This window comes from Herbaspirillum sp. ST 5-3 (genome assembly GCF_004804275.1).
Classification (GTDB): domain Bacteria; phylum Pseudomonadota; class Gammaproteobacteria; order Burkholderiales; family Burkholderiaceae_D; genus Noviherbaspirillum.
In genome coordinates this window covers 1-57,671 of sequence record NZ_STGI01000007.1, presented here as the reverse complement: position 1 = coordinate 57,671, position 57,671 = coordinate 1, and the positions used below count along the sequence as shown (strand labels likewise).

The following is a 57,671-nucleotide window of genomic DNA, read 5'->3' as shown; positions in this document are numbered from 1 at the left end:
GCAAGGCGCTTGGTCTCGCCCAGCAAAGCCGAAAGCGCAAGGTTTGCTTCCGGGCAGTTCGGGTCACATTCGAGCGCCTTACGGAATGCCTTTACAGCAGGGTGCTTTTTCCCTGAATGGTGCAGCACGTTGCCCAGATTGACGTAAAGCGCCGCCTCATTCGGATGCAAATCGATTGCCTCTCGCGCAGCAGTCTCCGCATCTTGGAACTTCCCCAGTTCGTACAGGGCCGCAACACGATTGTTCAATGCCTGCAGCAATCTCGGCTCAATTTTCAGCGCGCGTTCGATCTTTTCCAGCGAAGTATGAGTTTCACCCTTCACCAGCCACCATTCGCCCAGATTGCTCCACGCCTGAGCATAATCCGGATCGAGTTCGACCGCTTTTTCGTAAGCCTCGCGCGAGGCGTCCATCCTTGCGAGGCGTCGTTGTGCGGCACCGAGGGCACACCAAGCCTTTGCATGCGCAGGATCCGCACGAAGCGCCTCGTGGCAGGCATTGACCGCTTCCTCGCTGAGATCCCTGGCCATGAGACGCTGGCTTAATTGAAATCCTGCTTCCGCCGCAGCTCTTCCGAATCCGGAGGCGCCGTTTCTATAGCAGGACTCGGCCAGAGTCGTCAGTCCCTTACGATCAAGCCAGCGGCCCGTGTATAACCACAGTGCACCACCGAACCGGGGAAAGACGGATACCGGACTTTTCATCGTGCCTGTCTCGTCTGATGAAAATTAGCGCTTACCACCGACAAAAACCGTGGCCAGCAGGGCAAAAAGAACTTGCTTTACCAGCGGGGGGGGATAGCCGGCTTGCAACAACCGCTGCTGGAGACCAAACGCGACGCGGGCACGTCCGATCACCCCGAGTCCATGACTCTGCCGTTCTTGATAGGCCGTTTCATAGAACTTCTTCAACGCCAATTCCGAGGAGGCCTTGATCTCGCTCTCGGACAGCCGCTTGCCTCGCTTGCCCCGATCGGTCTGGAGCGGAACACTGCGCCGAAATTCTTCAGAAAGCTTGTCGCAAATCTCGTCAATCCGCCCCGGTACCTTGACCATAACCTACTTCCAACAAAGATAAAACGTACATCGATCTGTCAGTCGAGAACCGGAAAACCCGGTTCTCCATCTCCATAAAAGCACGAGGCGCATCGCATGGGAATGCGAGGCGCCTCACGGAGTCGAAAACAAGAAAGGATTAGCCAGTGCAGATCAAGGTTGCAGTTGCACTCGACGAGCCAGATGAAACTGTGATCGCTACTGTTGCACCAGCTGTACCACACGCCGCAGAAGTCGGGTTCACGCTGTACCCGCTGGGTAGGCCGCCGACCATAACGCTGCCAGCAGCAGCGGCCACATCCAAGGCCGACGCGCTAATTGCGACTGCTTTCGCAGAATTCGCTGCGTATGCGCCATAGTTAACCGCAAACGCGGACGTAACGGCACCCGCAACACCCTTAACCGCCGCCGCCTCTGCATCCGACTTCAAATCAACAAACTTCGGCAACGCCGTCGCCGCCAAAATACCGAGAATCACAATTACCACGACCAGTTCGATCAGGGTAAAACCAGATTGTTGCTTGTTCATACCTTCCTCCTCAGGACAAGATTTACTTACTTCTTTTATACAAATCGAATGGTGTGGCTATTGGCAATTTGCCGTGGTGATGTTTGCGTTGCTGTAGGCGGGTGCAAACGTCGTTATTCCGTCCGGGACCGTGTAGGTCACCGAACAGTTCGAGTGCGACAAGTCCGGCGTGACCGTGAACACCGTTGCACTGGTCTTCACGGGCAAGTAGCCCGGAATTGCGTTACTCGAATCATCAACAAGGCCGGCCGCGCGTCCGATCGATGCTAGGTCCGTCGTCGGGTAGCCTAATGCCATGGCGATATTCCCCGTCGGCCCTTCCATCGTCACCGCAGATCCCGGCGCAAGATTCTGTGCCAATTGCAGCGCATGCGCCAGCGTCGCAGCCGCCTTGATCGAACCTAGCGCGCCGTTCATCTTGGCCATGCGCGCTTCGGTCTGCAAAGCAGCGAACCTTGGTAGAGCAATCGCCGCCAGAAGCGCAAGAATGCTGATGACCACAACCAGTTCAATCAATGTGAAACCAGTCTGTCTCGTTCGCATGTATTCTGCTCGATTAGTTGTGCAATCCAGAAACACTATTGTCAACGGGAATTATATAGACACATGGAAAAAAAAAGACACTTCACGTTAAATTTTTGCGGCGTCTTTACGACTTTTGACGTTCCGCGCAACAAATAATTTCCACATGGAATTATTTGAACCAAGTATAGGGCTCAACCAGTTCAAGGCGAACGGTCAAAACCGGGCTTTCCGTTTCGCCTTGCGGACTGGAAGCATCACGGATCAAGCGGACACGGAGTCGAATACGCTTGCCTTCCGGCTTATCAGTTTGAAAATGATTTCCGTACGCCAGCCAGTAAGTCAGCGTCCGATCGTCGGTGCTGAATTGCCAATAACCGGGTTCGTGACTGGAGTCTCGCGACACCAGCCTGTAGTTCGCGGGCTTGTACTCCAGCCAGTCCATTGGATTCTGTTGCTCCAGCAGCGCAAAGTCGCGCATGCGCCCTTGGGAAATCAACACCGCCATCTGGATTCGCAGGGCACTCCGCAGGTTGGCGATGGTGTACTCGACATTCGCCTTCTCGGCGGCCTCTTGATAAAAAGTGAGCCGGTCCAGGAGGAAGGTGGCGAATATTCCAATCAGGATGAATACCGACAGCAGCTCCAGCATTGAAAACCCGCCGGATCTTCTCGCGGACGCGACTGGCAGACTGCACACCCGCAGATGATTGCCGCCCTGTTTGGCATACACGCATGTTCGCCCGTATCCCGTCATTTCTGCAAAGCTGCCTTGCCCAGATCCCAGATCGGCAGGAACACGCCTAGCGCAAGGATCAACACGAGTATCCCCAGCCCGACGATCAGGATCGGCTCGATCTGCGATGACAGCGTCTTGAGTTCGTAGTCAACTTCACGCTCGTACATGGCGGCAATCTCGTCCATGAGATCGTCGATTTCACCGGTTTCCTCGCCGACCGCAATCATCTGCAATACCACGGGTGTGAATACGCCGGTTGTCACTGCCGTGCGCAAGATGCTTTCGCCACGCTCCACACCTTCGCGCATCTGTTCGACGCGGCTTGAGATATAGACGTTATCCACGGTTTGCGCGACGACGTTCAGCCCTTGCACAATCGGCACCCCGCTCTTGCTCGCGAGCGCGAAGCTGCGAGCGAAACGCGCCAGTGCCGCCTTCAGAATAATCTTGCCGATAATCGGAAACCGCAGCTTGAGCTTGTCCCACTGGAACCGGCCTTTTGGCGTCGCGATATACATTTTGAATGCGACGAACGCAGCGACCGCCATGGCGAGCAGCAACGGCCAGAAATGAACCGTGAAATTGGAGACGTTGATGAGCAGCTGCGTCATGAGCGGCAGCTTGGCATTGAAGCCCGCATATACCTTAGCGAATGCAGGAATGACGAACAGGTTGATGACGGCGATCGCGGCGACCATTGCCATGACCACAAACATCGGGTAACGCAACGCGGTCTTGACGCGCTCCCGCATGTCTCTTTCGAATTCCAGATGATCGAACAAGCGGAGGAAGATTTCCTCCAGGCGTCCGGTCGTTTCGCCGACGCGGACCATGCTCAAGAAGAAGGAGGAGAACACGTCCGGATGACGGCGCATTGCGGCCGATAATTCCCGGCCGGAGTCCAGAGATTCGCGCAAATCCTTCACGACGCGCGCGAAGGATTTATTGATGGCAGACTCCTGCAGTCCGGCCAGGCCACGCATGATCGGCACGCCGGCTTTCAGCAAGGTATAGAGCTGACGACTGAAGAGCTGGACGTCGATCGGCCGGATCTTCTGTTCTGTCAGCTTCGTCCACCAACCTTCGGCGAGGCCGGAAACGGGCTTGCTCGTCACGACAATTTCCACCGGCGTGACACCGGTGCTGAAGAGCTGGTCCGCAACCGCTCCGCTGTCGGGGCTCTCGAGCACACCTTGCAGCAGTTCACCACGGGCGTTGCGGCCTTTGTATGCAAAGAACGGCACGTTAGCTCCTATGAGCGCGGTTAGCGGGGACAGTCTTAATCATCGAACTGGTTGCTGATTCGCATGGCTTCGCTGACCGTAGTCCTGCCCGCCACCACCAATGCGACGCCGTGTCGCCGCAGGGTCTGGCCAGCCATCTGCTCCTGCGCCACCTTCATGAAGTGGGCCGGGTCATGATGATTGGCGGCGGTCGCGACGGCTTCGGACATTTCGAGCATTTCATACACGCCGGTACGACCGCGATAGCCTGTACCGTTGCAGTGGGTGCAGCCGCGCCCGTGCAGGTATTTCCGGGCATTGACCGTATCGCCCAGCTCCGACTTCAGCCATTCCTGTTCGGTCGGTTTCAATGTGTAGGGCTCGGCACAGCTTTCGCAAATCACCCGAACCAGCCGCTGCGCCAGCACAGCTTGCAAGGAGGTCGCAACCATGTACCGCGGGACGCCCATGTCGAGCAAGCGAATCGGGGTGCTGACGGCATCGTTGGTATGCAGGGTAGATAGCACAAGGTGGCCGGTAAGTGCGGCGCGCATGCCGATCTGCGCCGTTTCCTGATCGCGCATTTCGCCGACCAGCACCACGTCCGGATCCTGACGCAATGCGGAACGCAGTACGCGGGCAAAGGTGAGGTCGATCTTTTCGTTGATCTGCACCTGATTGACGCCCGGCAGGCGATATTCGACCGGGTCCTCGACGGTGATCAGCTTGCGTTCCATGCTGTTCAATTCAGCCAACGCGCCGTAAAGGGTCGTCGTCTTGCCGCTGCCGGTCGGACCAGTGACGAGTACGAGGCCGTTCGGACGCTGCAGGATGGCGCGGAATTTCTTCACCATGGATGGCGGCATGCCGATCGAGTCGAGCTTGAGAATGCCGCCGCTTTGATTCAGCAAGCGCATGACGACCGATTCGCCGAATTGGGTCGGCATGGTCGAGATACGGACGTCGACCTGCTGCTGTTTCACCTTGATCGCAAAGCGTCCATCCTGCGGCAGACGCTTCTCGGAAATATCGAGCCCCGACATGAGCTTCAGGCGCAAAGCGAGTGCCTGGGCGATCTTGATGTCCGCTTCGGTCTGCAGATGCAGCACGCCGTCGATACGGAAGCGGATCTGCAGGCGCCCTTCCTGCGGTTCGATATGGATATCGGACGCCCTCACCTGCGTGGCATCGTCGAACACGGACTGCAGCAACTTGACGACCGGCGCCTCTTCGATTCCCGGCGCGCCGCCGAGATTGCCGAAATCGACATAGCTGTCGCCCAGGTCCTCTTCCAGCTCGCGCGCGAAATCGGTGATCTCTTCCGTGCGGCGGTAGATGCGGTCAATCGTTTGCAGCAGTTCGCCTTCGTTGACCACGGCGAGTTCGATCGGCCGCTTTACGGTGCGCGAAATTTCGTCATAGGCGAAAAGATCGGTTGGATCGGCCATCCCGATCAGCATCGATCCGCCACGTCCCTCCAGCGCAATGGCACGAAAGCGACGGGCCTGCGTCTCCGGAAGCGCGCGTACCACTTCCGGATCGATGTTGAAGAACTTGAGATTGATGTAGGGGATGTTGAGCTGCCTGGCGAGCGCACCGGAAATCTGCTCTTCGGTCACGAAGCCATTCTCAACGAAGACACGTCCGAGTTTGCGCCCGGTCCGCTTCTGCTCACCTAGCGCAAACTGAAGTTGCTCCTCGGAAAGCAACTTCTGCTGCACCAAAATCTCACCGAGGCGGACCTTCTCCGGCCGTGCCATACGCGCTCCTTGCTAGGGGAATTTCACTCGCGTATTTTAGCCACAATCCACTTTCTGTAGTGAATTGTTTTCATTGGGAAATTTGATTTGCTGTCGCCTTTCAACCCTCAAGCGCCTGCCTGAAGTCCTCGACCAGATCAGCGGTATCCTCAATGCCGACCGAAACGCGGATGAGCGATTCCGCGATCCCCATACTGGCACGTCGTTCCGGTCCCATCTCATAAAAAATCGTATGCGAAACCGGGATAACGAGGGTGCGGGTGTCGCCCAGGTTGCTCGCGGGAATGCCCAGCCGCAGGCGATTCAGGTAATCAAAGCAGTCGATTCCGTCCTTCAGTTCAAAGCTGAACAAGCTGCCGTACGCGCTGAAGAGATCGGTGGCGAGCTTGTGCTGCGGGTGCGAAGCCAAGCCCGGATAATGTACGGCAGCCACACGCTCGTCAGCCTCCAGCATGCGCGCAAGCGCGAGCGCATTGATGCACTCCCGCTCCATTCGCAACGCGATGGTTTCGGCGCCAACGGCGATGTGGTGTGCAGCTTCGGGGCCGAGCGCGGCGCCAAAATCGCGCAGACTCTTGGCGCGAATCTGGGCCATGCCCCATTGGGCCGGCGCGTAGCGCTTGTAGCTGTCGAATATGTTCGGAAATTTGGTCCAGTCGTACAGGCCCGTGTCGGTCAAGCTGCCGCCGAGCGCTATGCCGTGGCCGGCGATGTACTTGGTCAGCGCATTGACAACCAGGCTGGCGCCGACCATCCTCGGACGGAACAGATAGGGCGAGGTCATCGTGTTATCGACCACATACACGATGCCGCGGTCGCGGCATAGCTGGCCAATGCGCTTCAGGTCGGCGATCTGGGTGCGCGGGTTGGCGATGGTTTCGACGAACACGATACGGGTCGCCGGCGTCAAGGCGGCTTCGACATTCTTCACATCGGTCGCATCGACCATCGATACGTCGATACCCTGCCCGTTCACGGTTTGCCACAAGCTGTTGGTGTTGCCAAACAAGAACGAGGAAGACACCACATGGTCACCCTCGCGCAGCAGTGCTTGGGAAAGTGCCGCGATGGCAGCCATACCCGCCGAGAAGCAGATCGTTGCCAGACCCTGCTCCATTTTTGTGACCTTTTCCTCCAGCGCCGAGACGGTCGGATTGCCCTGACGGCCGTAGCGGTAGCCAGGTTGCTTTCCTTGGAATACTTCCGCGAGTTGGCGCGCATCGCGATAGCCGAACGCCACTGAAGTATGAATCGGCTTGTGCAAGGATCCATGCTCGATCGGCTTCTGACGATCGCCGTGCAGGATGGTGGTAGTGAATCCGTATTTTTTCGTGTCAGTCATGGTCAATAAAAAAACCCGTTCAGCGTAGGCTAAAACGGGTTGATGATGAATCTCACATCCGTTTTAGCAGAATTTGTTCGGGGCTCGGCCCCAGCGCCCGCAAGCAGAATCAAATCGGCGCGGACTTTATCGTATCGCAAAAAGGAGATAACGCAAAATGACAAGGCCTCTTATCTTTCTTGCGATTAACTTCCTCTTGTGCAAAACCGGTTTATTCCTAGGGCCTGTCAGGCATTTCCTCAAATATTTTTGCACTTATTCATTGAATAGTGATCATAGTCAAACAAGAAACGCGTCTTGGCGCCCGCTGCCTGCAATGCGCTGCCGCCGGGAATAAAAAAGCGTATTCCGAACTTTGATTGCTTGCCTTCCGGGAAGCACAAGAAAACACTCCAACAACACTTACGCTGACGGATCGGTGCGCGTAATGACAGCACATGCGTCAGCAATGTAGACATGGCGAAATTACTCCAGGCATTTTCTCGATCAACTACGCCGCCCATCCGAGAGGTCAAAGAAACCGGACTTGACTTGTATTTCTGTCAAAAGCACGTCGGTCCAATCAGCGCAAGATTGTCTTTCCCGGGCAATTCCGTTCGCGGAAGAAGCATTGTCCTGCCAATCATGAAAAACCTGTCTCATGCACGCGCCGAACCGACGCTGTCGCAACGGAGATCGTGCCTATGACCGCACGCATTCTCTTGATCGAAGACAATCCCGCAGACATGGAGCTCATGGCTTACCTGCTGGGGTCATCCGGCCATGTGGCCTTGTATGCGCATAATGAAGAGGAAGCTCTCGCTTCGGCATCCCGGGAACAACCCGATCTGGTCATTTGCGACGTGAATTTGCCGCATCTCGACGGGTATGCCATTGCGCGACGTCTCCGGGACGACCCTGCCATGCGTTCCATCCCAGCCATTGCCATCACTGCGCCGTCAATAGCCGGTGATGGCGAAGAATTCCTGGATGCCGGCTTTAACGGATGCATCAGCAAACCGCTCGACCCCGAAACATTTGTCGGTTCAATCGAGACATTCTTGCGCGGCGATGACATGTCCGGGCGCCCAATCAAAATCAAAAACCGCCTGCAGCAAGGAAGGAGCCAAGATGGCAACGATCCTGATCGTTGACGACCACGCGTTGAATCGCCAGTTCCTGATGGTTCTCCTTGGTTATGGCGGTCACCGCTTGTTCGAGGCGACGAATGGCGCGCAAGCACTTGAAATCGCCAGCGCCAAACGACCGGATCTCATCATTGCCGACATACTGATGCCTAATATGGACGGCTACGAATTCATCAAGCGTCTTCGCGCAAATTCGGATACCGCCAATACCCCGGTCATTTTTCATACTGCTGCCTATCACGAGCGAGAAGCCGCCACCATGGCGCTCGCATGCGGCGTGCATTGGGTCCTGCCCAAGCCATCCGATCCGCAGGTGATTCTCAAGGCAGTCCAGGAAGCCCTGGGTTTACCCTCAATCGACGAGACATCGCCGGCGCGACCATCACCACTGACGGAGACGCCCCGCATGGCAGGGCTAGACCATGAACTCTCCAGATATCTCGCCGACCTGAAAAGCAGCAGCGATTTGATGTCAGCGTTGGCAAATGAAAAAAGTGCCGATCGCGCTGACATCGAGAGTTTGCAACACATGGTGCAGCGCCTCTCCAAGGCGCTGTCCAGCCTGCAGACGGTCAGCCTGCGCCTCACGGCCTTGATCGAACTCGGCATTGAACTGGCCGCCGAGCGGGATCCCACGCATTTGCTCGAAATCAGCTGCCGCGTAGTGCAAGACATCTGTCTCGCCAAATACGTGGTAATCGGGATATTGAGCTCCGACGACGAGCATCTCGAGCACTTCATTACACGTGGCCTGGATGAACCCGCTCTTAACTTGATGGAGACGCCTCGGTCGCGAGATGGCCTGCTCGGTGCCGTACTCATCGATCGCTCTGCCAAGCGTCTGAGCGGGCTGGACGGCGATCCGCAGCGCGTCGGCCTGCCGCCGACGCACCCGCCGGTACATTCCCTGCTCGCCGTCCCGGTGGCGTCGCAAGACAATGTATTCGGATGGCTCTACCTCGTCGACAAACTCGGAGCGGACGGATTCAGCGAAGCGGATGAACGCGCAGCGGCAACCGTTGCCGCACAATTGGCAACCGTCTATGAGAACTTGGCACTGTACAGCGAAATCCAGAAAAAGCACTCGCAATTGACCGTCGAGGTGAGCGACCGCAAGCAGGCACAGGACGCATTGCGCCGAATGCTCTCCGCCCGAACCGTGATGGCGGAGTGCAACCACGTCATGGTGCACGCAAACGACGAAGCGAACCTGCTCAACGAAATGTGCCGCACCATTGTCGAGGCAGGCGGTTATCACGCGGCTTGCATCATGTATGGCGATACGCAAGGCCGCATGAAACCGATGGCATGGGCTGGTTCGCCCCCCGCAGGAGAGATCGAATCGCCGTGCAAGGAAGTGGCGAATCGGATGCCAGCCCCAACGACGGTGACGTTGTTCGATCCGCTACGCCCCTGGGCGCTTGCCTATGCCGACCAGGATACGTTGAAGACAAACGGCTGGTACGAGCACGCGCTTGCCGTCTCGCTTCCGCTCAGATACAACGGACAGGTCTTCGGCGTTCTCACGATTTACGAAGAAGAACCCAATTCGTTCGATGCAGAACAGATCATTACATTCGAGGCGCTCGCCGATGACATCGCCTACGGTGTGATGAGCCTGCGTACCAGGGCTGCGCACGAGAAGGCGGAGCGAGACCTGCGGGCCGCCGAGGAAAAACTCTCCGGCATCCTGGACTCCATCGACAATGTGGTGTGGTCGGCTACGGAGACGGGATTCATCTACCTGAATTCGATGGCCGAGAGAATCTATGGCCGACCGCTGCGACAGTTTTACGAGAACCGGAATCTCTGGTTTGAAGCCGTGCACCCCGAGGACAAAGCGGCGGTACAGGCGGCGCATGAAAGGCTGCGCGAATCGGCCAGTTGCAGGCAGGAATACAGAATCGTCCGCCCTGACGGCGAAATCCGCTGGGTCGAGGAGCGGGCCAGGGCCATCCGCAACGACAAAGACGAACTACTGCGCTTCGACGGCGTCACGATCGACATCAGCGAGCGCAAGGAATACGAAGCGCGCATCGAATATCTGGCCGATCACGATGCCTTGACCGGCCTGGCCAACCGCAACCTGCTCGGCGATCGCATCGGACAGGCGATGGCGCACGCGCGTCGAAATGGTTTGCTGCTGGCTGTGCTGTTTCTCGATCTGGACCGGTTCAAGAGCATCAACGACAGCTTCGGACATGAGCTCGGCGACACCTTGCTGCTTGAAGTATCCAAACGCCTCAGGCAGGTCGTGCGCGACGGCGATACGGTTGCACGCCAGGGCGGCGATGAATTCATCATTCTCCTGCCGGATCTGCCGAGGCCGCAGGATGTTACCGCGGTTGCATTCAAGATATTCGACGCCTTTGCAATGCCGTTCCTGGTTGAAGGGCACGAACTGTTCGTTACGGTGAGCATCGGTGCGACGCTGTATCCCGACGACGGCGACGATATGCAATCCCTTCTGCGCAATGCCGACAACGCGATGTATCGCGCCAAGGAGGAGCACGGCAACGCGCTTCAGTTTTATTCGCACGAGATGAGCGCACGAGCGCTGGAACGCGCCGAACTGGAAAGCGCGCTGCGCAGGGCGCTCGACCGTGATGAGTTCGAACTGTTCTATCAACCCAAGGTCGATGCGCACAGCGGCCGCATCATCGGCGCCGAAGCCTTGATCCGCTGGCATCATCCCGAGATGGGCCTGGTGTCGCCCACGCTTTTCATCCCGATGGCCGAAGAGATCGGCCTGATCATACCGATCGGCGAGTGGGTATTGCACACTGCCTGCGCGCAAAACAAGGCATGGCAAAACGCCGGATTACCGACGATCAGCGTCTCGGTGAATCTGTCCGCGCGTCAGTTCCGCCAGGAAGACCTGGTGGAGTCGGTCTCCAATGCATTGGAAAACATGGGACTCGAGGCCAGGCATCTGGAGCTGGAACTGACGGAGAGCATCGTGATGAACAGTGCCGAGCTGTTCATCACCAAAATGAAGGAACTCAAGGATCTCGGTGTCCAGCTGTCGATCGATGATTTCGGCACCGGCTATTCAAGCCTCAGCTACCTGAAGCGCTTCCCGCTGCATCACTTGAAAATCGATCAGTCCTTCGTGCGCGATATCGTAACCGACACGGATGACGCCATCATCACCAGCACCGTTATCTCGCTGGGTCACAGCCTCAATCTCAAGGTCATCGCAGAAGGTGTAGAGACCGAAGAACAGGTCGCATTTTTGCGCGATCATCATTGCGACGAAATGCAGGGATACTATTTCAGCAAGCCCTTGCCCGCGCGGGAATTCGCGTCGCTGCTGGGGCGCGTGCTTCATTAGCGAGGACAACAAAAAAGCCCGCAGCCTTCATCGGGCGGCGGGCTTGCTTCCTCGGCAGCAACAGCGTCAGTCGACGCGCGCGAGATTCAGATTCAATTGCGAGCGCACCGCGTCCTCGTTGGAGGGCTTCGGATTATTGCGAGCGAATTCGATCCGATCAAGATAGTCGCGCGAAATATCGCCCGTCACGTAGATGCCATCGAAGCAAGAAGCCTCGAAGCGCTTGAGCATCGGATTGACGTCGGAGATCGCGCGTTTGAGCGCCTCAACATCCTGATAAACCAGCGCGTCGGCAGTGATTTCCCGGCACACTTCCTCTTCCGTGCGGCCGTGCGCAATCAACTCATTGCGCGTCGGCATATCGATGCCATAGACGTTCGGATATTTCACCGGTGGTGCGGCAGAAGCAAAGATCACGCGCTTGGCGCCGGAGTCACGCGCCATCTGCACGATCTCGCGGCTGGTCGTGCCACGCACGATGGAATCATCGACCAGCAACACGCTCTTGCCCTTGAACTCGCTGCTGATGGCATTGAGCTTCTGGCGCACGGACTTCTTGCGTTCCGCCTGGCCGGGCATGATGAAGGTCCGGCCGATATAACGGTTCTTGATGAAGCCTTCGCGATATTCCAGGTTCAGCTTCAACGCCAATTCCATGGCTGCAGGACGGGAAGAATCGGGAATCGGCATGACGACGTCGATGTCGCCAGTGGAGAACTGCTTCCTGATTTTCTCTGCCAGGTACTCGCCCATCTTCAGGCGCGTTGCGTAGACCGACGCGCCATCGATCACTGAGTCCGGACGTGCAAGATAAACAAATTCAAATGCGCAGGGATTCAAGACCGGATTTTCCGCGCATTGCTGGTTGTAGAGCTTGCCGTCGAGATCGATGAAGATCGCTTCCCCGGGCATCACGTCGCGCAGGAAGCGGAAGCCCAGGCCTTCCAGAGCAACAGATTCGCTGGCCAGCATGTATTCCGGCCCTTTCTCGCTATCGTTGAAGCCGATGCAGAGTGGCCGGATGCCGAACGGATCACGGAAAGCCAGCAAGCCATAGCCTGCGATCTGCGCAACCACCGCATAGGAGCCGCGCACACGCTTATGCAGCGCGGAAACTGCCTTGAACAAGGCCGTCGGGTCGAGTGAATAGCCGGTGGTCGCCTGCTGGATTTCATGTGCCAGCACATTCAGCAAGACTTCGGAATCGGAGTCGGTATTGATGTGGCGGCGATCATTCTTGAACATCTCGATCTTGAGCTGTTCCCAGTTGGTCAAGTTGCCGTTATGGGCGAGGATGATGCCGAAAGGCGCATTCACATAGAACGGCTGCGCCTCTTCCTCGCTGTCGGAACCCGCAGTCGGATAACGCACCTGGCCGATGCCGGCGTTGCCGGGCAAGGACCGCATGTTGCGCGTACGGAAGACGTCGCGTACGAGGCCGTTGGCCTTGTGCATCGAGAATGTATTGCCGTGATTGGTTGCGATGCCTGCAGCATCCTGCCCGCGATGCTGCAAGAGCAACAACGCATCGTAGATCAGCTGGTTAACCGGGCCATGAGAAACAACGCCAACAATGCCACACATGGTGGACTCCTCAACTAAGACAATTTAAAACTGTACGTGCCGGGCGAAATCGCCTGGCAGGAAAGGTTTGACCGTGCGCGCGGCGGTTTCCGCCAGCGGACTTAACACTGCGTCTTTCCAGAATGGCTGCTGCGGAATGGCCGTCATTCCGCAAATCAGCACGGCAGCCAGCACGATGAGCAGGCCACGCGCGAGTCCGAACAAACCTCCGAGCCCCCGATCAGCCAAGCTCAGTCCGCTCGCCTTTATTACCGCATCGACAGCCAGGTTCAACAACATCATCAACAGCCTGACGCCGATAAACAATGCAATAAATGCCACAATCAGTCGCGTTACATTGCCCGGAACCATGTCAGGCAGCAAAGCCGCCAGGTCCTCGCCGTAGGCATTGGCAACCACGAAGGACACGATCCAGCCCAGCAACGACAATATTTCTTTTACCAATCCGCGCAGAGTGCTGATCACCACCGAACAAATCAGCACGAACAGGACCAAGTAATCGAATATCGTCACAGTCGAGTGAAATTCAAGCGGGCACCAGCGTGCCGTTCAATCCCAGTTTAACGATCTTGGCACGCACCTTTTCTGCTTCTTCCTTGCTGGCGAAGGGGCCGACGCGAATGCGGGTGCGATCACCCGAGCTTGTCGCAACTTTTTGCGTGTACGACTTGATGCCAGCGCCTTTCAACTTGGACTGCAGCTCATCGACCTTGTCCTTCGAAGCGAGCGCAGCAACCTGGACGACAAACTTTCCGGATTTTTTCTCGGCCGCCTTCGGATCCGGTTTCCCTTCCAGCAGCGCCTTGGCGCGCGCAGCATCCTGGGACTTTTCCGTCGATTTGGCTTCGGCCTTGGCTTCGGTCTTGGCTGGCGCCTGCGTGCTGCTGGCCGGCTTTTCGACGATGGCAGTCTTGACCATCTCGGCTTCCGGCTTGGAGAGGATTTTCGCCTTGGCTTCAGCCGGCTGCGCAGGAGTTGCGGTAACGGCCACCTTCTTGTCCGCAGGTTTCGTTTCGGATGCGGCGGGTGGAGCAACCGCCGTATCGACCATTTCCTCCTTCGGATCGAGGGCATCCGAGGCAGCCACTCGGGACGTCGTGGCCGGCCGCGGGTTGTTCGAGGCTGTCAGCTTGTCCTTGGAAGGTATCTGGATGCTGATGTCGTCTGCCAGCGGTTTCGGTTCCGAATCCAGAATCATTGGCAAACCGATCACGGCCGCAAGCACCAGCGCGACCGCGCCGATCAGGCGTCGACGTGCGCGCTTCTTCTCGGGCAGGACTGGGTCTACCGGATCGTCACCCTGGCTGCCCTGGGCTGACTTGCGGCGCTTGGCGCGGCCGCGGACCGCCTTGGATTCTTCCTCCGCACGCGAATAAAACGCGCTGTCGTCGGAGGCGGATTCTTGCTTGTTTTTGCGAAGGAACGAGAACAAGCTCATGCGATAAAAATGAAGTCCATCAGTAAATTCAGAAGCAGCCTTGATACATCGTCATGTCAATCAAGACAAGCCTTCGGCCCTTCTGGCCTCCATCACGCCGGCGACAGTCAGGAAGGATCCGAAAACCGCAATTCTATCATTCTCCCCCGCCCTGCTCCGAGCATTCGCAAAAGCCTCGGCGGGCGAGGAAAAGGTCTGGATGGTACGCTCGGATCCGGTCTGTGCCTGCGGCGCCACACCGGCTTCCAGCAGTTTCTGCCTGAGCTGCTCCGCAGTGGCGGCGCGCGGCAGAGGGAGGTCCGTGACGCACCAGTGGTCGACCAGATCCTTCAGTTGCGCGATGACGCCGCTGATGTCCTTGTCCTGCATTGCGCCGAACACCGCATAGGTATACGGATGAAAGGCCATGTGCTTGAGGTTTTGCGCGAGCGTCGCTGCCGCATGCGGATTATGCGCGACATCCAGGATGACCGTCGGGCGGCCGGGCAGCACCTGGAACCGGCCCGGCAAATCGACCATCACGAGACCATTGCGCACTTCCTGCGCGCCGACCGGCAAGCGCTGGCGCAAAGCCTCCAGTGCAGCCAGCGCCGCGGATGCGTTCAGCAACTGGTTCGCACCTCGCAGGGACGGATAGCCAAGCGAATTGCGGCGTTGCGAGCGGCCACCGTAATTCCACTGCTGCTTGTCGCCTGCGTAGTTGTAGTCGCGACCAAAGAGCCAGAGATCAGCGCCAATAGCCGTCGCGTGATCGATCAAGGATTGGGGCGGCACCGGGTCGCCGCAAATGGCTGTCTTGCCGGACCGGAAAATGCCGGCTTTCTCGAAACCGATCTGCTCGCGTGTCTCCCCCAGGTATTCCGTATGATCGATGTCCACGCTGGTAACAATGGCGACGTCCGCGTCGAGCACATTGACCGCATCCAGCCGTCCGCCCAGGCCGACTTCCAGGATTACCGCATCCAGTTTCGCCTGCGAGAACAGTCGCAGAACCGCGAGTGTGGTGAATTCGAAATAGGTAAGCGACACATCACCACGCTTCTCCTCCACGGCGGCAAACTGCTCGACCAGCACCTGATCCGTGGCAGGTTCGCCATCGATGCGAGCACGCTCATTGAAGTCCAGCAGATGCGGAGAGGTGTACAAACCGACACGATACCCGGCCCGCAGCAGGATCGACTCCAGCATTGCGCAAGTCGACCCTTTGCCGTTCGTGCCGCCGACGATGATCACGGGACAGTCAAACCTGATATCCAGGCGATCCTTTACCTGCGCGACGCGCTCCAGCCCCATATCGATGGCTTTAGGATGCATCGTCTCCAGCAGGGCAAGCCAGTCAGTCAGTGTGGTGGAAAGGTTTTGCATAAGGGATGCCGAAAGTAAAAAGCCCGGACCTGCGCCGGTCCGGGCTCGGGATGTTCATTCAATATTCAGGCCAGGACTTCCGCCGGCTGATTCTGCAGCAAAGCCAGCAAATGGGCGATTTCTTCGCGCATCTTGCGGCGGTCGACGATCATATCGACCGCGCCCTTCTGCACCAGGAATTCGGCACGCTGGAAGCCCTCCGGCAGTTTCTCGCGTACCGTGTTCTCGATCACGCGCGGCCCGGCGAAGCCGATCAATGCCTTGGGTTCCGCAATCACCACGTCGCCCATGAACGCAAAGGAAGCCGATACGCCACCCATGGTCGGATCAGTCAGCACCGAAATGAACGGCAGCTTCTTCTCCGACAGCTTGGTCAGCATCGCTGTCGTCTTTGCCATTTGCATGAGCGACAGCAGACCTTCCTGCATGCGCGCACCGCCGGTGGCGGTAATGCAGATGAATGGCACCTTTTGCTCCAGCGCGGTTTGCGCGCCACGCACAAAGCGCTCGCCAACAACCGACCCCATGGAGCCGCCCATGAATTCGAATTCGAAACAGGCGACCACAACCGGCAGCGTCATGATCGAACCGCCCATGACCACCATGGCGTCGGTTTCGCCGGTAGCTTCCATCGCGTCCTTCAAGCGGTCGGGATATTTCTTGCTGTCCTTGAATTTCAACGTATCGACAGGCAGGGTCTCCTGGCCGATCTCATAGCGGCCGCCTGCATCGAGCAAAGTGTCGAGGCGCTCGCGTGCGCGGATGCGCATGTGATGGTCGCATTTCGGACAGACGTGAAGGTTGGATTCAAGATCGGTACGATAGAGCACGGCCTCGCATGACGGGCATTTGACCCAGAGCCCTTCCGGAACCGACCTGCGATTGGTGGATTCGGAGCGCTGAATGCGCGGAGGAAGCAGTTTTTCAAGCCAGCTCATCGTGACCTCTTCTCGATTTTTTAGGTTCCGCATTGTACCGCTCGACTTGACGCGCGCCAATATGCGAGGTTGATAGCAAATTTGCCACGTTTAAAGGATCTTATTCGTCCAGCGCCTTGCGGATGCCGGAGATAAATGTTTGTACTGCCTGCACCGCGTTTTCGCGGGGGGTGTTCTCGAGTTCCTGAATGATCCGGCTGCCGATGACGACCGCATCGGACACGGAGGCAATCGCCTTCGCCGTGCCAGCGTCACGGATACCGAACCCCACGCCCACGGGAACCTTCACGTGCCTCTTGATATTCGGAATTTTTGTGGCTACTGCCTCCAAGTCCAGATGCCCCGAACCTGTCACACCTTTCAACGACACGTAGTACACATAACCGGTTGCAATTTTCCCGACCTGCTCGATCCGCTCATCAGTGGAGGTCGGAGCCAGGAGAAAAATCGGGTCAAGACCGTTTTCCTTCAGGGATGCGGCAAATTCCTCGCATTCCTCCGGCGGATAATCGACGACCAGCACACCGTCGACGCCCGCCTGTCTGGAAGCCTGGATGAAAGCCGCCTCGCCCATGCGCTCGATCGGATTCGCATATCCCATCAGCACGACCGGTGTGGATTGGTTGCGGGTTCGAAATTCACTGACGAACTGCAATACATGACGCAGGCCAACACCATTGGCCAACGCTCGTTCAGAAGCACGCTGAATGACTGGTCCATCCGCCATTGGATCGGAGAAAGGCACGCCGAGTTCGATGATATCCGCGCCACCTGCAACCAGCGCATGCATGAGCGGCACTGTCAATTCCGGTGCGGGATCGCCTGCGGTGATAAACGGAATCAGACCCTTTTTGTTCTTTTCTGCAAGCGCAGACAAGGTAGATTGAATTCTTGACATGATGATGGTTTCGTTATTGTCCCGCCACGCCGTGAGAGCCGGCGTCTCGGCACTTCGCCTGGCGCGGCTTCATCGGAGCGACTTGTGTTGTATGCAAGGGTCTTGATCAGAATTTCTTCTTCGTCCGCTCGGCCACGGTATGCATGTCCTTGTCACCACGACCGGACAAATTCACCAGAATGATCTTGTCCTTGGGCAGTGTGGCCGCGAGCTTTGCCGCATAGGCCAATGCGTGACTGGACTCCAGTGCCGGAATGATTCCTTCGATGCGGCAGCAAGTATGAAATGCCTCGATCGCCTCGTCATCACTGATCGATACGTACTTTGCGCGGCCGGAGTCCTTCAGGTAGGCATGTTCAGGGCCGACACCCGGATAATCCAGGCCTGCGGATACCGAATGCGTTTCCGTGATCTGCCCGTTTTCATCCTGCAGCAGATAGGTCCGATTGCCATGCAGGACGCCGGGCGAGCCCGCAATCAAGGAAGCCGAGTGCTTGCCGGTTTCCAAACCCTCGCCAGCGGCTTCAACCCCGATCAACTGGACATCCTTGTAATCGATGTACGGATAAAAGATACCCATCGCATTCGAACCGCCGCCGATACAGGCAACCACGTAATCCGGCTGCCGTCCTGCCATCTCCGGCATCTGCTCGAGGCACTCCTTGCCGATCACGGATTGAAAATCGCGCACCATCATCGGGTACGGATGCGGTCCGGCCACGGTGCCGATGATGTAGAAGGTGTTTTCCACATTGGTCACCCAATCGCGCATCGCTTCGTTGAGTGCATCCTTGAGCGTCTTCGAACCGGATTCAACGGGCACCACCTTGGCGCCAAGCAGTTCCATCCGATACACATTCTGCACCTGGCGCCTGACGTCTTCGGCGCCCATGTAGACCACGCATTCGAGGCCGAAACGCGCGCAGATCGTCGCGGTCGCCACTCCGTGCTGGCCGGCCCCGGTCTCCGCGATCACCCGCGGTTTTCCCATGCGCTTGGCCAGCAAGGCTTGTCCGATCACGTTGTTGATCTTGTGCGCACCGGTATGGTTAAGGTCTTCGCGCTTGAAATAGATTTGCGCGCCGCCCATCTTCTCGGACCAGCGCTTGGCGTGATAAATCGGGCTCGGGCGGCCGACGAAGTGCTTCAGCTCGTCTTCGAATTCGGCCAGAAAATCGGGATCGTTGCGATAATGCGCATACGCTTCCTTCAGCTCGGTCAACGCATGCGTCAGGGTTTCGGAAACGAAAGTGCCACCGTAAGGCCCGAAATGGCCTCTGGCGTCCGGCAAATTGTAGTGGGCTTCCTGGTAGACGGCGGTCTTCGGCGCGGCCTGGCGCTCGGCGTAGTTTCCCAGCGCGTTCAATTCTTTCATGGTCATTCTCTCTATGGTGTGCTCAGTGTTGCATCCGCCCGAAGCACGGCCTCTATGAAGGCCCGTATCCGGGAGGGATCCTTGATGCCCTTGGACAGTTCGACGCCGCTGCTGACATCGACGGCATGAGGGCGTACCCGAAGCACTGCCTCAGTTGCGTTTTGCACGCTCAAGCCACCACTTAAAACGACCCGAGGCGCGAGCTCTTTTGGGATGAGAGACCAATCGAAAACCTTTCCACCGCCACCATAACCGTCGACGAGTGCGTCGAGCAGCAAACCTGCGAATAACGGACTGGCAGCGCGATAACTATGCTCGCATTTTAACAAATCGGCGCCAGATATTTCCGTGCCAATCCTGGCGGCGCGCATGAATGGGCGATTCAGATTTCCTGCAACGGCACAACATTGGTCAATGCTTTCGTCACCATGGAATTGCAGCAAAGAAACTGGTGCCTGCCTGACAACGGAATCAACCTCATGCACATCAGCATTAACAAACAGGCCAACCGTCGTCACGAACGGGGGGATGACCTTGATCAGCTGTGCCGCAACATCTGGTGAAACGTAGCGGGGACTCTTCGGGTAGAACACAAGGCCAATCGCGTCGGCGCCTGCCGCAACGGCCGCTTGCACGTCCTCGATCCTTGTCAGACCGCATATCTTGATTCGGGTACGATGATTCATCGCTTCATTTCAATTGGGGCAGACATCTATTATCCGCGTCTCAAGCCCACGGCAAGGGATTGACGCTTTCTTGCGGCAGACGCCATTTCGCGTCATAGCTAATTCTCGCCAGATACAGACCATCCGGCATGAATGTCGGCGCGGCGCGACTGCGATCGCGTCCCACGAGTATTTCATTCAGCCATTGCGGCGCCTGATTGCCGTTGCCAACAACAATCAGCGCACCGACGATGTTACGGACCATGTGATGCAGGAAGGCACTAGCGGTCAAGGTGAATACGATGATATCGCCGCGCCGCTCTATGCGTATGTCATGCATGGTCTTGACTGGCGACTTTGCCTGGCATTCGGCAGCGCGAAACGCGGAAAAATCATGTGTACCCAGGAGATATTGGGCGGCAGCGCGCATTGATTCTACATCGAGCGGTCGAAAAACCCACCCCGCCTTTCCGGCCAATAGCGGGGAGCGAACCGGATGGTTATAAACGACATAGTGATACGTGCGGGATGTTGCGCTGAAACGTGCATGAAACTCATCCTCGTGCTGATGCGGCACTTCACACGCCCAGCGAACTGCGATGGACGAGGGTAGAAAGGCATTCACTCCGCGCACCCAGGAAAACATCTCCCGCTCCAGTTCCGTGTCGAAATGCACGACTTGCTCCAATGCGTGGACACCAGCATCGGTCCGCCCGGCACAGGTTGTTGCGATCTCGGTCAATGCAAATCGTTTCATCGCGGCTTCCAGCGTGTCCTGCACGGTATGGCCGGCGGGCTGCGTCTGCCAGCCGTGCCACGGCATGCCGTCGTATTGGACGCCCAGCACTATGCGCTTCAATTTTGCTCCCGCTTAAAACATTCCTGAAAACAAAACGGGCGCAAGCTCTACGCTGCGCCCGTTCTTGAGCGAATCACTGATTATGCGAGTTCAAGCAACAAGGATTTTGCTTTTTCGCTTTGCTCCGGCGTGCCGCCCTTGAGCACTTCATCCAGCAGTTCACGCGCGCCTTCCTTATCCCCGATTTCCTGATAGGCAATTGCCAGATCAAGCTTCGTGGCCATTTCCGCACTCGTGGAACTGTCGTCTGAGGATTCAGGTGAGTCAAGCGCGAGGTCAGTCGCTTCATTCGCCCCATCCGGTTTCAGTTCAAGACTGATGCCGGACAGGTCGAAATCCATCGGGTCGGCGACTTCCGCTTTTGTTTCCTCCGGAGTCGAGGCAGGTATTTCATCGAGGGCAGGAATCTCCATCTCCAGCGGGGCAACATCCGTCGGCGGCGTTTCCATGTCCAGGGAAATATCCGGAATCGGCTCCTGGATTGGCGCGGCTTCCTCGGTTGTGAACTCCAGGTCGGCAACAGCCGGCAGCGGCTCCGTCTGCGCTGCAGACTCCGCTTCGGGAGTCGCGTCGGCAGCAGGTTCGGATGTGGCGTCCGGCTGTTCCACTTTCGGCTCATCAAGGAAGTCGAAATCGATCGATGCCAGTTCAGGTGCCGGTTCTGCAGGCGCAGGGCGCGGCATCGTATTGGGAACCGCCATATCACCGAGCCCCAATCCGTCAAGATCGAACTCCAAGTCATTCGACGATGGCTTGCGCTCAGGCTCGGCTTCGGGCTCCGGTGTCGGTTCCAGCGTTTTCTCTTCCGCGAGCGACGAGTTGCCGAAATATTCGGTTTCGCTCTCGAGCGACTCGCTGTTCAGCGGAGAAAGATCGGACTGCGTTGACGACAGCAGCGTTGCCAGACCCTGCTCATCCAAAGGCTGTGTCGGCGCGACGAGGATATCGGACGACGACTGCTTTTCCTTGCCGCTTGCATAGAGCGGATTGTTGGGGTCGATCGCGAGGCCGAGCGCGGCTGCCTGTGCCCATTCTTCACCCTGCCCCTTGGTCAGCCCATACAATTCCGTGGCCAATACTTCGAATGCGCGCAGATCCTTGCGATTGGAATAAATCTCCAGCAGCTTCACACGCACCGCGTGACGGTCAGGCTGCGTGCGCAAGGCTTCCTTCAGGATTTCCTCAGCCTGCGCATCGCGCCCGTAGGCGATGTACACGTCGGCTTCGGCGACCGGATCGACTTCGTTGGTATCGAGCTGGCTGGCAGAAGGAGCGAAGCTGGAATTGAAGACACTGTTATTCGTGTCCACACTCTGGCCGCCGGTGGAGCCGAACAGCGAATTCGCCTTCAGGCTCGAATCGGTAATGATGCTGTCCTCGAACGGCTTGTTCTGCTTCTGGCGCCGTGCGCGATAAATACCCAAGGCACCCAATGCGACGAGCAGCGCGCCAACGCCGGGCAGCACCAGCGGATTGTCCATCAAACTTTCAAAGAAGCTTGGCTCCGGCGGTGGAGGCGGCGGTGCGGCAGGTTTCGGTTTTGCGACCGCCGGCGGCGTCTTCGCTGCTGGCGGAGCAGGAGGAGCAACCGGTTTTTCGACCTTGGTTTCGTCCGGTTTGGCGGGCGCCGGCTGTACTGAGGCCGCTGCCGGCGCAGGTGCGGGCACTGCTGCCGGGGGAGCTGCAGGCTGAGGCTCCGCCTTTGCGGCGCTGGCCTGTTTTTGCTGTTCGGCAAGGGTCTTGTTCTTGACTTCGAGCAGCTTCTGCAAATCGGTGACGTTCTTTTCCAGCTCCTTCACCCGAGCGTTTGCTTCAGCAACTGCCTTGTCCTTGGCGATTTTGTCTTCTGCGGTAACTGCGCCGGCAGGCTTAGCGGCGTTTGCTCCCGGCGCCGGCATCGCATTGGACAGTTTCAATTTGTCCTTCGATTCGGAGGCAGGTGTCGGTTTCTCTTCCACCTTCGCAGTAATCTTGCCGCCGGCACTTTGCTTGCCTTCGGCCGATTTCGGCGGTGCAGCCTTGGCGACCTGACCCGCCAATCTGTTGCGATAGTTATTGAAATCCGCTGCTTGCGCGACGATGATGTTGCGCGCTTCAGTATTGGTGACCTCGCGAGCCGTTTCGGCACTCGGCACGTTAAGAATCTGCCCCGCCCTCAGGCGATTCATGTTTTGGCCGACAAATGCGTTCGGATTCTGTTGGTAAAGTGCGACCAGCATTTGATCAAGTGACACGCCGCTCGGCTTCACCTGACCTGCAATGCGTGCAAGGGTGTCGCCGCTGCGTACACGGTATTCGCCAGACGCCGCTTCGCTGCCTGCTTCAGCCGCATGTTGCGGAACGGGTCGCGCCTTTGGCACAGCTTCTTCCTGCGCTTTTCTTGGTGGTACCGGAGCAGATTGTGGGGCTTGTTCGGAGCGGATTGCCGCCTGGGGTGCCTTTGCGGTGCTTGGAACCGGAGCCGGAGCAACCTGTGCCGACTGCGCGGTGCGCAGATCGGGCGGATCAAGCAGGAACGTGTATTCGCGGATTAGCCGGCCATTTGGACCGGTCAATTCCATCAACATGTCGACAAACGGTTCGTTCAGCGGCTGCGCTGAAGTAATGCGAACGAACTGCCGATCGCCGCGCTGTTCTACAGCGAAACGCAAGGACATCAATGCCGGGCTGAATTCGATGTTTGCCTGACGAAATGCGTCGGAGGACGCCAACTTTGCGTTCAGCGCACCGACTTCGTCTTTCGAAACGGAAGTGAGTTCGATCTCCGCCCGCAACGGCTGCCCGAGGGACGACAAGACCGCCAGCTTTCCCAAGCCAGCGGCGGACGCATTTGAAAACAATAGTGCAGTCGCAATCGCTGCACTAATTGTCTTCAAGTGGAACGTGCCGAAGGTCGGGCACTTATTTGAATGCATTTTTGATGGCATAGGAGGCATTCCGTTTGCATATCTGAAGTAGGCACAATCACCGCGCCAATTTAACATTGATCGAGGGAACTTTCACCATATCATCATGGACTTAGGCGCGCAAGTGTAACTAACTTGCTAACTGGTGCAAAACTGGCATCGCCGCGTATACATTAATAGCAGAGGAATGCTGACGATTCACTGTTGTGGATTGACAACGCGACTGGGGCCTGCTGGTGGTCGGTTCAATGAACCGGCCACCAGCAGGCCCCAGTTTTCAGTACCGTCTCAGTCGGTTCAGTTTTCCAGAACAACGCGCAGCATGCGACGCAACGGTTCAGCCGCGCCCCACAGCAGTTGGTCGCCAACCGTGAATGCCGACAGGTATTCACCGCCCATCTGCATCTTGCGCAGACGGCCGACCGGAATGTTGAGGCTGCCGGTGACCGCTGCCGGCGTCAGATCCTTCGTCGATGCTTCGCGTGTGTTCGGCACGACCTTGGCCCACTGATTGGTGTTGGCGATGATGCCTTCGATCTCGTCGAGCGGAACATCCTTCTTCAGCTTGATGGTGAGTGCCTGGGAATGGCAACGCATTGCACCGATGCGCACACACAGGCCATCGACCGGAACTGCTGCCTTGGCGCTTGTGCCGAATGCCGGACCACGGCCGAGGATCTTGTTCGTTTCCGCGCCAGCCTTCCACTCTTCGCGCGACACGCCGTTGCCAAGGTCCTTGTCGATCCAGGGAATCAAATTGCCGGCAAGCGGGACACCGAACTGCTTCGTTTCGTCAGCGGTCAATGCATGCTGTTTGGCGAGCACCTTGCGGTCGATTTCGAGGATCGCGGATGCCGGATCGTCAAGCAGCGACTTGACTTCGGCATTGATGGAGCCGAACTGCGTGAGCAATTCGCGCATGTGCTGCGCGCCACCGCCTGATGCCGCCTGATAGGTCATCGACGTCATCCAGTCGACGAGGTCGTGCTGGAACAGCCCGCCCAGGCCCATCAACATGCAGGACACCGTGCAGTTGCCGCCGATGTAGTTCTTCACGCCACGGCCAAGCGCATCCTTGATCACGTTCAGGTTGACCGGGTCGAGAATGATGATCGCGTCATCCTTCATGCGCAGCGTGGATGCCGCGTCGATCCAGTAACCATTCCACCCTGCGGCACGCAGTTGCGGGAAGATTTCCGTCGTATAGTCACCGCCCTGGCAGGTAATAATGATGTCGCACTTTTTGAGATCATCAATATTGCTCGCGTCTTTGAGTGTGGTTTCGTTTTTCGCCATTGCAGGGGCCTTGCCGCCCGCGTTGGATGTCGAGAAAAACACCGGCTCGATATGAGCGAAATCGCCCTCTTCCTGCATGCGCTGCATCAGGACCGAGCCCACCATACCACGCCAACCAACCAGACCGACTAACTTCACGATTTTCTCCCTCAAGTACACTTCAAAAACTGATTACGAGGCTAGCGCCTTCACGACCGCATCACCCATTTCCTTCGTCCCGACCTTGGTCGTGCCTTCCTCATGGATGTCCGGCGTACGCAGGCCTTGCGACAAGACTTTCTTGACTGCGGCTTCCACGCGATCCGCTTGCTCCGCCTTGTTCAGCGAGTAGCGAAGCATCATCGCAGCCGACAGGATGGTCGCCAGCGGATTGGCAACGCCCTTGCCTGCGATGTCCGGCGCCGAGCCGTGCGACGGCTCGTACAAACCCTTGTTGTTCGCGTCGAGCGAGGCGGACGGCAGCATGCCGATCGAGCCGGTCAGCATCGACGCTTCATCCGACAGGATATCGCCGAACATGTTGCCCGTCACGATGACGTCGAACTTCTTCGGCGCGCGCACCAGCTGCATCGCGGCATTGTCGACATACATATGTTCGAGCACGACATCCTGGTATTCCTTGTGGACGTCGGTCACGATGTCTTTCCAGAACTGGAAGGTCTCCAGTACGTTGGCCTTGTCAACGCTGGTCAGGCGCTTGCCGCGCTTGCGCGCAGCCTGGAAGGCGACATGGGCGATGCGACGGATTTCCGACTCGGCATAACGCATGGTGTCGAATCCTTCACGTTCGCCCTTGAACGGACCATCCGGGCATTCGCGTACGCCGCGCGGCTGGCCGAAGTAAATGTCACCGGTCAATTCGCGGATGATCAGGATATCCAGTCCTGAAACGACTTCCGGTTTGAGCGTGGATGCGCCTGCCAGTTCCGGATACAGGATGGCCGGGCGCAGATTGGCGAACAGATTAAGGTTCTTGCGCAGGCCGAGGATCGCTTGCTCCGGGCGCAGCGCGCGCTCCAGCTTGTCATACTTCCAATCGCCGACAGCGCCGAACAGGATGGCATCGGCTTCCTTGGCGATCTTGAGAGTCCCCTCCGGCAGCGGGTGGCCGTGCGCTTCGTAGCCTGCGCCGCCGACCGGTGCGGTTTCCATTTCAAATTTTTCGTCAAGCGCGTTCAGCACCCGCACTGCTTGTTCAATGATTTCGGGACCGATGCCGTCGCCCGGCAGAATTGCGATTTTCATTTGTCTTCTGGATGAATAATTAAATCGTGTTGGCGAGCCACGGCTGGGTCGCGAGATGGCGCTCCTCGAAAGCACGGATCTTGTCCGATTGGCGCAGTGTCAGGCCAATGTCGTCAAGGCCGTTCAGCAGGCAATACTTGCGGAAGGAATCGACTTCGAAGGGAAAGGTCGTGTTGCCGTTGCCGCCGACGACGATCTGCTTGTCGAGGTCGATGACCAGTCGGTAGCCCGGGAATGCCTTGACTTCATTGAACAACTGATCGACTTGACCTTCCGTCAAAACGATCGGCAGTACGCCGTTCTTGAAGCAGTTGTTGAAAAAGATGTCGGCAAAGCTCGGCGCAATCACTGCGCGAAAGCCGTATTGCTGCAGCGCCCAGGGCGCGTGCTCGCGCGAGGAACCGCAGCCGAAATTCTTGCGCGCCAGCAGAATCGATGCGCCTTGATAGCGCGGCTGGTTCAGCACGAAGTCCGGATTGAGCGGACGCTTCGCATTGTCCATGCCCGGTTCGCCGTGATCGAGATAACGCCACTCATCGAACAGATTGGGGCCGAAGCCGGTACGCTTGATCGACTTCAGAAACTGCTTTGGAATGATGGCGTCGGTATCGACATTTGCGCGATCCAGCGGCGCAACCAAACCATCGTGTACGGTAAATTTATCCATGATCCTGATCTCAATAGCCGTTCTTCTTCCGGAATGAACGGCTGCACTTCGTTTATTTCTTTGCTGCGTTCTCGACGACTTCACCTGCTTTTTTCACATCCTTGCCGATGCCTTGAACGGTGTTGCAGCCCAAGAGGACCAGCGAGGAAACGATGAGTGCGAACAATTTTTTCATTTTTATCCTCCCCCGAAAAGCGCTAGCGCAATGCGCGTACGTCGACAAAATGCCCGGCGATGCCGGCAGCCGCAGCCATCGCAGGCGAAACCAGGTGGGTGCGGCCACCCTGCCCCTGGCGGCCTTCAAAATTGCGGTTGGACGTCGACGCGCAACGCTCGCCCGGCTCAAGGCGGTCGGCATTCATCGCGAGGCACATCGAACAGCCCGGCTCGCGCCATTCAAAACCGGCCTCCTTGAAAATCTTGTCGAGCCCTTCGCGCTCGGCCTGCGCCTTGACCAGCCCCGAACCCGGCACCACCATCGCGAGCTTCACGTTGGAAGCGCGGTACTTGCCGCGAACGACAGCGGCCGCGGCACGCAGGTCCTCGATGCGCGAATTGGTGCAGGAACCGATGAAGACCTTGTCGATGCGGATGTCGGCAATGGAGGTGTTGGGTTTCAGGTCCATGTAGACCAGCGCCTTTTCCATCGCGTCACGCTTGACGGAATCCTTTTCCTTGTCGGGATCGGGCACGCGGTCGTCAACGGACACTACCATCTCCGGCGAGGTGCCCCAAGTGACCTGCGGCTTGATTTCGGCGGCATTCAGGGTGACAACCATGTCGAACTTCGCGCCCGGCTCGGAATGCAGCGTGCGCCAGTATTCGACCGCGCGGTCCCAATGCGGGCCGACCGGCGAGAACGGGCGTCCCTTGACGTAATTGATGGTGGTGTCGTCGACGCCGACCATGCCGGCGCGCGCACCCGCTTCGATCGCCATGTTGCAGACCGTCATGCGGCCTTCCATGGAGAGGGAACGAATGGTGGATCCGGCGAACTCGATTGCATAGCCAGTGCCTCCGGCGGTGCCGATCTTGCCGATCACGGCGAGCACGATGTCCTTGGCCGTCACGCCGAACGGCAGTGGCCCGTCGACCTGCACCAGCATGGACTTGGACTTCTTGGCAAGCAGTGTCTGCGTCGCCAGCACGTGTTCCACTTCAGAGGTGCCGATGCCGTGCGCGAGACAGCCGAACGCGCCATGCGTGGAAGTATGCGAATCGCCGCAAACCACGGTCATGCCCGGCAAGGTCGCACCCTGCTCCGGGCCGATCACGTGAACAATGCCTTGACGCAGGTCGCGCATGCCGAAGTAGGTCAGGCCATACTCCTTGGCATTGTCGTCCAGCGTCTCGACCTGCAGGCGTGAAACCGGATCCGTAATGCCGTTGGCACGATCGGTGGTCGGCACATTGTGATCGGCGACGACCAGGTTGGCGGAAACGCGCCACGGCTTGCGGCCAGCGAGTTTCAGGCCTTCGAATGCCTGCGGACTGGTGACTTCATGCAGCAGGTGCCGGTCGATGTAGAGGATGGCAGTGCCGTCCTCCTCGGTATGGACGACGTGCGATTCCCAGAGTTTGTCGTAGAGCGTTTGAGCCATGTTTCCAAGAGTGCCAAAAATGTGCGCCGTGCAGCGCAAAACGGAGAAAATAGTTCTCGATTATGCCATAGTTGTGCGGCGCAATACCGCACAGCGACGCGGCGCAGCCCAATGAAAAACGCCCGCGGACAATGGCGCGGGCGTTTTATTGATTCTTTTGCAATCATGAGCGTATTCAGCGGCGCTTCCTGGCCTGCTCGTAGAGCGGCATGACACGCTGCGAGTAGTTTGTCAAATCGCTAAGGCGTTCCTCGCGCGACGGGTGCGTGGACAGGAACTTGACGGTTTCCGGTCCGCCGACCTGCGCCATTTTTTCCCAAAGCGAAATCGCGGCGCGCGGGTTGTAGCCGGCACGTGCAGCCAGCTCGATGCCGATACGATCGGCTTCTGTTTCATGTCGACGCGAATTCGGCAGGCCGAGCAGGCCCATGTACGCGTACTCCGCCGTTTTTTGCCCGAGATCGCCAACGCCAAGAATTGCAGCACCAACGGAAATGGCCGTTCCTGCAACCGCCTGCTCGGATGCCCGTTCGCGTGCATGCTCGCGCAGGGCGTGCGCGATTTCATGCCCCATGACGGCGGCCAGTTCATCATCCGTGATGTGCAGCTTTTCGATCAGGCCGGTATAGACGGCGATTTTTCCGCCGGGCATGCACCAAGCGTTCACCTCGGGCGAGGAGATGACATTCACTTCCCACCCCCAGCTCAGCGCATCCGGCCGAAAATTGACGGTCTGGGGAATGAGGCGGTTGGCGATGGCGCGCACGCGCGCGACTTCGGCCGGATTTCGGTTGAGTTCGCCCTTCTGCCGCTCCTCGCCGATCAATGCCGTATATTGCTCGCGCGCCGCCCGGTCGATTGCTTCTGCCGGGACGACCATCTTCTGCTCGCGTGTGACGCCGACGACGCCGCCCTGCGTGGTCTGCACCGTCTCGCAGGCCGCCAGCACCAGGATGGCTGCCGCTGCCAACACCCGCCTCACGATTGCGCTACTGACGTTCGACTTCATTTTCTCTCCTCAAGATGTTGTGACTGCCAGCGATACGACAATGCGGCTGCGCCGGCCCCTGCCAACGCGAACATTGCTGCCATTAAATAGACTGTTCGGGGGCCAAATGTATCCCACAACCCGCCTAAAATCAGGCCACCCAGCGTGCCTCCTAGCCCATAGGAAATACTCGTGTACAAAGCCTGGCCGCGCGCCTGGAGCGGGCCGGAAAACCATCGCTGCAGAGTTGCCACCGAAGCGGAATGATGAACGCCGAAGGTCGCCGCGTGCATCACCTGAGCCAGCAGCAGCAGGACCAGCGACTGCGCGCCGAAGCCAATCATCAGGAAGCGGGCGACCGCAATCAGCAGGCTGGCGATCATCAGCTTCCGGATGCCGAAGCGCCGAAAAAGCGGCGTCTGGTAGAAAAAGAAAACGATCTCGACCACGACGCCCAGAGACCACATCAAGCCTATCACCGTATTGCTGTAGCCGATTTGCGCCAGGTACAAGGAATAGAACACATACAGCGACGCATGCGCTGCGATCATCAGGAAGGTCGATACGAAAAACGCACTGACCTCTCGCCGCCGTAGCAGCGCGAGCACCGATGGCACTTCCTGATGCAGTTCGCCGTGGGCGGTCTCCTGCATGCGCGAGGTGGATACCAGCACCAGCGCTAGCAGGGCCAGCGCGATCCACGGCATCAGTCGAATGCCGTAGCGATCAAGCAGAGGGCCGGCCAGCGTGACGGTCAGGATGAAGCCGACCGACCCCCACAAGCGCAACCGGCCGTAGTGGGTCAGATCGCCCCGCATTTCCGAGAGCATCAGCGCTTCCGACAACGGACCTTGCGCGCTGGTGAAAAGATTGACGGCCACCATCACAATCAAGAGTTGGGTGAAGCTCTGCCCGAAAAACATCCCGGTGAATGTCATCACTGCCGCAATCGCGGTAATGCGCAGAACGCTGACGCGTTGCTGATGGCGATCGGCGACCCATCCCCACAGGTTGGGACCAAAGATGCGCATCACTTGCATCAGGGACATCAGTACGCCGATCTCCGCTGCCGTCATGCCCTTGTCGGAAAAATACAGGCTGGCGTAGGGAGAAAACACGCCGACATAGCCGTAATAGGCGAAAAAGAACAGGGCAAAACTGAAGGATTGCTTTGGCCAGGAAGGGTGATGCACGAGAGGTTTTCCGATGGCAGCGCAGTTAACGTGGCCTGGTTGGGGTGGAACTTCCACCGGGCAGCCGGGCAAGCAGCTCATGCCGCCCGGCTGCCCAATCAGAAAGTTACTTGATTTGCGCGGAAATCTTCGGCGTGTTTACCCGAACGTCCGCACATTGGGCGCGGTGACGCAGGGCGTGATCCATCAGCACCAGCGCGAGCATCGCCTCGGCAATCGGCGTGGCGCGAATGCCGACGCAAGGATCATGGCGACCAAAGGTTTCGACATTGATCGGGTTGCCGTTCTTGTCGATCGACCGGCGCGGTGTGCGGATGCTGGAAGTCGGTTTGATGGCGATCGAAACCGTAATGTCCTGTCCGGTCGAGATGCCGCCCAACACACCGCCTGCATTATTCGACGCGAAACCTTCAGGGGTCAGTTCGTCGCCATGCACCGTACCCTTCTGGGTAATGGATTTGAAGCCGGCACCGATTTCAACGCCTTTGACCGCGTTGATGCCCATCATGGCATAAGCGATGTCGGCGTCGAGCTTGTCGTAGATCGGTTCACCCAGCCCAACCGGGACATTCTGCGCAATCACATCGATGCGCGCACCGCAGGAGTCGCCGTCCTTGCGCAACTGGTCCATGTATTCCTCAAGCCGAGGCAACACAGACGTATTGGCTGCGAAAAACGGATTGTTCGGGACATGGTCCCAGGACTCGAACGGAATGGCGATTTCGCCGAGCTGGCTCATGCAGCCCTTGAATGTGGTGCCGTATTGCTGATGCAACCATTTTCTTGCGATCGCCGCCGCGCCCACCACAGGCGCGGTCAGGCGCGCAGATGAACGCCCGCCGCCGCGTGGGTCGCGAATGCCGTACTTGTGCCAGTAGGTATAGTCCGCATGGCCCGGGCGGAAGGTCTCGACGATATTGCCGTAGTCCTTGCTGCGCTGGTCTTCATTCCGGATCAGCAAGGCAATCGGAGTGCCAGTGGTTTTTCCTTCGAACACACCGGAAAGGATCTCCACCTTGTCCGACTCCTGACGTTGGGTGACATGGCGCGACGTGCCCGGTTTGCGGCGGTCCAGTTCCGGCTGGATGTCCGCTTCCGACAAATCCATGCCTGGAGGGCAACCGTCGACCACGCAACCGATTGCCGGTCCGTGCGATTCGCCAAATGTGGTGACGGTAAAGAGCGTGCCAAAGGTGTTGCCGGACATGATGATGTTGAATTGATCTGGAAAGGATCGATTTTAGCGTATCGTCCAGCCGAACCGCTAATCGTTCCGGCGTTCGCCTCCGGGCTCATTGAAGTCCACCGTGGCACCGAAAAAGAAAGCGTCCGCGAGAACCAAAGCCCCGATATTGCCCGCCGGAATATAAAAAACACAACGCGCATGTGCATTGCTGCGGCGCGGAAAGCGTGTATTACCAACCATCGGTGGCAATTGCATAAGCAGAAAATATGGTGCAACATCCGAAAAACAATTAAAGAACAAGACGGGGACCTTGCATCAACCAACGTCTGAGGCGTCGATACCTTCACATCATGGATGCAATACAGCCATCAACTGCCTGCCGGGCAGCGGCGGATCCGTGGGATTTAGAGCTGTCGATTCGTATTTCCAGAAAGGCATTCCGAGGATCTGGAGGGGACAATGAGTAGATCGAGCGCGTCGATGAGCGACGAACTCGTATTTCTGGACGAAGCATCTGCTCCGCCCGATGGTCCTTTGCGCGCCTCGACAAACGGCGTTTGGCGGGTAATGATCGTCGACGACGATGCGGACGTGCATTCCGCGACCACATTCGCCCTAAGCAATCTGGAAATGCAGCATCGACCGCTGGAATTCGTGCACGCCTACTCGGCTGCGCAAGCGCGGGATCTATTGGCTCGGCAGCGCGACATCGCGGTGATCCTGCTGGACGTAGTGATGGAACACGGCGACTCCGGCCTGCAACTGGTCCGGCATATCCGCGAATCGCTCAAACTCACCGAAGTGCGCATCATCCTGCGCACAGGCCAGCCAGGCTACGCGCCGGAAATCGAAGCGATCCGTGATTTCGATATCAATGACTACAAGACCAAGTCCGAGCTCACTCGCATCAAACTCTATACAACGGTAACCGCAGCGATCCGCTCGTATGAGCAGATACGGACCATCAATGCGAGCCGGCGCGGCCTCGACAAGATCGTGCGCGCCAGCACCGCTCTGATGGCCTTGCACGGCCTGGATAACTTCGCCGCGGGCATTATCAACCAGGTCGCGGAACTGCTGGAGATGGATGCCGACGGTTTGCTTTGCATGCGGGAACTCCACGCCGCCGACAACGAAGAGATGTTCGTGATCGCTGCGGCCGGTCGCTATGCCAACGTGCTCAAGACCTCCGCACACACACTGCGGGATGTCGTGGTCAGAGACACGCTCAAGCGCTCGCTCAATGAACGCCGCAACATCTACGGCCCGGATTTCACGACCCTGTATTTCGGCGGCTGTCCAAACGGGCACTTCACGGCATTCATCAATACCTCCCGCGCCCTCAACGAGATTGAGCAAGGCCTGCTTGAAGTCTTCTGCCGCAACATTGCGGTCGGCCTCGATAATGTCCTGCTGCTCCACCGTTTGCACAACTTCGCGTTTTACGATCCGCTTACCAAGCTGCCCAATCGTGCGCGCTTGAAAGAACTGATCGAGACTGCCTTGACGCAATCGCCAAGGGCAGAAGCAACGCTGGCGCTGGTCGACATCGATCATTTTGCCGAAACCAATGATGCGTTCGGGCACCAGTTCGGCGACTTGCTGCTGCTCGGTGTCGCCGCCCGCCTGGAGGCGCAGCTTGGCGATCAATTGGCCATCGCTCGCGTGGCGGGCGACACTTTCGGCGTACTCGGCGACCCTGCGCTCGTCAGTCCTGGCGTGCTGCTGGAGTTGTTTGCCAAACCCTTCAGCATCGATGGCCAGGACGTGCAGCTCTCGGCAACCGCAGGTCTGGTGCGACTGGCGGAATACGAAGGCTCCGGTGCCGACGCATTGAAAGATGCCGATATCGCGCTCAAGCGCGCCAAGCTCTTGCAGCGTGCCGGGCATTTCTATTTCTCGCGCAGCATGGGCGTGGATATCCGCGAACGCGTGCGCATGATGCATGCACTGCGCAATGCGTTCGCGCAGAAGGAATTGTTCCTGGCCTATCAGCCGCAAATCGATCTGGTTACCAGGAAAACCGTCGGTGCAGAAGCCTTGTTGCGCTGGCGGACCAGTGACGGCACGTTTATTCCTCCGGATCGCTTCATACCGATCGCCGAATATTCGGGATTGATCATCGAGATCGGCGAATTCGTGATGCACGAAGCCTGTCGTGAGCTGGTGCGACTGAGAAGCATGGGTTACGGCGATTTCACGATGTCGATCAACGTTTCACAAGTGCAGTTCCGCCATCCCCGCTTCCTCGACATGTTGCGCGAGGCGCTTGCCGCAACACAGGCGCCTCCCTCGCGCATCGAGCTGGAAATCACCGAGTCGATCGCCATGGAAGAACCGGATGCATTGATCGAATTGCTGGATCAGATCAAGAAGATCGGCGTCAGCATCGCAATCGACGATTTCGGCACCGGCTTCTCGTCATTGAGCTATTTGCAGAGGCTGCGCGTGGACCGCCTCAAGATCGACCGCAGCTTCGTTACTGAAATTACCAGCTCGATGCGCGGCAGCAGCATCGCCGAAATGGTGATCCAGTTGGGCCGCAATCTTGGCCTCACCGTCATTGCCGAAGGCGTGGAAGATGACCGCCAGGCAGCCATCCTGACCGCTCTCGGCTGCCCGCTGGCGCAAGGCTACCTGTTTGCACGTCCAATGACCGTCGACCAACTCGCGGGCTGGTTGAAGGGCAATGGCCGCCAATAAGAGCCGGAGCGCGACGCGCGCAAATCATCCTCATCCGGCTTTCACGCGGATCGGAGCGAAATATCCATGTTCATGAGCGAACGAACCCTGACGCTGCGGCGCGCCATCGTGCTGGTGGTCGTGCTGAGCCTGCTGATCCCGGTCGGGCTGATCAGCGGGTATTCATGGTTCAAGCGCTATCACGACGACATTCGCAAGCAGACCGAAGACTTGTCGCAACTCAATGCCGACGTTCTCGCCAGCGGGATGCAGGAACCACTGTGGAACATCAATCAGGAAAGCGGGCGCGCCCTGCTCGATACGATGATCGGGCGCAACGAAGACATTGTACGGATCGAGGTGCGCGACAACAAACTCGGCATTTTCGTTTCCGGCGAACGCGCCGAACGCCGGGCAGGCTATACCGCCACGGCCGAAAAACCTGTGACCTACCGCGGTAACGCGATAGGCTCGGTCAGGATTGAAGTCGGCAGTACACGACTGCGTGCTGTCATGCTCAAAGGATTGCTGGATTCCATGGCCGCGGTGTTGGCGCAAGCGGTGTTATCCATTGTGCTGATCCTCATCCTGCTGGACCGCCGCCTGGTGAGGCCCTTGCAAAAACTGGGCGCGGGCGCAGACAGGTTGGCGGGCAGGCAGCTCGACGTACCATTCACGTGGAGCCGGCTGGACGAAATCGGCATGCTCAGCCGTCGCATGGAGGATACCCGCATCGGCTTGCGCAAACTGTTCGAAGAGGTGGATCGGAAGAATCGCGAGCTCGAGCAGGACATCGACAAGCGCAAACACATTGAGCAGGAGTTGTACGAACGCGAAGAACGCTACCGTGCGCTCGTCGAACAAAGCCCGATTGCCATCGTCGAGTGGGACAGCGCCTACAAGGTCATTGAATGGAATGCCGCGGCCGAGAGAATTTTCGGCCACCCGCGCGATCATGCGATCGGGCAGCATGCCGGCTTCATTCTGCCCGACTCGAGCCCTGACTCGGTCAACGCCACGTTTCGCAATCTGACCGGCGGCAAGGGCGACAGCCGCAATATCTGCCAAAACCTGCGCGCCGATGGAGAAATCATCATCTGCCAATGGAGTCATACCACTATTTCCGACAAGGCGGGCAAGTACGATCGCCTGCTGTCGATCGCGGAAGACATCACCGAAAAGCGCCGCGCGGAGGATGCGCTGACACTGTCTGAAGCAAAATTTGCCGGCGCATTCCAATGCAACCCTGACTCGATTTCGATTACCCGCATGAGCGACGGCAAACTGATCGAGGTCAACCAGACATGTGAAGCGACTACCGGTTACAGCCGCGAGGAGTCAATCGGTCGGACGACGACCGAGCTCGGCATCTGGCACGACCCCGAGCGGCGAGACGCTTTCCTGCACGCGCTCAACAGCAATAACATCGTGCGCAACTTCGAATGGGAGATGCGCACCAAGCACGGCGACATCCGCAAATGCCTGAGCAATGCGACGATTTTCAGTGCTGGCGACGAAAGCTATATCCTCTCTGCCGTCCGCGATGTCACCGACCAGCGCATTCTCGAAGAGCAAAAAGCGGAAGCCGATCGCGCGCTGTTGCGCCTGGCGCAAGATACACGCGACCTCGCTGGAGAATCCTTCTTCGAGCTTTTGGTGGCAGATCTTGCCTCGGCATTGCGTACCGATTGCGCATTCATCGGCTTGTACATAGACGGCTCGCAAAGCGGGATACGGACGATTGCCGCTTACGCCAAGGGACGCAGCATCGACGACTTTGAATTCACCATCCCGGGCACGCCATGTGAGCGCACGCTGGAAGGAAATATCTGCGTCTTCCCAAGCGGTCTGCAAGCGGAATTCCCCGATACCCTTCTACTGCCGGGACATGCTTGGGACAGCTACGCCGGCGCACCTCTGCGTGATACCGCTGGAAATACCATCGGCCTGCTGGCGGTGATGCACTCGGAATTACTGAGCAATCCCGACCTCGTGAAATCGCTGCTGCAGGTGTTCAGCGAACGCGCATCGGCTGAGCTGGAGCGCAAGCGCGCAGAAGAGGAATTGCGCAGCAGTGAACTACGCTTTTCCACGATCTTCCAGTCGTCGCCGATCGCGATGTTCGTCACGCAGGTACGCGGCAATTACATCGTCAAGGATGTCAACCGTGCGTTTGAAAAACTTTTCCTGCGAGACCGCGATTCGGTAATCGGAAAAAGCACAGCGGACTTGTCATTGTATTGCGACATGACAGACCGCAAGTCCCTCATCGAAGAACTGAAGGAAACAGGTGCAACGGACAGCGGCCGCGAAGTGTGGATGTTTCGTGGTGACGGCAGCAAAGTCCTGGTGCAATTTTCCGGCCACACCTTTTTCCTTGCTGGCGACAAGTTCGGCATTCTTGCCTGCACGGACGTGACGGACAAGCGTCGCATCGAAAATGAAATCCGCGAGCTGAATGCCACCCTGGAGCAACGTGTCATCGAACGCACCGAAGAACTGCAACAGGCAAACGAGGAGCTTGCCTACACACTGGAAACGCTAAACAAGGCGCAGGAAGAACTGGTACGCAGCGAAAAACTGGCAGCCCTGGGGTCACTCGTCGCCGGCATCGCGCATGAGCTCAACACGCCCATCGGCAACAGCCTGATGGTGGCCAGCACCCTGGCCGATCAAACACGCACCTTGAGTAACAGTTATGCAAGCGCCGGATTGAAGCGATCGACGCTGGAAGGCTATATCGGTGACGCAGGGAAGGCGGGAGACATCCTCGTGCGTAATTTGCAGCGGGCTGCCAATCTCGTCAACAGCTTCAAGCAAGTTGCGGTGGACCAGACCAGCTCCCAGCGCCGCAAATTCTCGGTCGCGGAAGTAGTATCCGAAATCATGTTGACCATGTGGCCAACGCTCAAGAAGACATCATTCATCGTGAAGCAAAGTATTCCGGAAACCTTGACGATGGACAGCTACCCAGGCCCGCTCGGCCAGGTGATCACCAACCTCGTCAACAACGCGCTGCTGCACGGATTCGAGGGTCGCCACGCTGGCGTCGTCTCCATCACCGCAGTCACGGCCGAAGACGGCTGGCTGGAACTGACGGTAAGAGACAACGGCATCGGCATCCCTGCTCCGAATTTGAACCGCATCTTTGATCCATTCTTCACGACCAAGCTTGGCGCAGGCGGGTCAGGACTGGGACTGAACATCACTCACAATATCGTGACAGGGATATTGGGCGGTCGGATCCGCGTCCAAAGCGAACCGGGCGCCGGAAGCGCCTTCATCCTCACACTGCCGCTGGTTGCACCGCAGATGATGGTCGATGATGAGACCATGCGACCGCAGTCTTCCGCAGCATAGAAGCGCCGAAAATCATCGGTAAGCGGATTGACTGGGCGCGAAGGAGAGACGCTACTTGCGGTGCGCTCCTGCCACCGCCGATTATGCCAGGACGTTCCGCAATAGAAACAGACACATCACCCTTTCGCCGCAGTAAAGACTGATTCTTTTTGCGTTAAAGCAGGCGAACGCCGCGTTCAGCACGTTTTTACAAAAGTGGCGACCAGTCGAGACACTTACTCGGTCCGCCGACTTTTGCCCACGTACTGCCATATCGTAAGACCGTAACCGGAACCAAGATCGGCAAAACTCTCGCGCTCCATGTAGAAACGTGTTTCGGTCTTTCCGTCTTGCGATTGCCAATAGCCCGCGCGCGGGCATTCCTCGCCTGCCGTTGCACGCAATACGCCGTCCATTTCATTCGGTCGTCGCTCAGGCGCAGGGGCAAGGTACTCCTTTTCTTCGTCGGGAATGGTGCCGTCCGTATAGCGAGTGTCTTGCCAGATCAAGCGCCAGCGTACTGGCATCACCGGTTTCTGCATGCCGTCCTGATACGGTGGCGCAATCGTTCCAGCGACTAGATAATTCATGCATCCTTTTTGCAGGTTGTCGGGTTCGACGGACGTGAATAGACTCCGTAGGGTGACAACCTTGTTCTTTTTAACAGCCGGATCAATCCACTCCGGCTCCCAAATGCCGTCAACCGGAATTTCTTTTCCGGTATCGACTGTTATCTTTGTAGGTTGAGGAACGTCAGGCAATTGATACGGAAAACTAAATTGGGAGTAGTCCAAGTGACGCGGCCATGTATCGGTCCAGAACACCGTTTCCGAATCAAACGTTGCGCTGGTGGACGCGTTGTCTCTTTCGGTAATACAGAAAAAAATCTTGTACTGTTCAACTCGCAAATGCGCGTTATAGATTTCCTCTTTGTTAACCATCCAATCGTGCACATACTCCACCGGGTCCATTAATCGGAACGCATATTTGATCTGGTGTCTAATCAGCCAATTCGCTTTGTTCCTGAAGATATAGCGGTCACCTTGTTTCAAGAGAGGCAACCCTCTGTCAAAGCCTTCACGGCCCTTCCAAAAACTCTTGAGCGCCTCTACCCAGAAATCATCCGAATCAAGGGGCGGTTGAACATGGCTTACGGCATATTCCCAGCCGTCGGTGAATGCTTGGAACGCGTCGCCCAATGCTTTCCATGCGGTGTAGGAGCTATATTTCCTTAATAGCCAGAACACCCTTTTCCGGTCGTCTTCGGTCATCATCAGTTGGTTCCTGTTTTAGCTTGCTTCGTCGCGTACTCATTACTTAAGAGCTTGTCGACCGAAGCCCCATTTTTCGCATTGGCCGCGATTTCATAGCCATATCTATTGGTGGTCTTTCCCCTTTAGACAGGCTTGGAAGTTTTTCAATCAAGGCTTTCAGGTCTGCGGGCCAATCAATGTAAACCTGCATGCCGCCCCCTGCCAGGAATTGCCCTGATTCGCTATTGAACTGCTCTGCCGCCTTGCCTTTCCATACTTTCATTTCTCGTCCGGCCGGAATTTCAAATTTGACGAAAAAATTGTTGAGGTTGATGTTGTCAAGAACTGCGAGATCCACGCGCCTGACTTGAGCATTGGGAGGGACCGTCGGCGTTTTCCTTGCCGGTGACATTGACCTTCAAATTTTCAAATCCAGCCTGGATGGTGACCGGCGTTGCCTGATGCTGGGTCGCGGTATTCGACAAAGCTTGCGCGAGCTCGCTGGCTGCCTTGAACCTGTTCTGAGCTTCCTGCGTGTCGAGTTGTGTCGACGTCGCAAAGGCTCTCTGCGTGGTCGACAGGAAGATGCCGCGCTTGCTGCGCAAGCTACTCCATGCATCGGTGGCGAGTTCGAACCCGTTGCCACGGTAAGCACTTCGAATATTTCCACTTTGACGGATCAGATAGCCGATGTTCAGTTGGCTCGCGCCATAAGTCGACGCCACTGTTTGGCGCAATTGCCCGGGTGTGTCGTCGATCACCCACTGGTTGAAACCGCACGCGCCATATTCGTTTGACTTGATGCCAGTCAGGACGCCAGGGTGATTGTCCGCGCCGTGAAAGGGCGGCAGGTCGGCACCGTTGTAGAGTTGGCCGACGACGACCGGTCGGTCGATGTCTCCGTCGACGAAATCGATGCACACCGGGCTGTTGGTGCTTTTATATGACTACCCGGCAAATACTCTTCCTATAGGAGGTCAAGCAAGTGGCAGTTTTTGTTCTTTTGAATATGCTCGATGAAATCCACGATCAGAAAGTTTTTCCCATTCTTTTCTTCGTATTCGCCGGTGACTTCACCATAAATGATCCCTTTCGTGCTTTTGAGCATGGTCAGCATTTGCTTAACTGGAGCTTCGGAGTTTCCTTTTTTATCGCGTAGCGTGTACTGATTCATGACGAGGTCGCAACGCTTTAGGATGACTTGCCCATTTTTTTCTTCGATAGTGCCAATGTAGAGATCACCAAGAGCATTTGCCTGAAGCGTCGCAAACAGCAGAGAGAGTGGGATGAATTTTTTCACGATACATTTCCTCATACTGAGATTCTCCTTGCTTAGGCTTGATTCGAATCCCACTGCCAGATCGTCGAGCCGTAATCGGACTGGAAGACAGGCATGACTTCACCTTCTTTGAAATGACGGCGGGAATTGAGCTTGGCCGGTGTGTACCAGTAGCCAGTTTGCGGGCAAGGTTGGCCGCCTTCTGCACGCAGGCGGATTGGCGCAATGAGGGAGGGTTGGGCGAGGAGATCGCGTTCGTCGGCGATGCGTTCGACGAGTGTCCAGGTAGTGGGGCGGTAGCCTTTTTTCGAGCTGACGGACGGGTCTAGCACGACAGAGGCCTCATTGGCTTCTCCAAGAAGTGGATCATCCGACTTGATCAACAGGGTCGGAAAGCCGTGATCGACATCGGGAAGGTAAATGCCGGTTTGGGGAACACGGTCGCCGCTTTTGACGGTGACTTTCCAGTTAAGTCGGTAGGTCGGCCATGCGGGGGGGGGATTGAGAGGCTCTTTAACCACTTTGTCATAGCGTGTTGTCAGCGCGCCTGGGCTCCAAATTCCACCAGAGGTTAAGTCAACCGGCCAAGCCAAATCGCCAGCCTTATACAGCAATTCATAATACTTTGCTTCCGCCCCCGGTTCGACTTCGTCCATCCAGCCGGACCAGAAATCGCGTTGACCACGTATGCCGCCCGTGACGCCGCAAGCGCGACCAAGCGCTTCATAATCGCCATGCGACCGTTTGATATAACCATCATTGAGCAGACGCATCGTATACCTGAAATTCGGTAGCACCCGTTCTCCCCAGACAATGTCCGGCTGTTCCGGTAATGGGCGTTTGCGGTAACGCGGCGGCAGATTGTGCATGAAGCGGTCGAGCATGCTCTCCGCATGGTTCAGCATCGCTTCCCACGCGTCACGCATTTGGCCGTAACGCTCGAGCGAGCAGAAGCGTTCGAGGAGGTAAATTTCTTGCGGTATCAGCGGTGTTGTCATGATTATTTCTTTTCAAACCAGTTGTTGGTAAGGACCGGCACGCCTGTTAAGTCCATTGTTTCACCGAAGCTGCTGTAGCCCCAGTTGGTAGACCGCCGCTTTCCCAAAAATTCTTTCTTGAGGTCGCTTGGATCGAGTACGAGCTGAATAGCTCCGCCTTCAAGTTTGTAGGCATCATTAGCTTCATGCCTTTGTGTTCCGACGACACCCTCCCAGACATTCAACCCCTTGCCCGGCGGCACGGTATAGGTTACAAACTCACCATTGCTGTTCCAGCTCGCCCATACCGCGAATTTCCTGCGCCAGTCATCCTTGCTTTTCAGTTTGTCAAACTCGGCCTTGCGCATCCAGCAGATGCTGTTGTCGCCGCTGCCGGGATCGACCACCCGGTATAGCGTCTCACCCGGCGGAATTGTCACCGGCTTGATGGTGTCTTCTTCGAAGGTTTTATAAGCTTCTGCCAACGGGTGCTTTTCTCCCGGCTTGACCTTGGGATCAAGATCCGGCCAACCATTCTTGACCGGTGCATTTTGTGCGGGTTCATGCGCCACTCTCTTCGTCTTATCTACCCACTTCGGTTTTTCCTTCTCGAACGCCGCGATTTCCGCTTCCGCTTTTGGCCTGGTGAAACGGTGCACATTGGCTGCTTTCGTGTAAGCGCGGTACTGGTTGTCCGCTTCGATATCCAGCCGCCGCGCAATCCTGTCCAGCCAATCCTGCACTGGTTTGAGTACCTTACCGAGCATGGCGTCGGCCTTCTTGCGCACGCCGTTGACGAGTTCGAACAATGCGACAGCTTGTTTGCCAAGTCCCGTGCCGCCCCATTTCTGCACAATTTCCAACAACTCCTTTAGCGCAGCAATTGCTTTGTCAAAGGCTGACAGCAGTTTGCCTACCGTAACCTGGGCGCGCAGTGCCCGTATTTGTTCGGCGAGGTGCTTATAGGGATTATCCCAATGCAGCGCTTTCAGCGTTTTGCGCACTTCGGGGCGATCGAGGAAGGCATTGAGCTTGGCGATGCCCTTTTCGAGATTCTCGTTCAAAACCTTGATGGCTGCGATTTCCGCCGCCTTCGTTCCACCCTTTAAAGCAGCCTTGCGGGCATAAGCAAACAGAATTTTGCCGCAGCCTTTGACGAGCGAGCCAAGGGTTGGAAACAGCCCGATCAGCGTGAGGGTGAGTGCAATCCAGTTGCCGGTATTGTCCGCGTCGCGATGTATCCGTTTGCAGCAAGCGACCATGTCGCGCACGTCGCAGAGTTGATCGACGAACGGGATCATCGAGATCACGGTTCCCGTGATGGTTTGGGCAGTCGAGGCGTCTTCATTGAAATCACCCTGAATGACACCCCAAACCCACTCCGCACCAGCCTCCAGATTTCTTTCAGCGGAGTCCACCCAGCGTGCCGGGGCAGCCCGAAACCAGGCCAGCGCATTTTCAAACTCATCTTGCATGAAATGCTCTATTTCTTCGTGTTATTCATACGGTTGACCGAAACGGCACTTTGCCTTGGCGATCATCATTTGCAGTGAATCCCATGGAGCATCCTTTTTAGGGAGGCGCGCTTCGTAAGTGACGGTCGCCGCCGATTCAGGAACATTGTCATGGTGGGCATGCCCACAGGCGTCGAGTTTGCCGCTGAGGACGGAACCTTCATCGAACTTGATCTTGTAACCAAGACCTGCCATCGGCTCGCCGTCTGGATCGCGATAATCAATATCGATCCAGTTCTTGATGCTGGACTTGGCATTGGGTAGCACAGGCAAATCAGCATCCCTACTCCCCGCCCCTAGAAAATCATGCGTCACCCCTTTCACTGATACCGACGCCGGGCAATGGATGTCGATATCGCCGCCTTTCAAGCGGATATACCCGCCACCGGAGGCAATCAGAATTTCCTGCTTCGCCTGTACCTTGATGCTGCCGTTGCTCGATGTGACGGTGGCGGCTTGATCGGCCAGCACGTCCATCGGTCCGGTGTGTGCGCGCACCGATACCGCTTCCTTTGCGGCGAACACTTTCGCGCCGCCTTCATGCGTGTACAGCGATGCCGTTTTCGCGGCGACGACCGTCGCGGCCTGCCCTGCCGTCATGCGTAGCGTGGATGCGGTGGTCACGGTGATGTCCTGCCCGGCGAACAGGACGGACGAGGCGGGGGTGGCAGCGCTGATGCTGGACTGGCTGTCGAGTAGTGCTATGGGGTGTTTGATTCGTGGCGCTTCTTGCCCATCGAAACTTTCCTTACCGTTGAGCGTTGCATTCAATTGCTGCACGCCTTCGGCGATGGAAAGCGACAATGCGCGGTGCTGGGCTGCGGCGTCCGAGAGGGTTTTTGCGAGTTCGCCGGAAGCCTTGAATTTGCCCTGCGCTTCCTGCGTGTCCAGTTGGGTGGATGCCCCGCCGCCCCTTGGCGCGGTGGAGACAAAGAGGCCACGTCCGGCACGCAAGCTGGCCCATGCATCGGTAGCGAGTTCGAACCCGATGCCACGGTAAGCACTCCGGATATTTCCGCTTTGACGGATCAGGTAGCCGATGTTCAGTTGGCTCGCTTCATAAGTCGACGCCACTGTTTGACGCAATTGCCCGGGTGTGTCGTCGATCGCCCACTGGTTGAAACCGCTCGCGCCATATTCTTTTGACTTGATGCCAGCCAGGGCGCCAGGGTGATTGTCCCCGCCGTGAAAGGGCGGCAGGTCGGCACCGTTGTAGAGTTGGCCGACGATGACCGGGCGGTCGATGTCGCCGTCGATGAAATCAATGCACACTTCCTGACCGACGCGCGGGATGAATGAGGCCCCCCAATTGGCGCCGGCGGCCGGCTCTGCGACGCGCACCCAGGTGCCGGACGTATTGTCACCCGGCGCGTTCGATGACATCGGGTGTTCCAGTTGGCCCGGTGTCGCCCGCGCTCCACGCTGCCAGAGAAACTGGATCTTGATGCGATGGTCGCGTTCGGTCGTGATTTCCTCGCTGGCGACACCAACCACCAATGCAGTCTGTACGCCAGGCGCGACCGGTTTGGGAAAATGATATCCGGGGCGAATCGGTGTGGCGCGTGGCGCGCAGGTGAACTGGTTGTGGTAGGTGCCGGCTTCGATATCCGCGCGCTGCGCCAGTTCTGCCGCGCCGTGCGCCAGGTTGTTGGCGCCACGATGTTCGATCGATAGCACCGCGTAGTCGCCATCGGCGTCCGGATGTCCGATCAGGGAGAACCAGGTGCCGACGCTCAGCGCTCGGGCCGCCCCTTCTCCACTGATGACATGTTGGGCGAAGCCGAGCGATTCAGCCCTTGCCCGGGCAATGCGCGCGCTTTCGTCATTGTCGGTGTAGCGATAGGCGCCGGAGCCCTCGTAGATTTCCAGTGTGGGTATCGCGTCGGGTCGCGCCTGCACGGATTCTTCTGCGGCGTGCGCTACGAGATTCTTGTAGTCCCAGCTTGCCAGCGCAACGGCATTTGATTGGATCTGGCGGCGCTGCACGAAATGCGTGATGGTGTCGGTGGTTTCGGCAACATCGGTGCGGTGGAAACGGATCTCGGATTGCGAGCATGCGTGCAGCGCGGCGCTATCGTCGAACACGACAAGACGATGACGCATGTCTGCGCCGTGGTCGTCGGGATTCGCACCGGCTTGCTCAACTTCATGCTCGAAAAAGAAGTTCAGACCTTCTTCCGCCAGCAGGCGGGCGACGAACTCGTAGTCGCTTTCGCGATACTGGATTGCGATCGAACGTTGCGGCAGCGCGGTCTTGACGTCAAACCGGTAGCTGGCGTTCGGGTAGTCTTTGAAGATGTCTTCGAGAATTTCCAGTACGGTCTTGTCCTGGAAGACGTAGCTGTCGCGCCGCAGTGTGAGCTGATGCATCCATGGAACAATCGTAAGGCGATAACTTGCAAGGCTGCCGTCGCTGCCGAGTTGTGAGGCCTCGCCGACGATGCCGTGGAAAGAACGGCTACGGCCGTCAGCGAGCATCACGCTCAGCGATACTTCTTTTCCAATCAGGGCCTTGAGTTCGAAGTAGGCCGAGCTCGCGAGACAGTCGACATCGAGCCGAAACAGGCCGGACATGGATTCCCGTCCCGCGAAGCGCTCCACAATCAGCGCGCCGGCTCCGAGCGGTGTCTCGATCGAGATCAGACGTGCATGTTGCGACAAGCTGTTCAAAAACGCTTGGCGGCCTTGACCGGCGAGGTGGGTAAGGACGGAAGACGTGCTTGAACCAGGCGGTCCGGCCGCCACTTCGGAGAAATGCATGGAATTCTTCTTGGCTACGGGATTATTATCAAAAATGCATCAAATATTACTGCATTTGATGTCATTGATGCAACATTAATCCGGCCCGCCGGCCCGGCTTACATGGTTATCTGTAGCCAAGCAATTCCATGCCCCCTCTTCGCTCGAAGGTTATTTCCACTCGCCGCGCAATTCACGCACTTGTTCGTAGAGCGTTTCCGGCGTCGCGATCGCCGGTGCGACCGGCTGACCGACCACCAGGGACAGGCGCGAGAACGGCCCGCGCCTGAATGAACGTTCAAAGGGGTTTCCGGGGCTGCGCGTGAGCATGCTGCCCCACAAGCCGCGCAAGGCCATCGGAATGACCGGCACCGGCGTTCGGTCGATGATCTTGCTGATTCCACCCTTGAACGCATTCATTTCGCCGGTCGTGGTCAACTTCCCTTCGGGGAAAATGCAGACCAGCTCGCCCTCGTACAGCGCTTGCGCGATGTCGACAAAAGCCTTTTCCATCAGCCACGGGTCTTCCTTGGCGGGCGCGATCGGAATGGCCTTTGCGGTCCTGAAGATCCAGGACAGGAGCGGGATCTTGAAGATACGGTGGTCCATCACGAAACGGATTGGCCGCGGGCTGGCCGCCATGATGACGATGGCGTCGACGTAGCTGACGTGGTTACAGACCAGGACAGCGGCCCCCTCCTCGGGAATGCGCTCGGCGGCCACTGTGTGCACACGATGAATGGTATGGATCAGCAACCAGGCCAGGAAGCGCATCAGGAATTCCTGCACCAGCGAGAAAATGTAGATGGCAACTACTGCGTTCAGGAGTGCGGTCGCCATGAAAATCTGCGGGATGGTGTAACCCATCTTCAGCAAGACCATGGCAAACAGCGCTGCCGCAACCATGAACAGCGCATTCATGATATTCATGCCGGCGATGGTACGCGACACATGCTTGCGATCGCAGCGTGTCTGGATCAGCGCAAACAAGGGCACGATATAGAAGCCGCCGAACACGCCGATCATCACGATATCGAACAGGATGCGCATGCTGCCATGCTGTGCGATGAACCCCGCGATGTCGACTGGCGTCGTGCCGGAATAGGCCAGGCTGGCAAGATAAAGGTCGATGCCGAAAACCGACAGGCCGATCGAGCCGAACGGGACCAGTCCGATTTCAACCTTGTGCCCCGACAGGCGTTCACACAGCAGCGAGCCGGCGCCGATACCGATCGAAAACACCGTGAGCAACAAGACAAAGACGTTGTGGTCTCCATGCAGGTAATCTTTCGCATAGACCGGGAATTGCGCGAGGATCAGTGCGCCATAGAACCAGAACCAGGAATTGCCGAGCACCGAGAGGAAAACCGGCCGATTTTGCCGCGTAAATTGGATGTTGCGGACCATCTCGGTGAGCGGGTTCCAGTTGATTTTCAGCTCGGGCTCCGGTGCCGGCGAGTGCGGAATGCGGCGACTGACGAGCCAGCCGATCACGGCGATGATGACCGTGCCGAACGCCACCAGTTCGATGCCCCAGGGTTTGTGCACGACCAGCATGGCGCCGAGCACCTCGCCGAGCAGAATCCCGACGAAAGTGCCCATCTCGATCACGCCGTTGCCGCCGACCAGTTCATCCTGATGCAAGTGCTGCGGAAGATACGCATATTTGACCGGTCCGAATAAAGTCGAGTGCAAACCCATCCCCACCACGGCGGCCAGAAGCAGCCAGAGACTATGCATCATCCAGCCGAATCCGGCGGTCGCCATGATGGCGATTTCCAGCAGCTTGACGTAGCGCGTCAACGATGACTTTTCAAACTTGTCCGCCAATTGTCCCGCCGTCGCGGAAAACAATACGAAAGGAAGAATGAACAAGCCCGGGATAAGATTGTTCAGCAACCCCGGTTCAAGGGTGGTCCAGTTCAGGGCCTCGTAGGTGAGGATGGTCATCAGCGCGGTCTTGAACACGTTGTCGTTGAACGCACCGAAAAACTGCGTCCAGAAGAACGGTCCGAAGCGGCGTTGCGCAAGCAGCGAAAATTGACTGGATTGGCTCATCTCTTTTCTTCAGAAAATGTGAAAGCGGATCGAATTGCTCGCAGCATGGACGCAGAAGACCGGCGCCCATACGCGATGGCGCAAGTGTAGTGGAGAGCCGGTGGATTGTGCGCGCTTTGCGGAAAGTCGCGCGGAATGATACCGCCGGTTAGCCGATCATCTCCGCCAGTGCCGTGCCGCTCAGATAGGCGTTCTCAACGCGACCGCTGCCATCCAGGCCGGCAGAGAACCAGTCGCCGCATACGCCGACGCGTGCTTGTCCGTCCCACAGGCAATCGCCCGGCAGTGTGCTGGTGGCCTGCGCATAGCGCCAGCAGTGCACGTCGGCATACACCGGTTGCACCGGCGATCCGGTTGCCTCGTGAAACGCCTTCAGCAGTTTTTCCTTGACCCGTTCAGGGTCATCATGCAGATGTTCCTCGCTCCATCCCGGCGATGCGTGTCCGATCCAATGCTCGCCCGGCCGGCGCATCGGCTTCGAGGTATCACGTGCAATCCAGCGCAGGCGCGAACCCTGCAGCCATGCGCCGTCGTAATCGAGGTCGAGTGACTGTTGGAAGCCGAGGATCAATGCCCAGCATGGCGCGAGATGTTCCTGGCCGACCTGGTCGGCAAGCGCAGATACCGGCTGCAGCAGCGGTTGCGCAAGATCGGCGGGAACAGCAGCAATCACCGCGTCGAATGGGCCCGCGCTGGCATCGATCGCGACCGTATCGGACTGGACGGCAAGCAGCCACTGCTCGCCATAGCGTTCGATGCGATGGACATTCTGTTCCGTGCGTACTTCGATGCCGTGCGCAAGTTGCTCGCCCAGCGCCGCCATGCCCGGCACCGCTACCAGCCTCTGGTTGGCATTGGAACGTCCGGCCGGTTTCGCCGATCCGTTTTCGAGCCTGACCAGTTTTCCTTGCCATGGCAGCACCCAGCCGGCCTTGCGCCACCGAGCGACTTCCTTCTTGAAACGTTCGCTGGAAGCCGTGAAGTACTGCGTACCATGGTCGAAGCCGCCGAGCTCCGTCTGGCGCGTCCCCATGCGGCCGCCGACATGGTTGTTGCGTTCATAAACGATGACGCTGTGTCCTTGTTCCTGGAGGCGCTGTGCGCAGATCAGGCCGGCCAGGCCGGCGCCGACGATGGCGATATGCATGTTGAATATCCTTTCCGTATCCGACGCTTTCGAGGCTTCGGATCCGATGCGATTCACTCAATGGAAATACGATAAAAAAGGCCGTTCATGGTTCGTCCCATGAACGGCCCTGCAGTCAATGCCATGGCGCAAAGGCGTAAAGGCAATAGGCGCAATCGCTGCTCGCTACGATTATTCGTCACCTTCTGCCGGCCAGTCGCGAATATAGGCCTTGAGCATCTTGTTCTCGAAGCTCTGTGCTTCGAATACCGCCTTGGCGACGTCGTAAAACGAAATCACGCCAAGCAGCGTTTTTGCATTCACCACCGGTACGTAGCGCGCATGACGCTCCAGCATGAGGCGGCGCACTTCGTTGACTTCGGTATCCGGCGTAATGGTGATCGGATGATCGTCCATGTGCTTGCGCACGGTCTCTGTGCCGATCGTTCCCTTGTTCTTGTACAAAGCTTTCATGACTTCGCGGAAGGTCAGCATGCCGACCAGCTCGCCGAACTCCATGACGACCAGCGAGCCGATGTCCTTCTCGGCCATGATCTCGACTGCCTCTGCCATCGGCTTGTCCGGCGTCACGGTGTAAAGAATGTCGCCTTTGACTTTCAGGATTTCGGATACTTTCATGAGGTCGTCCCAGCAGGTTAATTGTTGTTGTCGCACTTGAAATGTAGCCTAAGCCGCACGAAAAATCCAGCGCAGCGCTGTCGCTCGCATGACAGCTCGAAGGGCCGTTCGGTGCTAGGATTGCAGAGCTTCAAGAGGCTGTACAAAAAACTGATCCAGGACAAGTTTCGGAGACAAGCGAATGAGTGCCCCCAAATACCCAGGGTTCGATACCCTGTCCCTGCACGCAGGCGCGGCACCGGATCCCGCCACAGGCGCGCGGGCCACGCCGATTTATCTGACGACCTCGTTCGTCTTCAAGGATTCCGATCACGCCGCGTCGCTGTTCAACATGGAGCGTGCAGGTCATGTGTATTCACGCATCTCGAATCCGACCAATGCCGTGCTCGAAGAGCGCATCGCTGCACTGGAAGGCGGCGTTGCCGGCATCGCGGTGGCCAGCGGTCAGGCGGCACTGCATCTCGGCCTGGCGACAATCGCCGGCGCCGGCTCGCATGTGGTTGCCTCGCGCGCCCTGTACGGCGGATCGCAAAACCTGCTGGCATATACGATGAAACGCTTCGGCATCGAGACCACGTTTGTCGATCCGCGCGATCTGGATGCGTGGCGCAACGCGATTCGCCCGAATACCAAGGTGCTGTTCGGCGAGACGCTCGGCAATCCCGGACTCGACGTGCTCGACATTCCGAAGCTTGCCGCGCTTGCGCACGAACACTATCTGCCACTGATGGTGGATGCGACCTTCACTACGCCCTATCTGCTGCGTCCCTTCGATCATGGCGCGGACTTGATTTTTCATTCGGCGACCAAATTCCTGTGCGGGCATGGCACCGCGATGGGCGGCCTGCTGGTGGACGGCGGCACCTTCGATTGGCAGCTTGCGTATGAAAAGACAGGACACTTCGCGGAATTGTGCGAGCCGTATGACGGCTTTCACGGCATGGTGTTTTCGGAGGAATCGACGGTCGCGCCGTTTTCGCTGCGCGCGCGCCGCGAGGGCCTGCGCGACTTCGGCGCCATCATGAGTCCGCATAATGCATTCGCGATCCTTCAAGGCATCGAGACACTGAGCCTGCGCATGGAGCGGCATGTTGCCAACACGCGCAAGATCGTGGAATTCCTGGCTTCGCACGCTGCGGTCGAATCGATCGCTTATCCGGAATTGGAATCGCACCCCGACCATGCGCTGGCACGGACGCTGCTACCCAAGGGTTGCGGCGCGGTGTTTTCGTTCAGCATCAAAGGCGATCGCGCCGCGGGACGACGCTTTGTCGAAGCGCTCAAGCTGTTTTCGCACCTGGCCAATGTCGGCGATGCCAAGTCGCTGGTAATCCATCCTGCATCGACCACGCATTTCCGTGTTCCCACTGACCAGCTCGCGGCCGCGGGCATTACCGAAGGAACCATGCGGCTGTCGATCGGACTGGAAGATCCGGACGACTTGATCGAAGATCTGGCGCGCGGCCTGAAGGCTGCGCAGAAGGGAGCGTGACATGCTGCTCAATGTTCAGGGACAGGAAGCCTATTGCTACACCGGCGGAAAGCCCTTCAATCCGGAACTGCCGACGGTGGTCTTCATTCACGGTGCACAGAATGATCATTCGGTATGGATTCTGCAGACGCGCTATTTCGCGCATCACGGGTTCGGCGTGCTCGCGCTTGATTTGCCCGGCCATGGACGCAGCAAGGGTGCGCCCCTGGCCAGCGTGGAAGCCATGGCCGATTGGCTGATCGCCCTGCTGGACGCTGCCGGAGTGCAGAAGGCAGCGCTGATCGGACACAGCATGGGATCGCTGATTGCACTGGAATCGGCATTCCGCGCGCCGGATCGCATCGGCCGGCTGGCACTGGTTGGTACCGCCTATCCGATGAAGGTTTCCGACGCGCTGCTCGACGCCTCGAAAAACAATGAGCAGATGGCGATTGACATGGTCAACATCTGGTCGCACACCTCGATTGCACAAAAGCCATCCTGCCCCGGCCCCGGTTTTTATGTGATGAACGGCAGCCAGCGACTGATGCAGCATATCTCCCGTCAGAACCCGGCACAGGTGTTCTATACGGATTTTTCTGCCTGCAATGCATACGCAAACGGCGAAGTGGCAGCAAAGTCGCTGGCCAGCCCTGCCCTGCTGGTGCTCGGCAAACGCGACATGATGACGCCGCCGAAAGCCACGGCGACACTGACCAAAACCATCCCGCAATGCCGGGTTGTGCAAATCGACAACTGCGGCCATTCGCTCATGGCCGAGCAGCCGGATGCCGTGCTGGACGCATTGTTCGGCTTCATGAAGGAGTAAAAGCCATTCCTCAGGAGAGGAACGGACTGCCATTGCGGCTTGCCCGGAAGAATTCCGATTGCATCTCGACAAAACCGGCTTACCTGAAATCAAGCAAGCCCAAGGTGGCCATCATATCGAGACGCTTGCTGAATGGAGAGGCGTTGTTCTAAGTGAAATGGGAGGCAAGGGTCTGGCCCAGACCCTGCTCGACCGCGCCTTCGACTTGCTTGGCCAGCGCCGCGTTGCTCCCGGTATTGAATACAAACATCCGGTACACATCTGCAATTTTCAGTTGCTCCGGATTTGCAAGCAGCACCCATCTGTCAAGACCTTCGGTAAGGTGCTTGCCGAACTGAACGCGCTTCGGCGACTCCGTCTTGATACGTCCCACCCAGCCGGCATCGAGCATCTTCTGCAGCAAGGCTTCAGACTCGTCAAAACCGAGCCGCGTCAGCGCCCGGAGAGTCCTTGCATCAACGGCCGCATTGACGCCGTTCTTGCGGGCCATATACAGCACTTCCAGCACCGCCATGGCGTCGACGAAGGCACTGCCCGGCGTGGCCACGTGCCACCAGCGCTCGTACTTCACTACCGGCAAGGCTGCCGCAAGTACGGCGCCCATCAGCGTAATCAGCCAGGACAGGTATATCCACAACAGGAAAATAGGCATCGCCGCAAGCGCGCCGTAAATAACTGTGTAAGTCGGAAACTTGGTCAGGAAGATGACGAAAATGCGCTTGGCGATTTCAAACGCCGTGGCGGCCAGCAAGCCGCCGCAGGCCGCGTCACGCCAGTCGATGAGGCGGTTGGGCACCGCCAGGTAAAGCAGGGTGAACGCGCCCGTCGTCAGCAACACCGAGATCAGCGTATATGAAACCGCGCCAATGACAGGGGATTTCATGCCCAGCCCGCTGGTCACCGAAAACAGGTCCGAGGTGAATGTGAGCGACACGCCGATCAGCAGCGGACCGAGCGTGACGACTGCCCAGTAAATTACCAGGCGCTGCATGAATGGCCGCGCCGTCTTGACACGCCAAATATGATTGAACGCGCGGTCGATGGTCAGCATCATGACGATGGCTGTCAGGATCAGGCCGATCGCGCCGATGGCCGACAAGCGAGTCGCCTTGCTGGAGAACTGATTCAGATACCCGAAAATCGTATTGGCGATCGTCTTGGGCATCAGGCTCTTGATGAAATACGCTTCCAGCGAGGCACGAAAGGTATTGAAAAGCGGAAAAGTCGTAAAGATCGCAAAGGCAATGGTCAGTATCGGCACCAGCGCCAGCACCGTGGTGAAGGTCAGGCTGCCGGCCACCTGCGGCAGGCGCTCCTCGTCCAGGCGACGGCGCGCAAACTGGAACAGGCCGCGCACATCGTCGAACGGAAAGTTGCGGAAGATCGCCAAGTTGAACGGAAACATGCGCTGAACAGGCTGCGGCTGCGTCATTGAAGCCAGGTCGGGATGGTTGTAAAGCGTCCTATAATAGCAAGCATGAATTATCCTGACCTCACAATCCTTGTTTTATATTATTCCCGCTCCGGAACGACGCGCAAAATGGCAGAGCTGATCGCCCAGGGAATCGAAAGCGTTCCCGGCTGTGAAGCGCGCCTGCGCACGGTGCCCGCAGTCTCCGCCGTGACGGAAGCAACCGAGCCGGCCATTCCGAAAGAAGGCGCGCCCTATGTCGAGTTGCGCGACCTGGAAGAATGCGCGGGCGTGGCGCTCGGTTCTCCTACACGCTTCGGCAACATGGCCGCGCCGCTGAAATATTTTTGGGACGGCACCTCGGCGCAATGGCTGTCCGGTGCGCTGGCCGGCAAACCGGCCTGCGTGTTCACATCGACCGGCAGCATCCACGGCGGACAGGAGGCAACATTGCTGTCGATGATGCTCCCCTTGCTGCATCACGGCATGCTGCTGCTTGGCCTTCCCTACACGCATCCGGAATTGATGACCACCACCAGCGGCGGCACACCCTACGGGGCCAGCCACTGGTCGGGTTCCAATGGGACCAACGCCATCTCTCCCGATACGCACTTGCTGACCGTCGCGCTCGGACGCCGCCTGGCGGAAACCGCGGCGAGATTGAGAGGCGCATGATGCAAAACCGCATGCAAAAAAGTTTTTATTACGGCTCCGCCAGCAGCCTGATTCTGCTTATCCTCCTCTCCGTGGCGTGGGAACTTGTACTTGATCCGCTGCGTCCCGGCGGCTCGTGGCTGGTATTGAAAGTGCTGCCCCTGCTGCTGCCGCTGCGCGGCGTCTTGAAGCGCGACATCTACACCATGCAGTGGTCGTCGATGCTCATTCTGCTCTACCTGATGGAAGGTGTCGTGCGCGCAACCAGCGACAAGGGTCTGTCCGCGACGCTCGGATGGATTGAAGTCGCGCTCGTCTGTATATTCTTCTTTTGCACTATCTTGTATCTGCGCCCCTTCAAGCAGGCTGCGAAAAAACTGGCGCAGCAGGCCATTCAAAAAGCATCCAAATGAACGATTTCCTTCAACAATGCCGCGACGCCATCGGCGCCGCTTACGTGCTTACCGATGCCGCCGACATGGCCGGGTATCTGACCGACTGGCGCCGTCGCTTCACCGGCAAGGCGCTGGCCGTGATCAAGCCCGGCTCCACGGAAGAAGTAGCGATCGTGATCCGCCTCTGCACGCAATTTCAGGTGCCGATCGTGCCGCAGGGCGGCAATACCGGGCTGGTACTGGGCAGCGTGCCGGACGAGAGCGGCAGTGCCATCGTGCTTTCGCTGACGCGCCTCAACAAGATTCGCGCGGTCGATACGATCAATAACACCATGACAGTCGAATCGGGCTGCATCCTGGAGCAGGTTCAGAATGCGGCCGCCGATGCCGACCGATTGTTTCCGCTTTCGCTGGCGGCGGAAGGCAGCTGCACCATCGGCGGCAATCTGTCGACCAATGCCGGCGGCACTGGCGTGCTCCGCTATGGCAACTCGCGCGAACTGTGCCTGGGGCTGGAAGTCGTCACGCCGCAGGGCGAGGTGTGGAGCGGACTGCGCGGGCTGCGCAAGGATAATACCGGCTACGATTTGCGCGACCTGTTCATCGGCGCGGAGGGCACGCTGGGCATCATTACCGCCGCCGTGCTGAAACTGTTCCCGCAACCGAAGGCGCAGTTGACTGCGCTGGCCGCCATGCAGTCCCCGGACGATGCGCTGCGCCTGCTGTCGATGGCGCAGGAAAAATGCGGAGCGATGCTGACCGGCTTCGAATTGATGTCGGACTTTTGCCTGCACCTGGTCAGCAAGCACTTTTCGCAACTACGCCTGCCGTTCCCGCAGAATTACTCGCAATATGTCTTGCTCGAACTTTCCGACAGCGAATCGGAAGAACATGCGAATGCCATGCTGGAAGACCTGATCACGGATGCGCTGGAACAGACGATCATCCAGGATGCGGCCGTTGCTGCGTCGATCGCGCAGTCGAAGGCATTGTGGAGCCTGCGCGAACACATTCCGCTGGCACAAGCCGAGGAAGGCAAGAACATCAAGCATGATATTTCGGTGCCGATTTCACGCATCGGCGACTTCATTCGCGTGACTGACGTGGAGCTGGAGAAAAGCTTCCCCGGCTGCCGCATGGTGACTTTCGGCCATCTCGGCGACGGCAACCTGCATTACAACGTGTCGCCGCCCGAGCATGGCTCTCCCGACGCGTTTATCGCGCATCAATCGGAAATCAATCGCGTGGTGCATGACAGCGTGCACCGCTTCGGCGGTTCGATCTCGGCCGAGCATGGACTGGGCGCATTGAAACGCAATGAAATCGTTCAATACAAATCCGAAGTCGAAATGCGCCTGATGCGCACGATCAAGCAAGCGCTCGACCCCTTGGGCCTGATGAACCCGGGCAAGGTCGTATGAGAAGGTCCGTCATGTCCATCATGAAGCCGGCCTTGCTGTTCGGTTTCAGTTTCCTGCTGGCGTCGCCGGCCTTTGCCATCTACAAATGTGAATCGGATCACGGCACCGTGTACAGCGACACACCCTGCCCCAACGCCAAGCTAGTCGACATCAACAATGCGGGGCCTGCCGACACCGACGACGCGCGTCGCCAGGCAGCGAAGGAGAAGAAGGCGCTGAAGCAGCTTGAGGATGCGCGCCACAAGACGGAACGGATCGACGAAAAGGATCGCCAGCGCGCCGCACGTGCGCAAGCCGCGTCGCGAAAAGCCTGCGCAAGACTGGCGCTGCGAAAGAAGTGGGCGGATGAAGATGCCGCCTCCGCCACTGGCAAATCGGCAGACAAGGCCAGACGCAAGGCACGGCGCGCCGAAGAGTACTTTCAAACGGAATGTGCGTGAATCAGTGCTGTCCGTCGAGCAGCGCAATCAAGGGTTGAAACGCTTCTGCCTCATGCGCCTCCAGTGTGGAAGCCTGCAGGGATAGATCGCGCGCCACGTCGCGAAGCCGCCACTCGATCTCCCTTGTCGCGACCTTGGTTTCAAACAGGATGTCGAGACTGCGCGATTCAAATATGCAAACCGATTCAGCGAGACATACGTCCAGGCCGGTACTACTGAAGGCGCGCTGGATATTATTGGTTCGCCGGATAACATCGCTCAACAATTGGCTCGCTTTTTTCGATTTCAACCCGGACGATTCCCCCAGCTTCTGTTCCTCTTGCAGCACGGCGTTGATATGCTCGTACAAGGATTGCACCTGCTGTCGTTCCTCGCCAGTCGGCGTGCCGCTTTCGGCCGCCGCCGGGCCGCTTTCTTCACGCGCTTTTTGCATCGCCGCGGAGACAGCTGAAACCAGCTCGTGCGCATGCTCGCCCGGAATGATCTTCAAGGCCAGCACGGCACGGTTCAGCGGCTGGTCCTGATTGGTCAATATGCCGGAAATCATTTCCGCCACCGAAATCACCTGCCCTGCCGCACTGATCTGGGAGCCGGAAATCTGGCGCGGATAGCCTCCTCCGTCAAAGCGTTCATGATGCTCGAACACGGCCTGTGCAACGGAAGGGGGGTAGTTCTCCAGTCCCTCGATCAGCATCTGGCCGATACGCGGATGGACCACCACATGCCGCCACTCGTGAGGAAACAGACGGCGGTTCGAATGCAGGTATTCCGGGTCGATGTACAGTTCACCGATGTCATGCAGCAGACCGGCCAGCGCGACAACCATCTGATCCTTGCTGCTCAGGCCGAATTTCCTCGCCAGACAGACCGATATCAGGCTGACCATCACGCTATGCTGCAAGGCAGTCTGGCCACCGCGCTCGATAATGGTGAGCATGGTGCTCATCGCACTGCCGAACTGGATCTCGGACAACAGTTGTACTGGTGAAGTGCCGCTGCTGGCCAGCCCGAGCATGGCGCGAATCGGCTCAAATGTATCGGCAATGCGCTGCGCTTCGGCGGAAATCACGTCGACGTCGACACCGGAATCCACCGCAATGCTGGATTCGAACGGCTTGCTTAGCCGGCGCATGATCAGCCGCTCTTGCAAGCTGCGGGAAATCTTGGCGCCCTTGGCGACCAGTTTCATGCCGCGCGCATCAAAGATGTCTTCCGTCGCCTTGATGTCCTTTTCCTCGGCAAGATTCATCACCTTGTCGAGATAGTGTTTGTTGACGGAAGTGATCAGGAGTTCGTCGGACATCGGGCGTTTCTTTAGCAGGGGTAGCCAGGGTAAAGACGGTGCCAGCGGTCCCACTCAGCAGTTCCGATCAGAAATTGCTGAATGGAAATTACGCAGTTATTGTGCCCCGCGCATTGCCTTCCGTAAATGATTTTTTCACAAATCCTTGCTCCATAATGTTCCTGCGACAAGTGCGGGGAGGCTGTGCGCCGCGAAGGTGCATGCAGGACAGAACAATGATCGGCGAGGGGTGGCCTGCCCAGCAGGAATCGAACCTGCGACCCTCAGCTTAGAAGGCTGATTAAAGAATTGAGGATTCATGCGGGT

General features: G+C 57.9%; 49 protein-coding genes (1 of these 49 running past the window's edge). 10 read left to right on the top strand and 39 right to left on the bottom strand.

What is annotated here, in order from left to right; all coding sequences use genetic code 11:
• The 9 genes from E6W33_RS14930 to E6W33_RS14890 form a co-directional block, all read right to left on the bottom strand.
• Positions 1–530, bottom strand: partial view of a tetratricopeptide repeat protein gene (locus tag E6W33_RS14930; protein ID WP_168798658.1) — the start only. Its footprint begins 2,140 nt before the window's first position; only the first 530 of its 2,670 coding nucleotides appear in the window; the start codon lies at positions 528–530; the stop codon falls past the left edge of the window.
• A 198-nt stretch (positions 531–728) separates the two neighbouring features.
• A complete protein-coding gene (locus tag E6W33_RS14925; RefSeq protein ID WP_136418115.1) occupies positions 729–1,055 on the bottom strand; it encodes a hypothetical protein in 327 nt (108 codons plus the stop codon).
• Positions 1,056–1,194: 139 nt separating this feature from the next.
• Entirely contained in the window at positions 1,195–1,584 is a 390-nt protein-coding gene (locus tag E6W33_RS27860) for a type II secretion system protein (RefSeq protein ID WP_136418114.1), read from the bottom strand.
• Positions 1,585–1,641: 57 nt separating this feature from the next.
• Positions 1,642–2,127, bottom strand: coding sequence for a prepilin-type N-terminal cleavage/methylation domain-containing protein (locus E6W33_RS27855; protein ID WP_136418113.1), 486 nt, complete (start codon positions 2,125–2,127; stop codon positions 1,642–1,644).
• A gap of 151 nt (positions 2,128–2,278) precedes the next feature.
• Positions 2,279–2,758, bottom strand: a complete 480-nt coding sequence (locus E6W33_RS14910) for a hypothetical protein (RefSeq protein ID WP_136418112.1) — start codon at positions 2,756–2,758, stop codon at positions 2,279–2,281.
• A 101-nt stretch (positions 2,759–2,859) separates the two neighbouring features.
• Positions 2,860–4,089, bottom strand: a complete 1,230-nt coding sequence (locus E6W33_RS14905; protein WP_136418111.1) for a type II secretion system F family protein — start codon at positions 4,087–4,089, stop codon at positions 2,860–2,862.
• A 35-nt stretch (positions 4,090–4,124) separates the two neighbouring features.
• Complete coding sequence (locus E6W33_RS14900) at positions 4,125–5,828, bottom strand: GspE/PulE family protein (RefSeq protein ID WP_136418110.1); 1,704 nt, start codon at positions 5,826–5,828, stop codon at positions 4,125–4,127.
• 100 nt (positions 5,829–5,928) lie between these two features.
• Positions 5,929–7,170, bottom strand: coding sequence for a cystathionine gamma-synthase family protein (locus E6W33_RS14895; protein WP_136418109.1), 1,242 nt, complete (start codon positions 7,168–7,170; stop codon positions 5,929–5,931).
• Positions 7,171–7,409: 239 nt separating this feature from the next.
• On the bottom strand, positions 7,410–7,628 hold the full coding sequence (locus E6W33_RS14890; protein ID WP_136418108.1) for a hypothetical protein: 219 nt from the start codon (positions 7,626–7,628) through the stop codon (positions 7,410–7,412).
• A gap of 225 nt (positions 7,629–7,853) precedes the next feature.
• On the opposite strand from E6W33_RS14890, the gene E6W33_RS14885 reads away from it, so the two are divergent.
• Both E6W33_RS14885 and E6W33_RS14880 read left to right on the top strand, forming a co-directional pair.
• Entirely contained in the window at positions 7,854–8,303 is a 450-nt protein-coding gene (locus tag E6W33_RS14885; RefSeq protein WP_136418107.1) for a response regulator, read from the top strand.
• Positions 8,281–11,631 (top strand): EAL domain-containing protein, encoded by a 3,351-nt coding sequence (locus tag E6W33_RS14880; RefSeq protein WP_168798657.1) that lies wholly within the window; start codon positions 8,281–8,283, stop codon positions 11,629–11,631. The genes E6W33_RS14885 and E6W33_RS14880 overlap by 23 nt, the downstream gene beginning before the upstream one ends.
• 66 nt (positions 11,632–11,697) lie before the next feature.
• Here E6W33_RS14880 and purF read toward each other — a convergent pair whose 3' ends face one another.
• From purF to aroC, 18 genes are all read right to left on the bottom strand, one after another.
• Entirely contained in the window at positions 11,698–13,215 is a 1,518-nt protein-coding gene (gene purF, locus E6W33_RS14875) for an amidophosphoribosyltransferase (RefSeq protein WP_136418105.1), read from the bottom strand.
• A gap of 24 nt (positions 13,216–13,239) precedes the next feature.
• On the bottom strand, positions 13,240–13,728 hold the full coding sequence (locus E6W33_RS14870; RefSeq protein ID WP_136418104.1) for a CvpA family protein: 489 nt from the start codon (positions 13,726–13,728) through the stop codon (positions 13,240–13,242).
• Positions 13,729–13,741: 13 nt separating this feature from the next.
• A complete protein-coding gene (locus tag E6W33_RS14865) occupies positions 13,742–14,653 on the bottom strand; it encodes an SPOR domain-containing protein (RefSeq protein ID WP_136418103.1) in 912 nt (303 codons plus the stop codon).
• A 60-nt stretch (positions 14,654–14,713) separates the two neighbouring features.
• Positions 14,714–16,018 (bottom strand): bifunctional tetrahydrofolate synthase/dihydrofolate synthase, encoded by a 1,305-nt coding sequence (gene folC / locus E6W33_RS14860; RefSeq protein ID WP_136418102.1) that lies wholly within the window; start codon positions 16,016–16,018, stop codon positions 14,714–14,716.
• Between the two features lie 65 nt (positions 16,019–16,083).
• Positions 16,084–16,956: an acetyl-CoA carboxylase, carboxyltransferase subunit beta gene (accD, locus tag E6W33_RS14855; RefSeq protein WP_136418101.1), complete on the bottom strand. Its 873-nt coding sequence runs from the start codon at positions 16,954–16,956 to the stop codon at positions 16,084–16,086.
• Between the two features lie 100 nt (positions 16,957–17,056).
• Complete coding sequence (trpA, locus tag E6W33_RS14850) at positions 17,057–17,854, bottom strand: tryptophan synthase subunit alpha (protein ID WP_136418100.1); 798 nt, start codon at positions 17,852–17,854, stop codon at positions 17,057–17,059.
• 106 nt (positions 17,855–17,960) lie between these two features.
• On the bottom strand, positions 17,961–19,229 hold the full coding sequence (trpB, locus tag E6W33_RS14845) for a tryptophan synthase subunit beta (protein ID WP_136418099.1): 1,269 nt from the start codon (positions 19,227–19,229) through the stop codon (positions 17,961–17,963).
• A gap of 11 nt (positions 19,230–19,240) precedes the next feature.
• The gene (locus E6W33_RS14840) at positions 19,241–19,915 is read right to left on the bottom strand and encodes a phosphoribosylanthranilate isomerase (RefSeq protein WP_136418098.1); all 675 of its coding nucleotides are present in this window, start codon (positions 19,913–19,915) and stop codon (positions 19,241–19,243) included.
• A gap of 40 nt (positions 19,916–19,955) precedes the next feature.
• The gene (truA, locus tag E6W33_RS14835; protein WP_136418097.1) at positions 19,956–20,753 is read right to left on the bottom strand and encodes a tRNA pseudouridine(38-40) synthase TruA; all 798 of its coding nucleotides are present in this window, start codon (positions 20,751–20,753) and stop codon (positions 19,956–19,958) included.
• An 80-nt stretch (positions 20,754–20,833) separates the two neighbouring features.
• A complete protein-coding gene (locus tag E6W33_RS27850) occupies positions 20,834–23,668 on the bottom strand; it encodes a FimV/HubP family polar landmark protein (protein WP_282183701.1) in 2,835 nt (944 codons plus the stop codon).
• Positions 23,669–23,956: 288 nt separating this feature from the next.
• Entirely contained in the window at positions 23,957–25,093 is a 1,137-nt protein-coding gene (gene asd, locus E6W33_RS14825) for an aspartate-semialdehyde dehydrogenase (protein ID WP_136418095.1), read from the bottom strand.
• 33 nt (positions 25,094–25,126) lie between these two features.
• Complete coding sequence (leuB, locus tag E6W33_RS14820; protein WP_136418094.1) at positions 25,127–26,200, bottom strand: 3-isopropylmalate dehydrogenase; 1,074 nt, start codon at positions 26,198–26,200, stop codon at positions 25,127–25,129.
• Positions 26,201–26,219: 19 nt separating this feature from the next.
• Positions 26,220–26,867 carry a 3-isopropylmalate dehydratase small subunit gene (gene leuD / locus E6W33_RS14815; RefSeq protein WP_136418093.1) on the bottom strand — a complete coding sequence of 216 codons (648 nt, stop codon included), beginning with the start codon at positions 26,865–26,867 and terminating at the stop codon, positions 26,220–26,222.
• 52 nt (positions 26,868–26,919) lie between these two features.
• Positions 26,920–27,042 (bottom strand): entericidin A/B family lipoprotein, encoded by a 123-nt coding sequence (locus E6W33_RS14810; protein ID WP_136418092.1) that lies wholly within the window; start codon positions 27,040–27,042, stop codon positions 26,920–26,922.
• Between the two features lie 22 nt (positions 27,043–27,064).
• Entirely contained in the window at positions 27,065–28,468 is a 1,404-nt protein-coding gene (leuC, locus tag E6W33_RS14805; RefSeq protein WP_136418091.1) for a 3-isopropylmalate dehydratase large subunit, read from the bottom strand.
• A gap of 175 nt (positions 28,469–28,643) precedes the next feature.
• The gene (locus E6W33_RS14800; RefSeq protein ID WP_136418090.1) at positions 28,644–29,477 is read right to left on the bottom strand and encodes a M48 family metallopeptidase; all 834 of its coding nucleotides are present in this window, start codon (positions 29,475–29,477) and stop codon (positions 28,644–28,646) included.
• Positions 29,474–30,649 carry an MFS transporter gene (locus E6W33_RS14795; RefSeq protein ID WP_247869654.1) on the bottom strand — a complete coding sequence of 392 codons (1,176 nt, stop codon included), beginning with the start codon at positions 30,647–30,649 and terminating at the stop codon, positions 29,474–29,476. The genes E6W33_RS14800 and E6W33_RS14795 overlap by 4 nt, the downstream gene beginning before the upstream one ends.
• 106 nt (positions 30,650–30,755) lie before the next feature.
• Positions 30,756–31,856, bottom strand: coding sequence for a chorismate synthase (gene aroC / locus E6W33_RS14790; RefSeq protein WP_136418088.1), 1,101 nt, complete (start codon positions 31,854–31,856; stop codon positions 30,756–30,758).
• A gap of 438 nt (positions 31,857–32,294) precedes the next feature.
• On the opposite strand from aroC, the gene E6W33_RS14785 reads away from it, so the two are divergent.
• Together E6W33_RS14785 and E6W33_RS14780 are read left to right on the top strand one after the other, a co-directional pair.
• A complete protein-coding gene (locus E6W33_RS14785; RefSeq protein ID WP_247869653.1) occupies positions 32,295–34,538 on the top strand; it encodes an EAL domain-containing protein in 2,244 nt (747 codons plus the stop codon).
• 72 nt (positions 34,539–34,610) lie between these two features.
• Positions 34,611–37,877 (top strand): PAS domain S-box protein, encoded by a 3,267-nt coding sequence (locus E6W33_RS14780; RefSeq protein WP_168798656.1) that lies wholly within the window; start codon positions 34,611–34,613, stop codon positions 37,875–37,877.
• 215 nt (positions 37,878–38,092) lie between these two features.
• Here E6W33_RS14780 and E6W33_RS14775 read toward each other — a convergent pair whose 3' ends face one another.
• From E6W33_RS14775 to E6W33_RS14730, 10 genes are all read right to left on the bottom strand, one after another.
• Positions 38,093–39,130, bottom strand: a complete 1,038-nt coding sequence (locus E6W33_RS14775; protein ID WP_136418086.1) for an Imm72 family immunity protein — start codon at positions 39,128–39,130, stop codon at positions 38,093–38,095.
• A gap of 43 nt (positions 39,131–39,173) precedes the next feature.
• Positions 39,174–39,467, bottom strand: a complete 294-nt coding sequence (locus E6W33_RS14770; RefSeq protein WP_136418085.1) for a hypothetical protein — start codon at positions 39,465–39,467, stop codon at positions 39,174–39,176.
• Entirely contained in the window at positions 39,448–40,032 is a 585-nt protein-coding gene (locus E6W33_RS14765; RefSeq protein ID WP_136418084.1) for a type VI secretion system Vgr family protein, read from the bottom strand. Before E6W33_RS14765 ends, E6W33_RS14770 begins: the two co-directional genes overlap by 20 nt.
• A 44-nt stretch (positions 40,033–40,076) precedes the next feature.
• Entirely contained in the window at positions 40,077–40,409 is a 333-nt protein-coding gene (locus E6W33_RS14760; RefSeq protein WP_136418083.1) for a hypothetical protein, read from the bottom strand.
• Positions 40,410–40,441: 32 nt separating this feature from the next.
• Complete coding sequence (locus E6W33_RS14755) at positions 40,442–41,386, bottom strand: hypothetical protein (RefSeq protein WP_136418082.1); 945 nt, start codon at positions 41,384–41,386, stop codon at positions 40,442–40,444.
• Between the two features lie 2 nt (positions 41,387–41,388).
• Entirely contained in the window at positions 41,389–42,840 is a 1,452-nt protein-coding gene (locus tag E6W33_RS14750) for a hypothetical protein (protein WP_136418081.1), read from the bottom strand.
• 21 nt (positions 42,841–42,861) lie between these two features.
• Positions 42,862–45,639: a type VI secretion system Vgr family protein gene (tssI, locus tag E6W33_RS14745; protein WP_136418080.1), complete on the bottom strand. Its 2,778-nt coding sequence runs from the start codon at positions 45,637–45,639 to the stop codon at positions 42,862–42,864.
• 150 nt (positions 45,640–45,789) lie between these two features.
• The gene (locus tag E6W33_RS14740) at positions 45,790–47,676 is read right to left on the bottom strand and encodes an MFS transporter (RefSeq protein ID WP_136418079.1); all 1,887 of its coding nucleotides are present in this window, start codon (positions 47,674–47,676) and stop codon (positions 45,790–45,792) included.
• Between the two features lie 148 nt (positions 47,677–47,824).
• Positions 47,825–48,823: an FAD-dependent oxidoreductase gene (locus tag E6W33_RS14735; protein ID WP_136418078.1), complete on the bottom strand. Its 999-nt coding sequence runs from the start codon at positions 48,821–48,823 to the stop codon at positions 47,825–47,827.
• A 171-nt stretch (positions 48,824–48,994) separates the two neighbouring features.
• Entirely contained in the window at positions 48,995–49,441 is a 447-nt protein-coding gene (locus tag E6W33_RS14730; protein ID WP_136418077.1) for a CBS domain-containing protein, read from the bottom strand.
• Positions 49,442–49,622: 181 nt separating this feature from the next.
• Here E6W33_RS14730 and E6W33_RS14725 point away from each other — a divergent pair, with 181 nt between their 5' ends.
• The gene (locus tag E6W33_RS14725) at positions 49,623–50,933 is read left to right on the top strand and encodes an O-acetylhomoserine aminocarboxypropyltransferase (RefSeq protein WP_136418076.1); all 1,311 of its coding nucleotides are present in this window, start codon (positions 49,623–49,625) and stop codon (positions 50,931–50,933) included.
• Between the two features lies 1 nt (position 50,934).
• Complete coding sequence (locus E6W33_RS14720; protein WP_136418075.1) at positions 50,935–51,741, top strand: alpha/beta hydrolase; 807 nt, start codon at positions 50,935–50,937, stop codon at positions 51,739–51,741.
• Between the two features lie 148 nt (positions 51,742–51,889).
• Here E6W33_RS14720 and E6W33_RS14715 read toward each other — a convergent pair whose 3' ends face one another.
• Complete coding sequence (locus E6W33_RS14715) at positions 51,890–53,146, bottom strand: YihY family inner membrane protein (protein ID WP_247869652.1); 1,257 nt, start codon at positions 53,144–53,146, stop codon at positions 51,890–51,892.
• Positions 53,147–53,218: 72 nt separating this feature from the next.
• Here E6W33_RS14715 and wrbA point away from each other — a divergent pair, with 72 nt between their 5' ends.
• From wrbA to E6W33_RS14695, 4 genes are read left to right on the top strand one after another with little or no spacing between them, the layout of a single operon-like run.
• Positions 53,219–53,827, top strand: coding sequence for an NAD(P)H:quinone oxidoreductase (gene wrbA / locus E6W33_RS14710; protein ID WP_136418073.1), 609 nt, complete (start codon positions 53,219–53,221; stop codon positions 53,825–53,827).
• On the top strand, positions 53,827–54,219 hold the full coding sequence (locus E6W33_RS14705) for a DUF2069 domain-containing protein (RefSeq protein WP_136418296.1): 393 nt from the start codon (positions 53,827–53,829) through the stop codon (positions 54,217–54,219). The genes wrbA and E6W33_RS14705 overlap by 1 nt, the downstream gene beginning before the upstream one ends.
• Positions 54,216–55,622, top strand: a complete 1,407-nt coding sequence (locus E6W33_RS14700; protein WP_136418072.1) for an FAD-binding oxidoreductase — start codon at positions 54,216–54,218, stop codon at positions 55,620–55,622. The genes E6W33_RS14705 and E6W33_RS14700 overlap by 4 nt, the downstream gene beginning before the upstream one ends.
• An 11-nt stretch (positions 55,623–55,633) precedes the next feature.
• On the top strand, positions 55,634–56,062 hold the full coding sequence (locus E6W33_RS14695; protein ID WP_136418071.1) for a DUF4124 domain-containing protein: 429 nt from the start codon (positions 55,634–55,636) through the stop codon (positions 56,060–56,062).
• A 1-nt stretch (position 56,063) separates the two neighbouring features.
• Here E6W33_RS14695 and E6W33_RS14690 read toward each other — a convergent pair whose 3' ends face one another.
• Positions 56,064–57,365, bottom strand: a complete 1,302-nt coding sequence (locus tag E6W33_RS14690) for an HD domain-containing phosphohydrolase (protein WP_136418070.1) — start codon at positions 57,363–57,365, stop codon at positions 56,064–56,066.
• Positions 57,366–57,671 lie beyond the last annotated feature (306 nt).

What these genes read in the sequence shown, in the direction of transcription:
- E6W33_RS14925 (WP_136418115.1), bottom strand. Translation starts at nt 1,055, where the DNA reads ATGGTCAAGGTACCGGGGCGGATTGACGAGATTTGCGACAAGCTTTCT.
- E6W33_RS27860 (WP_136418114.1), bottom strand. Translation starts at nt 1,584, where the DNA reads ATGAACAAGCAACAATCTGGTTTTACCCTGATCGAACTGGTCGTGGTA.
- E6W33_RS27855 (WP_136418113.1), bottom strand. Translation starts at nt 2,127, where the DNA reads ATGCGAACGAGACAGACTGGTTTCACATTGATTGAACTGGTTGTGGTC.
- E6W33_RS14910 (WP_136418112.1), bottom strand. Translation starts at nt 2,758, where the DNA reads ATGCTGGAGCTGCTGTCGGTATTCATCCTGATTGGAATATTCGCCACC.
- E6W33_RS14900 (WP_136418110.1), bottom strand. Translation starts at nt 5,828, where the DNA reads ATGGCACGGCCGGAGAAGGTCCGCCTCGGTGAGATTTTGGTGCAGCAG.
- E6W33_RS14895 (WP_136418109.1), bottom strand. Translation starts at nt 7,170, where the DNA reads ATGACTGACACGAAAAAATACGGATTCACTACCACCATCCTGCACGGC.
- E6W33_RS14890 (WP_136418108.1), bottom strand. Translation starts at nt 7,628, where the DNA reads ATGTCTACATTGCTGACGCATGTGCTGTCATTACGCGCACCGATCCGT.
- E6W33_RS14885 (WP_136418107.1), top strand. Translation starts at nt 7,854, where the DNA reads ATGACCGCACGCATTCTCTTGATCGAAGACAATCCCGCAGACATGGAG.
- E6W33_RS14880 (WP_168798657.1), top strand. Translation starts at nt 8,281, where the DNA reads ATGGCAACGATCCTGATCGTTGACGACCACGCGTTGAATCGCCAGTTC.
- purF (WP_136418105.1), bottom strand. Translation starts at nt 13,215, where the DNA reads ATGTGTGGCATTGTTGGCGTTGTTTCTCATGGCCCGGTTAACCAGCTG.
- E6W33_RS14865 (WP_136418103.1), bottom strand. Translation starts at nt 14,653, where the DNA reads ATGAGCTTGTTCTCGTTCCTTCGCAAAAACAAGCAAGAATCCGCCTCC.
- folC (WP_136418102.1), bottom strand. Translation starts at nt 16,018, where the DNA reads ATGCAAAACCTTTCCACCACACTGACTGACTGGCTTGCCCTGCTGGAG.
- accD (WP_136418101.1), bottom strand. Translation starts at nt 16,956, where the DNA reads ATGAGCTGGCTTGAAAAACTGCTTCCTCCGCGCATTCAGCGCTCCGAA.
- trpA (WP_136418100.1), bottom strand. Translation starts at nt 17,854, where the DNA reads ATGTCAAGAATTCAATCTACCTTGTCTGCGCTTGCAGAAAAGAACAAA.
- trpB (WP_136418099.1), bottom strand. Translation starts at nt 19,229, where the DNA reads ATGAAAGAATTGAACGCGCTGGGAAACTACGCCGAGCGCCAGGCCGCG.
- E6W33_RS14840 (WP_136418098.1), bottom strand. Translation starts at nt 19,915, where the DNA reads ATGAATCATCGTACCCGAATCAAGATATGCGGTCTGACAAGGATCGAG.
- E6W33_RS27850 (WP_282183701.1), bottom strand. Translation starts at nt 23,668, where the DNA reads ATGCATTCAAATAAGTGCCCGACCTTCGGCACGTTCCACTTGAAGACA.
- leuB (WP_136418094.1), bottom strand. Translation starts at nt 26,200, where the DNA reads ATGAAAATCGCAATTCTGCCGGGCGACGGCATCGGTCCCGAAATCATT.
- leuD (WP_136418093.1), bottom strand. Translation starts at nt 26,867, where the DNA reads ATGGATAAATTTACCGTACACGATGGTTTGGTTGCGCCGCTGGATCGC.
- E6W33_RS14810 (WP_136418092.1), bottom strand. Translation starts at nt 27,042, where the DNA reads ATGAAAAAATTGTTCGCACTCATCGTTTCCTCGCTGGTCCTCTTGGGC.
- leuC (WP_136418091.1), bottom strand. Translation starts at nt 28,468, where the DNA reads ATGGCTCAAACGCTCTACGACAAACTCTGGGAATCGCACGTCGTCCAT.
- E6W33_RS14800 (WP_136418090.1), bottom strand. Translation starts at nt 29,477, where the DNA reads ATGAAGTCGAACGTCAGTAGCGCAATCGTGAGGCGGGTGTTGGCAGCG.
- aroC (WP_136418088.1), bottom strand. Translation starts at nt 31,856, where the DNA reads ATGTCCGGCAACACCTTTGGCACGCTCTTTACCGTCACCACATTTGGC.
- E6W33_RS14785 (WP_247869653.1), top strand. Translation starts at nt 32,295, where the DNA reads ATGAGTAGATCGAGCGCGTCGATGAGCGACGAACTCGTATTTCTGGAC.
- E6W33_RS14780 (WP_168798656.1), top strand. Translation starts at nt 34,611, where the DNA reads ATGAGCGAACGAACCCTGACGCTGCGGCGCGCCATCGTGCTGGTGGTC.
- E6W33_RS14775 (WP_136418086.1), bottom strand. Translation starts at nt 39,130, where the DNA reads ATGATGACCGAAGACGACCGGAAAAGGGTGTTCTGGCTATTAAGGAAA.
- E6W33_RS14755 (WP_136418082.1), bottom strand. Translation starts at nt 41,386, where the DNA reads ATGACAACACCGCTGATACCGCAAGAAATTTACCTCCTCGAACGCTTC.
- E6W33_RS14750 (WP_136418081.1), bottom strand. Translation starts at nt 42,840, where the DNA reads ATGCAAGATGAGTTTGAAAATGCGCTGGCCTGGTTTCGGGCTGCCCCG.
- tssI (WP_136418080.1), bottom strand. Translation starts at nt 45,639, where the DNA reads ATGCATTTCTCCGAAGTGGCGGCCGGACCGCCTGGTTCAAGCACGTCT.
- E6W33_RS14740 (WP_136418079.1), bottom strand. Translation starts at nt 47,676, where the DNA reads ATGAGCCAATCCAGTCAATTTTCGCTGCTTGCGCAACGCCGCTTCGGA.
- E6W33_RS14735 (WP_136418078.1), bottom strand. Translation starts at nt 48,823, where the DNA reads ATGCATATCGCCATCGTCGGCGCCGGCCTGGCCGGCCTGATCTGCGCA.
- E6W33_RS14730 (WP_136418077.1), bottom strand. Translation starts at nt 49,441, where the DNA reads ATGAAAGTATCCGAAATCCTGAAAGTCAAAGGCGACATTCTTTACACC.
- E6W33_RS14725 (WP_136418076.1), top strand. Translation starts at nt 49,623, where the DNA reads ATGAGTGCCCCCAAATACCCAGGGTTCGATACCCTGTCCCTGCACGCA.
- E6W33_RS14720 (WP_136418075.1), top strand. Translation starts at nt 50,935, where the DNA reads ATGCTGCTCAATGTTCAGGGACAGGAAGCCTATTGCTACACCGGCGGA.
- E6W33_RS14715 (WP_247869652.1), bottom strand. Translation starts at nt 53,146, where the DNA reads ATGTTTCCGTTCAACTTGGCGATCTTCCGCAACTTTCCGTTCGACGAT.
- wrbA (WP_136418073.1), top strand. Translation starts at nt 53,219, where the DNA reads ATGAATTATCCTGACCTCACAATCCTTGTTTTATATTATTCCCGCTCC.
- E6W33_RS14705 (WP_136418296.1), top strand. Translation starts at nt 53,827, where the DNA reads ATGCAAAACCGCATGCAAAAAAGTTTTTATTACGGCTCCGCCAGCAGC.
- E6W33_RS14700 (WP_136418072.1), top strand. Translation starts at nt 54,216, where the DNA reads ATGAACGATTTCCTTCAACAATGCCGCGACGCCATCGGCGCCGCTTAC.
- E6W33_RS14695 (WP_136418071.1), top strand. Translation starts at nt 55,634, where the DNA reads ATGTCCATCATGAAGCCGGCCTTGCTGTTCGGTTTCAGTTTCCTGCTG.
- E6W33_RS14690 (WP_136418070.1), bottom strand. Translation starts at nt 57,365, where the DNA reads ATGTCCGACGAACTCCTGATCACTTCCGTCAACAAACACTATCTCGAC.